This window comes from Pontibacter sp. LHS1, assembly GCF_058932855.1.
On sequence record NZ_JBZYWF010000005.1, the window covers coordinates 228,105 to 285,775 of the forward strand.

Sequence of the window (57,671 nt, forward strand, 5' to 3'; positions counted from 1 at the left end):
TAGTTCTAAGTTTTAGCGTTCTACATCAATGCATTATACCTATAAACGAGAGCGACCGTCAACTGTTGGGCAATTTGTGCCCGTACTTACTGTGTGCTGGGCAGCAGACTGGCGGGAAGAATGGTTTGTGGGCGAGCCCCGGCGTTCACAGGTTTCTGCACCAGCGGCTTGTCCTGCCCCTGAGCGGTATTGTAAGGCTTGTAGCCAAACAGCAGGAAACTGGTAGAAACAGCCACAGAGACCATTGTGATCAAAATGGCCACGTAGCGGATGCCGTCGTAAAAGCTGTGCCGGGTGCGCCAGATCGCTAAGCGCAGCGGTTGCAGCACAGGCTGGAGCAGGTGTGCGTGCAGGATGTTGTGTCGCACCCACTGTATGAACTTCTCCTGCCCGATCACCACCACAGAGCCTAATATGAAAACATTCACGAGCGAGAACATGGCCATCATCTGCACATACGGATTGGTATACAGGTGCCCGTACAGGTGCTGGCTGTAGGCGATGGCTCCGAGCATCAGCCCGACCATCAGCATGTTGGGCAGACTCAGCAGCCAGTTGTTTTTCGGCTTGTCATCTTTAGGGGTAGGTATATAAGGCACCTTCACCCGGAAGATAGAGTAAACGAGCCCCAGCAGGAAAATCCACCAGGTGCCGGTACGCAGAATGCCCCCGAACATATGGAAGCCTTTTTCATTCTTCTCGTGGTACCAGCGCTGTGCATACTGCCGGATGGCAATGGAGATCAGGAAGAACGGAGTGAACATGATCAGGAATTCTCCCAGAGACACATACCACGGAAATTCCGCCATGATCAGCGCCAGGGAAGGAATCAGGAAATCGATCAGATTGAAGACCCCAAACAGGTAGTAGAGCGGCAGTGTGCCGTAGTGGATGCGCTGCCGCCAGGTGAAGTGTTTGAACAGCTTTGGGTATACCGTGAAGAGCAGCTCAAAGGTACCGCGACTCCACTTTACCTGCTGCTTGTAGTAGGCGGCCAGCGTGCCGGGTACCAGGCCTCGGTTCAGGATTTTGGGCACGTATACCGATTTCCAGCCTTTGGCGTGCAGTTGCATAGCCGTGTGCATGTCCTCGGCCAGACCGGCTGCATGTCCGCCAATGCTATCGAGGGCGCTGCGGCGGAAAACGCAGTTGGCCCCGATGGCCTGCGCTGTACCGTGTGCGTTCATGCCCATCATCATGGGGCCGTAAAAGTTGTAGGTCTGCTCTGCGGCACCATAAGCCACCAGACTTTCCTTCTGGTTGTAGTAAGCCTGCACGCACTGTACGTAGCCTATCTCCGGATCTTCAAAGTAAGGCAGCACCTCATCCAGAAACTCCGGCACGGGCACGTGATCCGGGTCCAGGATCAGACAGATATCGCCGGTAGCCTGCTGCAGCGCATTGTTGATGTTGCCCGCCTTGGCATTGATCTTTTTGGTACGGGTAACGTGAATCACACCCAGCCTTCTGCACTGTTCCTTCAGGTAAGGATCGTCGGCTTCGTCGCAGAGATAGGTGGTGTGCGGGTAGCGGATGCGCTGAATGGCCTCCAGCGTGTTGATGATCATGTCGTAAGGCTCACCGGCACAAAAGGTGGTCAGCACATCTACCTTAAACTCAGTGCGCAGCTTTGGCTTAACCGGTACGCTCACATCAAAGTAATGGTACCACTCATGCAGGGTGCGCAGCAATTTAAAGCCGAGGGCAGTGGTCAGGAGTATGTAGAGCGGCAGGTAGCCGATATGGTCTGCATCGATAAACCAGTAAAGGAACAGCACCATGGTGAGCAGGCCCATCACGATCATGAGCCGGATGGTCAGCACGTCCTTTGGCTTGGGCACAACGCCCGGAATAGAAGTATGCTGTACTTTAGGGTTACTGGCGGGAATGTTATACATCAGCGAACAGGATCGTGTATTATTTTAGGATGGTTTAATTTCCATGCAGAAGCTTTTTTGCATGTTTTGTGATTATCTGGTACAATAACATCTGTGGTTTATACTCGTATTAGCCTCAAAAGTTCTGTTGCTTTACCCTAATTCTAATCACTTATACCCGTCTTTACCTGCCAATATGCTACCCAACAGTATGGTTTATTTTATCCGGAATAGTACAATTTATTTGATTTGCCTACTCCTGATCAGTTCTTGTTCTTTTAGAACATCTGATAATGAGCGATATGTCAAAACGGGTCGTACAGTGGAGGTAGTAAAGGAAGGGGACAGGTATACCCTGTACCGCAATGGCGAGCCGTACTTTATAAAGGGGGCCGCAGGTTACGAACACTTCGACAAGGTGGCGGCCTATGGCGGCAACTCGATCCGGGTGTGGCACACCGACGATGCACAGCGCATTCTCGACGAGGCACACGAGCAGGGGCTGACCGTTATGCTGGGACTCTGGATGGAGCGGGAGCGGGAAGGCTTCAACTACTACGACAAAGAGGATGTGGCGGCCCAGAAGGAACGTTTGCGCCAGGAAGTGCTGAAGTATAAGGACCATCCTGCCCTGCTGATGTGGGTGGTGGGCAACGAACTGTATGCCGAAGGCTCCAACGTGAAGGTATGGGATGCGGTGAACGGCATTGCCGAAATGATCCATGAAATAGATCCGAACCACCCGACTACCACTACTGTCATGAATGTGCCGAAGCAGGTTGTCAACCTGATCAAGCGACGCTGCCCGGCCATCGACATACTTTCCATTAACTCCTTCGGTGCCCTGCACGACCTGCCGGCCGAAATCCGTGAAACCAACTGGAGCGGGCCTTATGTGATAGCCGAGTTCGGAGGAAGAGGCTACTGGGAGACTTACACGACCTGGTGGTATGCTCCGATCGAGCAGACTAGCTCCGAGAAAGCATCCTTTGCCCGCGAAAGGTATGAGAAGACCGTGCTGGCTGACCCTGACCGCTGCCTGGGTGCTTATGCTTTTATATGGGGCTACAAGTACGAAACCACCCCGACTTGGTTCAGCATTATGACCGAGACCGGCGAAGAAACCGAAATGGCGCAGGTAATGCGGGAGATCTGGAGCGGGAAGCGGGACTTCAACCGGGCGCCGCACATCGCCTATCTCTCGCTCAAAGACATCTTCCCATCTGACCAGGTATACCTGCAGCCTGGTGAATTGTCCTCGGCGGCGGTGTTCGCCACCGATCCCGACGGCGATAGCCTGCAAGTGCAGTGGGAGTTGCTGCCCGAAACGGTAAGTGAAGACGGCAACGCCATCAAAGAACAAAAGCCTGACGCTATACCTGATGCGATCCATAATACAACAGGAAACAGCGTCACCCTCAAAGCTCCGCAGCGTGACGGGGCCTACCGTCTCTATGCCTATGTCTATGACGGGCAGGGAAACGTTGCTACCGCCAACTTTCCTTTCTATGTAAAGGCTGGCAATACCTTCAGTTCAGCTTTGGATTTCTATTGATGTATTCAAGGTTTCATCCAAATTAAATTTTGCCTTTCAAGGGAAAATTGTGACTATACCTTACCTGATTGTTTATTTAGTCAGTGCTACAACTAATTAAGCGCTTTATCAGTAAACCACTTACCTCAGTTTTAGATTAAGGAGTAGTACAATTTAGACTGTTTCTGACAGAGGCGGTCTTCAGGCCATGCTGTCTCCTGCTGAAGATTACATCGATCACAGAGCCTGAATTTAACACATGAGTAAGCAACTGAATCATACAAAAATAAAAACTGCCCAGGCCCCGGTAAAAACTAAGAGAAAAGCGGTGAAAGCAGAGCAGACTCCCCCTGGCGAACTAACCGCAGAGAGCTTTTACAAAGAAGCGCTGAGCCTGCTGGTCAAGAGTGAGGCAAAGTTCCTGGTAGGTGGTGGTCTTGCCCTTGATATGTACACAGGGATCAACAGGGCAACAAAAGACATGGACATTTTCTGCAAGGTGGGAGAGTGCCCCCGCATTCTCAAAACCTTTGCTGAGGAGGGATACTATACCGAAATGACCGACGCCCGCTGGCTGGCTAAAGCCAAAAAAGGCGAGCACCTGATGGACCTGATCTTCAACAACCCCGCCAGCATGTGCCCGGTGGATGATCGTTGGTTTGAGTATGCCACGGAGGGCGAGTTATACGGTGTAAAGGTGAAATTTATGCCTGCCGAGGAGCTGATCTGGTGCAAACTGTACGTGCAGAACAGGGAGCGCTACGATGGCTCTGACATCAATCATATCATCCTTAGCTGTGGCGAAAAGCTGGACTGGAACCGGCTGTGGTCTTATACTGAACAGCACTGGCAACTGTTGCTGGCCCAGTTCATGAGTTTCCAGTTCGTGTACCCATCCGACCGTGACATTATACCCCGCTGGCTGATGGACGAACTGCTGCTGCGGGCCAAAGAGCAGTATGATGTAGAACCGCCAAAAGACAAAATCTGCCGCGGTCCGTTTATCGACCAGACACAGTACGGGCATGATATCAGAGTGTGGGACTACAAAGCCCTCACCATGCGAACGATATAGTTTTTATACCTGCTGATCAGGTATAGCCAACAGAAAAACGCCACTGCTCGCTGTAGTGGCGTTTTTTTATGTGCTAAATTTTGGATGCCTGAGCACTTTGTTCCTGCACCTCTTCTGATGTAAGGCCGAATATTGGAGGGGTCGGTACGCCCAGTATACCCAGGTAGGTATAGATGTGCGCCCGGTGGTGAATTTCATGCTCTATCAACGCGCGAAGCCATTTCCAGCACGTAATCTGTCCGCCTCCCGGTGTTTGTATTTTCTGCTGCAGGTCCTGGTCAGACAGGCTGCTGAAAATGGCGAGACTTTCCTGGTGCTTCTCCCGGAAAAATGCCAGCACCTGCTCCGGATCATCAGCTAACTCTCTGCCGCAGCCAGTATAGGCTGCTGGTCTGCCCATCACAGTTTCGGCGTACAGGTAGCGCTCAATTGCCGCGATGTGCCGGATCTGGTCGGCAAAGGTGAATTTACCTTCCCGGTAGGTCCAGTCGAATTGGTCGGCAGGTATACAGGCGATGACACGCTCGGTGCGCTGCCTGATCTTGCCGTAGTAATCCAGAAAAGAAGGTATGCTGATGATTTCCATAGGCTTTTTAGTGACTACACGTGATCAGTTCAGAACTTGTTGCTTCGTCGCTCGAGCAAAATAGTGTTGCGCCATACCCCGTGCAACTGGGCGATGCGGTCGCGGTAGCCGATTTGCCGGAAGCCGTGGCGCTCCTGTATACGCAGGCTGATCGTGTTCTCGGGGAAAGTGGAGGAATGCAGCGTCCAGATGCCGTTGGCTTCGCTCTCTTCGATCATGGCGCGCATCAGTTGGTCGGCTATACCTCTGCCGCGATGGCGGCTGGCGATGTAAATGCTGAACTCGGCCACACCCCGGTAGCAGGCTCTGGAGGAGACAGGCAGGAGCGCCACCCAACCCAGCACTTCATCACTTTCTATCGCAATCAGACGGGTGTGTGGCAGGTGGCTGCGGTCCCATTCCTCCCAGGTAGGCACTTCTGTGTTGAAGGTCGCTTGGCCCGTCTCCAGGCCTTCGCCGTAGATGCGGAGCACCTCGCTGGCATGCTCCCTTTGCATTGGTTTAATCTGTATCATCTTTTATTTCCAGATCAAAATTAAAGTACCGCATAAGATCACGCCCATTCCCAGCAGCAGGCGGGGCGTAAGCGGCTCGTTCAGCAGAAAGTAGGAGAGGCCCACCGTCACCAGTATACCTGCCCGGTCGATCGTCGCCACCACTGACACATCGGCTGTTTTGATGGCTTTGAAATAGAGAATCCAGTAGATGGCGGTACAGGCCCCCGCCAGTATAAACCAGGTCAGGGTTTTGTTGTCGATCAGTCGGGCTGATTTGAGGCCGCCTGCGTAGAGTGCGTGGCCCAGCACCATCATAAACAATACCCCTGTGCGTATCACCAGCGCCAGATGCTCGTTGGCGTTGTTATTCATGCCCATCTTTGCAAACACCATTGCCACGCCCCCAGTGAGCATGGCAACGAGTGCGTATCCTAACCAAGATTCCATTATCCTCTAAATTTCAGGCTGCAATAGTACGACAGGTTTTACACTCTCCAACTAATTCGGCTCGGAATTTTTGTGTGGCTTTTGGTCTTATTTTTTTGTGAGTTGATTAGCTGTTCTGGCTTGCACTATTTCCGCTTTCATCGCTTCCAGATCGGTGCGGAATTTACGGCTCTTCATCAGCTCTTCCACAAACTGGCGGGCAAACTCTTTACCAGCTTCCGAGTCGCTTGGGTAGTGCACACCACGGGTTTCTCTGGAGAAGGCCATGTCGCTGGCTACGCCTAGGAAGTGGTCTTTATACTCCGGGAAAATGTGGCTCAGGATGTAAGCATGAACGTGCGAAGTAGAAGAGTGTCCGCTAGGGTAGGAAGCGTGGCCCGGCGCTTCCAGGTTCTCCAGACGGCTATCCAACTGGTATGGTCGCGGACGGTTGAAGTCGGCTTTGAGTGAGAAGATGTAGTAAGTGGCGTCTTGTATCACTTGCTGCAGCACTTGCGATGTCACCGGCAGTTGCTCGGCATTGAACCAGGGACCCAGATCGCGGCCGATGTAGAACAGGCTGCTGATGTTGCGGGTATAATCCGCGTCAGCCGGATTGATGGTCAGCGGATCAAAGTATACGGCGGCCATGGTCTCTGTGCGATTGATGGCTTCGGCGTTGCGGGTTTTTTGCAGATGCAGCAGGAAGTCGAGTTCAGCGCGGGTTTCGGCAGAACTGTTGGCCGGGAAAGGCTTGAGCTTAAACTTGCTTACCGGCACATCCACATATACCGTGCGCAGCTTCAGGTATGCCCCACGCTTAAAGTCTGCCTCCGGGAAAGTAATGTCATCCAAAGAGTGGATAGCGACATCTGACTTATTCCCTTTTGCTGGTTTGTTGCCGTTGTTGCTGGCCAGGACTGTTTGTGCAGTTGCTGCAGAGGTAGCAAACAGGTTCAGGAGCAGGACGAAGGTGAGTGTCAGAATGGACATATTCTTAGTATTAGCTTGCAGGTTTTGCTTTTCGCTGCATTTCTCTTTGATCTGCTGAGCGTCCTTAGTTTGCTGTTCGCTCTGTGCGGCTTTTAGCTGTTGTAGAGACTGTGGTGTTGCGAATTGATAGATCGGTTCCATATGATGAATTGTTTTAATGTTTTAGTTTCAAATTCATCGGGATGACGGGGAGGTGGGAAGAAAGACGCAAGGGTTTGAAAAAAAAATAAATATTTTCTTTTAGTGAGAAGGAAAACGGGATTGATGATACCTTCCTGTTTCATGCTGATTCAGACAGACTGCTACTGGCTCTTTCCCTTAATCTTAGTACCTTAGCGCCCACTAATAGGTATACCTACACACAGGTATACACTGGCATAGCAATCAAAAATAAAACCCATACATGAGCACTGAAGTAAGAGCACTCGAACCGAAAGCCCTCTGGAATAATTTCGCTGACCTGAACGCCGTACCGCGTCCTTCTAAAAAGGAAGAGCGGGTAGTGGCCTTCATGATGGAATTCGGCCATAAGCTTGGCCTTGAAACCATACAGGACGAGATCGGCAACGTCATTATCAAAAAGCCTGCTACTGCAGGTATGGAAGACCGCAAGACGGTGCTGATCCAGAGCCACGTGGACATGGTGCACCAGAAAAACGCCGACACTGATTTCGACTTCGACACGCAGGGAATCGACATGTATGTGGACGGTGACTGGGTGAAAGCCCGCGGCACTACGTTAGGCGCAGACAACGGACTTGGTGTGGCATCGATCATGACGCTGCTGGCTTCTACTGACATCGAGCACCCGGCTATTGAGGCGCTGTTTACGATTGACGAAGAGACAGGTATGACCGGTGCCCTCGGCTTGAAAGGCGGCATGCTGGAAGCCGACATTATGCTTAACCTCGATACCGAAGACGACACTGAACTGACTATCGGCTGCGCCGGCGGTGTGGACATCAACGCCAGCGGCACGTACCAGCCCGAAGGTATAAGCGGTGATATGAAAGGCTATAAAGTGAGCGTCAAAGGCCTGACCGGCGGTCACTCGGGTATGGACATCTACCTGGGTCGCGGCAATGCCAACAAGCTAATGAACCGCCTGCTCCACCAGGCTGCTGAAAAAGTAGGCCTGCGTATCGGCTCCATCGACGGAGGCGGACTGCGCAATGCCATTCCGCGTGAGTCAGTAGCCGTAGTGGCCATACCTGCAGGCGAGGCTGCTGCTTTCGAAAACTTTGTGAAGGAGCTGACGGCTGTACTCAAAAATGAACATGCGACCACCGATCCTAACTTAGTTGTGACAGTAGAGCAGACAGAAGCTCCTGCACAGGTTTTACCAGCCGACTACCAGAACAAACTGCTACGTGCGCTTTATGCCTGCCACAACGGCGTGTATCGCATGAGCCCGGACATCGAGCACCTGGTGCAGACTTCCAATAACGTGGCTCGTGTGCTGGTGCAGGATGGCAAACTGACCGTGCAGTGCCTCACCCGCAGCTCCGTGGACAGCGAGAAAATGGATTTGGCAGCAGCCATACAGAGTGCGCTGGAGCTGGCTGGAGCTTCAGTACAACTGAGTGGTATGTATCCGGGTTGGATGCCTCGTCCGGGTGCGGGTATTGTGCAGTTAATGAGCGACCTCTACAAAGAGAAGTATAACGGCGAAGCCCACGTGAACGCCTGCCATGCTGGTCTGGAATGCGGTATCATCGGTGCGAACTACCCGGAGATGGAGATGATCTCTTTCGGACCGAACATCCGTGGTGCGCACTCACCAGATGAAAAAGTGCAGATCAGCTCAGTGCAGAAATACTGGGATTTCCTGCTGGATACACTGAAGCGTATACCTGCTAAAGCGTAACAGAAACCCTAAATAGAAGAGCCGCTCCTGCAAATGCAAAGAGTGGCTCCTCTGTTTTATACACTCCCTACTTATTCACCCAATAGCTCTAGTAAAAAGCACTTTCCTGCGATATCGGCCTGAGAGAGCACTCCTTAAGCAGTAAATGTGCTGTATTGCTCGGCTAGTCTTCGAACTTTTTCACTGGCCATAATCAGAATGGCCGGGGTAATCATGGCCTAAGGAATCTTGAGCACTGCAGAGAGATTATCCATGATGTGCTATACCTTATGTAGGAGACAGGACCTCGTTAACTCTTCAGGTAAACTCTGAATTCAGAGCCTTTACCTTGCTGGCTGTCGCACTCAATTTTGCCGTCACAGTTCTCTACGATCCGTTTCACGATAGCGAGGCCTACGCCGGTACCTTCCACATGCGCATGCAGGCGCTTGAACATGTCAAATACCTTGTCCCGATCTTCTGGTTTCAAACCAAGTCCATTGTCCTTTACCCGGAACACGGTATACGTGCCCTCACGGTACGTGCTGACCTCAATCAAAGGTTTACGCTCCGGTGAGCTATATTTGATGGCATTCGATACCAGGTTGTAGACAATGCTGCGAAGGTTTTTGCGGGAAAAAACCATTTCGGGGGCCTCCGAAAAGTCCGTCTTTATCTCAGCGTCATACTTGGAGATCAAATCCTGGATGTTGAGTGTCACATCCTCCAGCAGTTCCTCAAACCGTACGCTTTCAATGGCTGCCTCATCCTGATGCTGCAGCTTGGCCACTTCAGTCAAGTCCATCAGCGTGTGTTTAAACCGGCTGATGGCATCCTGAATCATAGCCATGATGATGTTCAGTTCATTGTGATCGGGCTCCGGACTTTCGAGTATCTCTTTCAGCGCCACCGCCAGTCCCTCGATGTTATTGATAGGAGCTTTCAGATCGTGTGAGGCGGTATAGACAAAGTTATCGAGGTCTTTGTTTACGCGGGTGAGCTCAGCAGTGCGCGCCTTTACCCGTTCCTCTAGTTCGCGGTTGATCTCCTGTGTACGTTTGTGTGCAAGCTCTACTTCTTTCTTCTGGAGGTAAAAACGCACAAAGGCCGTTACTTTAGCCTTGGTGATGGCAGGGTGCAGCGGTTTGAAAAGAAAGTCCACGGCGCCAGCCTCAAATCCCTCCATTACATGAACATCCTGCTGGTGGATGGCTGTCACGAAAATGATCGGAATATCTCTTGTTTTGGAAATATCGCGGAGGTAGCGGGCTACTTCATAACCATTCATACCGGGCATCTGCACATCCAGTAAGATCAGTGCTATTTCATCCTGCAGCGCTATTTTAAGGGCTTCTTCACCTGAATTAGCAAATAAGTATTCGGTATTGTTGCCTTCTTCCGAGAGCAGACTCGCCAGGCTGACAAGGTTTTCTTCCTTATCGTCCACAAGCAAAATCTTTACCGGGTGAGTATGTGTAGGCAAGGTCGTACGAGGAAAGGTGTCGTGGTCAGTGTTCATGTAAAGTTAGCAAATAAGCTTGTATGCGCTCAACATTCATGATACTACAGCCGGGTATGCTGTTGATGGCTGCCAGCGGCATGGTGGCAATCTCCGCTTCGCCGGGGTGCTGCACTATGGCAGTGCCCCGTTTTTCAAATATATACTTTAATCCTGAACTTCCATCCTTACTAGCCCCACTAAGTAGTATCCCAACTGTATTTTTACCGAAAACATCGGCTGCGCTGGTAAAGGTCACGTCGATGGAAGGACGGGAGTAGTTCTCCAGTTCAGAGTCGTCGAGCGAGAAGGTATGGTCTTTCTCGAGCAGCACGTGGTAGTTGGCCGGGGCAATGTATACGTAGCCTGCTTCCAGTGGCGCTTTGTCATCTATCTCAACTGCGTTCAATGTCAGCTTTTTGTCAAACAGCTCCTGCAGACTGCCATCATAATTGCGCAAGCGATGCAGCACCAGCACGATGGGAATACTGTAGTCGGCGGGCAGCCCTTGCAGTATCTTCATCGAGGCCTGTATGCCGCCCCAGGAGCCACCTATTACGATCAGTCGGGTAGTATCGCGCATCAGGAGTTCTTGCGGTATATGCGGTTGTTTTTGTCTACGAAGTTATACCTGTCGCTGATGCCTGACATGGCCAGTGTTTCCTTTTTGCCCAATGCCAGGTAGCCCAGACTCACCAGACTCTCATCAAATAGATTGTATACCCGCTCCTGCAGCGTGCGGTTGAAGTAGATCAACACGTTGCGGCACACGATCAGGTGAAACTCATTGAACGAGGTATCAGTCGCTAAATTATGCGGATAGAATACCACATTTTTGACAAGCGAGGAGTTGAACTTCACGCTGCCGTAGTTGCTGGTATAGTATTCTGCAAAATCGCGTTTGCCACCGGCTGCGTAGTAGGCGGCGGTGTAGGCTGTCATGTGCGAAGCGGAAAAGATGCCGTCTTTCGCCTGCCGCAGCACCTTCTGGTTGATGTCAGTGGCGTAGATCTTGGTACGACTCAGCAGGCCTTCTTCCTCCAGCAGTATGGCTAGCGAAAAAAGCTCCTCACCGGTAGAGCAACCCGCGTCCCATACCTTGATAAAGGGGTAGGTAGACAGGATCGGCAGCACGTTCTCGCGCAGCGACTTGTAGAAGGTCGGGTCGCGGAACATCTCCGTTACGTTCACGGTAACCTCCTGCAGGAAATTCTCGAAAAAGAAGCTGTCCGTGAACAGAAACTTGCGCAGTTCGTCGATGCTCTGCAAATGTTTCTGATCCAGAAAACGCTTGATGCGGCGGTACACGGAGGCTCGTGCATAGCCGCTGAAATCGTATCCGTACTGTGTATGTATTTCTTTGATGAGGGCCTCTACCTCCAGCTCAAACAGCTCCTCGTTCTCAAGCTTCATACAACCAAACCCGCATGAGGGTAAGCAACTTATCGGTATCTACTGGTTTAGGTATATAATCAGAAGCCCCGGCTTCTATGCACTTTTCTCTGTCTTCTTTCATGGCCTTCGCGGTGAGTGAAATGATCGGCAGTTGCTTAAAACGTAAATCCGACCGGATTCGTTTTGTCGCTTCTATACCGTCCATTTCAGGCATCATCACGTCCATCAGCACCATGTCTATACCTGACTCTGTGTCAAGTTTTTCCAGCGCTTCCTTGCCATCATAAGCGGCCACCACCTGCATGCCGTGGAGCTCCAGCAGACTGCTCAGTGAGTAGATGTTGCGCACATCGTCGTCCACTACCAGTATCTTTTTGCCGCGCAGCACTTCCTCCGGCACATGCAGCTTCATCTTAAATTCGTTGCCCGGCGGCAGTTTCTGGTTTACCTTGTGCAGGAAGAGCTGCACTTCGTCGAGCAGGCGCAGGTAGGAGTACTCGTTCTTGATGATGATCGTGTTGGCAAACTCCTTCAGCTTCGTCTCTTCCTCTTCGCTCAGGTCCTTACCGGAGTAAATGATGATCGGGATATCGCCGAGCTTGGTCTGCGACTTGATCTTCTTCATCCAGTCGTAGCCTTTCATACCCGGCAGGTTGAGGTCGAGGATGATGCAGTCGACCTTTTGCTTAGCCAGTATCTTTTCGGCCTCTTCGGCAGAGTAGGCGGAGGTCGACTTGAGTCCATGCGCCAGCAGCAGTTCGGCCACGGCTTTGTTCTCGATCTCGTTGTCCTCCACGATCAGGATATTCTCAATATTCGCGCCCGACTTGCTCACGATGGAGCCAAAGGCCTTGTTCAGCATCTCGAGCGTCACTGGTTTCGGCAGGTACTCTTCGTTCTCGGCATGCTCGCCGATCACCTCCTTGTCGTAAGCCGACATCACGTGCACATTGATGTTCCGCAGGTCTTTGTCTTCTCGTACTTTTTTGAGTACATCCCAGCCCGTCATATCCGGCAGCTGGATGTCGAGCAGCATGGCGTCAGGCTTGTACTCCAGGGCCATGCGCAGTCCGTCGCGACCTGTAAAAGCCTGATGCACCTGGAAATTCTTGGCCTTGGCAAAGTCAGCCAGGATGTCGCTGAAGCCTTTGTCGTCTTCCACGATAAGCACACAAATGTCTTTCTTGTTTTGGCGCTCCATGTCGAGGAAAACCTGCCCCATGCTTTGGCTCTTTTGCTGCGCCGGTGAAGGAGCAGGCGCTGTGGCAGGCTGCGCAGACGGTGACTGTGGTGCCTTGTAAGCCGGAGCCTGACGCTGCTCAGGTATGGCTGCGCCATTTGTTGCACCGAAAGGCACTCGTGGCAGGTATAGCGTAAAGGTACTGCCCTTGCCCGGCTCACTTTCCAGCATCAGCTCACCGCCCAGCAGGGTAGCCAGCTCTTTGCTGATCGTCAGTCCCAGACCAGTACCGCCATACTTGCGGGTAGTGGACGTGTCGGCTTGCTGGAAGGCCTCAAACACCATACTTTGCTTCTCAGCAGGTATACCAATGCCTGTGTCGCGCACAGCAAAGGCTACCACATCCTGGGCGTCGCGCAGCTGCTCCGACTTAAACTTAGGCAGCTGTGTAACCGGGTATACCTTGAACTCCACTTCGCCGCCCTCGTCGGTAAATTTGATAGCATTGCCAATGAAGTTTTTGAGGATCTGCTCTAGCCGGAAACGGTCGGTCACGATGCTGTCGAAGGCACCCGGCACGTGGCGCTCTTTGAAGGTGATCTTCTTCTTGGCGGCCAGTTCTTTAAACATCGGCTCCATGGAGACGTCAGTCAGGCGCAGCTCTTCCGTCTCCAGCTTCACCATGCCGGACTCGATCTTGGAGAGGTCCAGTATTTCGTTGATCAGCCTGAGCAGGTCGTTGCCTGATTTATGAATGATCTGGGCGTGGTCGATCTGCTTCGTGGAGAGCGTGTTTTCGTTGTTGTCGGCCAGCAGGCGTGACAGGATAAGGATACTGTTGAGCGGAGTGCGCAGTTCGTGGCTCATGTTGGCCAGGAAGTCACTCTTGTACTTGCTCACGGTCTCTACCTGCTGTATCTTCAGTTCGATGGCTTCGCGGGCATCCTCCAGGGCCTTGTTCTTGGCACCCAGTGCCTCGTACTGCTCTTCCAGCAGTTGCGCTTTTTCTTCGAGCTCAGCGTTCTTCTCCTGCAACTCCTCCTGGTTCACGCGCAGTTCCTCTTCCGAGGCCTTGAGCTCGGCGTTGAGCTGGCGCAGTTCTTCCTGCTGTGTCTCCAGTTCCTCGGCCTGGTTTTGTGTTTCGTAAAGCAGTTCCTGCGTCTGCAGGTGAGCTTTCAGGGTATGGATGAGTACCGAAATGCGCTCGGCTGCTGAGTCGAGGAGACGGCGCTGCACCTCCGTGTACGGTCGGCGGGAGGCCAGCTCCAGTGCGCCTATGATGGTGTTGCCAAAGTATAATGGGATGATGATGACCGTGGCTGGCTCAATGTCTGAAAGTCCGGTGCGGATGCGGAGGTATTCTTCCTGCACTCCATCCAGCACTTTCACCTTGCGCTCGGCCACGGCCTGGCCTACCAAACCGGTTCCAATTTCAAACACAGGCAATTGCGATTTGCTCTGTTGCAGGCCATAGCTGGCGGCAGCTTCCAGTTTGCCGTTGTTGTTGTGCAGGTACAGCACACCGGCCTCAGAGTCGGTGTAGTTGCAGAGGTAGGAAAGGGCGTGCCTGGAGACTTTGTCCAGGGTGGTTTCGCCCCCGATCAGGTTACTCAGCTCGGCTACGCCTGTCAGCACCCAGTTGCGATTTGCATTCTCGGTGGTGAAGTGTTCCAGGTTATTTTTCATGTCCCGGATAGCAAGGCTCAGCATATCCTCCTTACTTTGCACCTCTACCTCTACATCATACCGGCCCTCGCCAATAGCCTGCGCCACCTGCGACAGCGACAGGGTTTTGTTCACCACGCCTCTGAACGAAGAGGCCACACTACCGATCTCGTCCTCGCTTTCAATATTAACCACCACGTCTGTGGCTCCCAGTCGGATGCGGTCGGCCGCGTTTTTGAGTGTAGCCAGTGAGGTAGAGATCAGGCTGATGATGAAGTAGGAAAGGAAGCCTACGAGCGTCAGAATAAACAGCAGCGCTACAAACAGCACCTGCAGATAGCGCTCCTTGCGATTGCTCTCATCCTGTACCTGCTCTCTGATGTTTTGTATGAGGTGCTTTTCGGCTTGGCGAAGCGCCTCGATATTGGAAGTATACAGGCTGTAAACAGAGGCGGCATCAAAGGTGTTCAGGTCTGTGTCCGGATTCTGTTCAAGTCGCTGCACAACAGCAACGGCACGTTTATAATCGTCAGACACGATAATCTCCTGCACCTCGTTCACGGTGGCACGATCGGCATAACGGTAAAAGTTGTCCAACGCTGTCCTATGGCTGTTGTATTGCGTCATCAGGAGGGCGTAATCCTGATAAGAGAATATGCCTTCCTGCATAGACTTCATCAGCAGACTACGCATGCGACCCAGGTGGATTTTGGCTTCGGAGAGACTTTTGAAACTGATCAGCTGACGGCTGATCTCGACGTTGCTAAGTGCTGTTGCACTGGCGTCCATGCGGTTAAGCATGCTAAAAATCAGCTCATTGGAGTAGCGGCGAAAGTCGTCCACATCCAGCTTTCCCTTATCGAGGTCACTGCGGTATTTATTGATATCCTGCATCATGGAGATGGCAGGCAAGGTGCGGCTGGTGTTGCTCAGGAAGTCTGTCAGGTCGAGTGTGGCGGCATCGGTCAGACTTCTTTGTGCACGTGCATCGAGCATGAAAATGGAATCGCCGGAAGCAGCCGCCAGTATACGGGCACGTTCGCGCTGAAAGGCGTGCAACAGAGAGGATATTTTTTCTGACTCGGTGAGCTGGGCAATCTCGTCCTGCAGCTTGTTATTCTCTTCGATTTCGCGCTGCACGGTAACAGCCACAAAATAGATAAGCGGGAATAGGAGCAGGGCCAGCAGGAGAAGGAGTTTGTCCCTGATCTTCAGGTTTCGGATGATGTTCATCGAGCGTGCGTAGGGTTAAGCAAGGGTGAATAAGAACCTGTTAAAAATGCAAGTTAAGAAAACCAGCTCTTTTTTATGCGATAAATCGACTGTTTGACCAGTATGTGCGTGATCGGGAGAAGAGGAAGAGGCAGTGTGAGCTGGTGCATGAAACCGGAAACATTATCTTTGTCCGTTTTCCCAAATCAATACATAGGCGGCTACTGCGTATGAGCAAATTATTTACTCTCATTTCACTTCTTCTTAGCAATCTTATTTTTTGTAGTGTCACATCGGCGCAGACCATTGAACCACCTGCCTGGGAGTGGGCTAGTCGGCTTGGAGGAATAAATGCAGCCAGCCGAGCTGTAGCTGTTGATGCGGCAGGAAATGCAGTTGTAGCTGGCCTGTATAATGAACTGGCCGTGTTCGGCGACATCGTATTTCCAAACAATACTGGAAACACACGGGGCTACGCTGCTAAATATAATGCGACAGGTAAGATCGTATGGGCTGTTGACCTGCCCGGCGCCGGTCTGGCGGTTAAGACAGATGCTGCGGGAAACAGCTACATAGTAGGGGATATAAACAGAGCAGAAAATGACTTGAGTACCAACTACTATTTATGCAAACTGGATCTTGCGGGCGAAGTGCGCTGGATTAAGATAATTAATAAAGCATATGGACGTGACCTGGCACTCGATGGGGCGGGCAATATACTGGTTACCGGCTGGTTTTGGGATAAATTCTCATTTAATGGCATTGTGCTGGAAAAGGGTTCGGCAGAGATGTTCGTCGCTAAATTCAGCTCGAATGGAGATGCGCTTTGGGCACGAACAGTGAGCAGTCAGTCACGGGTTAACAGCTATGCCATTGCGGTTGATGCAAACGATAATTACTATGTCTCGGGTGTATACAAAGATGCTGTTCAGATCGGCTCCATCACCCTTGTGCCTCCATTGAATAACGAGAGGGATCTTTTTCTGGCTAAGTTTGCCTCAAATGGCGATGTGGTGTGGGCTAAAAGAATGGGAGGGAACCGATCGCATACAGATAAATTAGCACTGGATGCTCAGGGTAATCTTTACCAGGTCGGTTACTTTGTTGGTTCGGCCTCCTTTGACGATTTTATGCTGGCAAACAACAGTGCACAGCACACATTTTTTCTAACAAAATACGACAGAGATGGAAGTGTGGCATGGGTGAAGAATGAAATCGGATGGAGCGGTGATGATCTGGCAATAGCTCCTGATGGAAGTATATTAGTGGCAGGCTTTTTCGCTTCAAGCACACCAGGCACGCACTGGCGGAACGTTGCAAAATATAATCCTGATGGTGAAATGGTATGGATTCAAAATGCCGGAGATTTTGCTAATGGACAAGGAATAGCCCTGGATGCACTAGGGAACGCATATGTAACGGGCAGGTATGGGAACACTACCCGTTTTGGTGACACCGTGTTGCCCTCTTATGCTGATAGTTCGGATACCTACGTTGCGCGGCTCAGGTCAGAGGCTGCGCCTGCCATCCTTACTGCCCGGCTTCCGGATATGAGCTATTGCGCAGGCTCCGATCTGCCTGTTCCTTTCATAAGCTCAGGTGTTTATACAAGTAGCAATTCATTTATATTCCAACTGTCAGACGCTGCAGGTTCTTTTGCCAATCCGACCACTATAGGTACAGGTACTGATTTTAATTTGAAAGCCCGTATACCTGCCGAAGTCGTGGCAGGCGACAACTACAGGATCAGGGTGGTGGCCACTTCTCCTGCTGTAGTAGGAGAGCCAAGTCCGACTCCAATTAAAATCATACCTCTACCTGCTGCACCCGTATTGGCTACGCAAAACAGCTGTGGCCCCGGAGTAGTTACACTTACTGTCTCTGGTGCAACGGCAGATCAAAACTATACCTGGTATGCAGAGGCCACAGGAGGTGAAGCGCTGGCAAGTTCAGGAGACGCATTATTTACCACACCATTCCTGAACACGACGACGAGTTACTATGTCTCGCTCCGAAACAGTGCCGGTTGCGAAAGCGAGCGGCTTGCTGTAAAGGTGGTGATAGATGATGCGTTACGTGTTCAGGCCGGGGAGGCCGTAGAATTGTGTCCAGGTGCAGAACGTTTCCTGTTAACAGGGTACAGCCCGGCAGGAGGGATCTGGTCTGGCAGAGGAGTGAGTACCGATGGCACCTTTGATCCACAGGAAGCTGGTATCGGCACCCATACGCTACAATATGCTGTACAAAGAGGTGGATGCTATGGTGTTAGCACCAGGCAGGTAAGCGTAATTGCACCACCAGTGTTCGCCGCCGCCGCTATACCTGCAGCATGCGGTAACTCCGAGAATCCCAAAGGTCTTGCTCCCCTTGCGGTAGATTTCAGTAACAGCACCAGCGGTGCCACCTCATACCTCTGGGAGTTTGGTGATGGTGCTGTCTCCCATGAAAGTGCACCTACCCATGTGTACACAAAAGCGGGTAATTACCAGGTATACCTGACTGCTTTTTATGGTGCCAACTGTAGTATGAGGCAGCAGGTGGCAACGGTTGAGGTTCAGCCTCAGCAGGAAAGCGCCAATGTTTTTACTCCGAACAGCGATGGCTACAACGACTTTTTTGTGCTGCGCGTAACCTGCCTTCCCATCACGCTAAAGGTGTTTGACCGGTGGGGGAAACTGGTTTTTGAGCAGGCGGATTATCAGCAAAACTGGGATGGCGGAAGACACAAAAGCGGTATTTACTTTTACCATGCTACCAGCAGCAACGGACAAAGTTGGAAGGGATGGGTGGAATTGATACGATAGGGAGAGTGATGAGCACCAGGCTTAAGTTTTCTTCTTACGCCTCAACGCGGGTAATTACTTGCATCTTTTAGTGCGTTAGCTGAGCCTTGTTCAACTTTAGTGATAACGGTTATCTCGCCCGTCGACTCCAGGATCATGACGTCAATCTTTGTTAGGTCCGACTGCCCCTCGTTTCGGGCGGCCGAATTAATCTCTTCAATTGTGACACGCTCCCTTTTAAGAACATCTTCAAGTAACTCTCCTTTATAAAGCAGCAGGGTAGGCTTGCTGGTAATAATGTGTTTGACGGCTTTGTACCTGACTGAAAGCCAGGTAATGAAATACTGCAGGAAGATCAGTAGGAAAAATGCCAGGACACCATCTGCCAGCGCCACATTTTTGTTAAGTGAAACCGAGGCGAGTGCTGAGCCCAGCGCCACTGTCACAATAAAATCGAAGGCATTCATCTTTGACAGGGTACGCTTGCCTGACGACCGCAAGAGCAGGACCATGGCAATGTATGCTAAAATGGTGATGGTGAATGTTCTGAAGATGCTTTCCCAATTGTCAAAAAAGAATTTTTCCATAAGGTGCGAGGTCCGCTTTTTTTAAGTTGCCGGTATACGCCTCTTTTACTGGATTATGCCTCTGCGGTTGCAGTCACCTCAATCACAAACAGGTATAATGGCATCCGCTGGAGTATATTTAGAAGGCCGTTGGAGCCTCTTAAAAAAGAATGACTCCAACAGAATTGAGTATGTAGGCCAGGCTGATAAATAAGATAATGTATTTAATTTCGGTTAATTCGCATGTTGAGATTATGAAAACAGAAGGTAAGACCAAAACCGAGCAAATCCTGCGGGTCATGTATGTGCTGTCATGGATAGTATGTATTGGCTTAATGATTAAAACATGCACCATCTTAATTTCCTATGGCGTGAGCACGATTAGTCCTGATGCCTCACACAATATATAAAGGCTTGGATTTGCATAATTTAAGTGAGTACAGTTTCTGGCATTATACAAAAGTTGTTTCCTATTTAGTCTCTTTTTCGGGTATGAAGACCTATGTGTTTTATTTAGTGATCAAAGCGCTAACGAGGGTAAACCTAGCAAGTCCTTTTAAATTAGAAGTGGCACAGCTGCTTGAAAAAGTTAGTTATAACCCGCTCGGAATATAGCTAGTTACTGTGCTGAGTAACGCGCACATAGAGTGGCTTGCTAAAAGAGCGGAAATCATCCTGGCGCAGTGGTCCTCTGATGGATTCTTTTTGATGGCAGGCCTTGTATTTATTATTTCCCAGATATTCAAACGAGGCGTGGAAATACAATCCGATAATGAACTAACTGTATAAGGCATGCCTATAATTGTGAACCTGGATGTGATGATGGCAAAGCGAAAAATTTCTTTGAGCGAGCTGTCAGAAAGGGTGGATATCATGCTTGCCAATCTTTCGATACTCAAAACCGGTAAAGCTAAAGCAATAAGGTTCAGCACCCTCGCCTCTATCTGCGAGGCATTAGACTGCCAGCCGGGAGATTTGCTGGAGTATAGTGCTGCAGATGATGATGGTAGTTAAACTGCCTCGCCTTTCTAAAGTGGTATCTTCAAGATTAAGTGTTTTTTTAATAATTTATTTAAATAATAACCTGAAAATTATGTATACTTTTAAAATGAATACATTATGCTTGTGTTTGATAACTTAAAATTATATTTTGGACACTTGCTTTGACTCTGAGCAAGTTATAATGTTAAGCTCCATTCAGATTATATTGTGGGTTCTGGCATTGAGCTTCTGGTAGTTCTGTTGGACTGCGATTCCGGTTAAAGCGTAGGTCGCTTATGGGTACATTTTCGAAATTCCATAAATCTTCATCCAGCCATGGTGTAGAGCTTTCTCTTGAAGAGCTCTTCCAGAAATATTATGCCCGCCTCGTGCACTTTTCTTTTCAGATAGTGAAGTGCCGGGAAAGCGCCGAAGACATTACCCAAGAGGCTTTTATCAAATACTGGAATCAGAAAGATGAAGTAGGGGCAGCAGAAGATACTATTAAAAGTTTTCTATATACCTCCGTTCGCAATGCCAGTTTTAATACCATCCGCCACCTGAAAGTAGTAGATGCTTTTGCAAGTCAGGCGCAGGTTTCGGAAGTGGAAGAGGAAACTATCATGCATTCTATAATTAGGTCTGAGGTATTGGGAGAACTGCATAATGCCATTGCATCTTTGCCCGAGAATTGCCAGAAAGTATCCAGAATGGGATTCCTGGAAGGCATGAAAAACCATGAAATAGCCCAAGAACTAGGTGTGTCAATTAATACTGTAAAGACACATAAGAAAAGGGGCCTTGAACTGCTGCGTGCACGCCTCAAGCCAGAGATCATCTCACTTCTATTACTTCTTCTGACTTCGGAATAAACAGGCTTTCGTGTATAAATAATTAGCTAGGTAGTAACTATTTACTGCCTTTTTTTGTGCCTCTACGAAGCGTAGCAGCTCTGCTCCTGAATATTTTAAAAAATTATCATGTCCCTTTCACCCGCTTTCAATACTCAGGTGTCTTATGTATGTAAGCAAGCTACATGGAGACAAATAAGAAAGCCTTTGAGATTGCCGATCTCATAGCAAGGCAAAAACAAGAGCAATTAACTGAGCAGGAACAGGAAAGGCTCAGGCAATGGATCGAAGCCTCTGAAAAGAATCGTGCTTTGTACCACTCTTTGCTTGAAGAGCAGGAAGCAACACAACAGGAGTTGTCTTTCCTTTCTGAAGTAGATGTGAGTACTGCATGGCAAAAAGTAGCTCGGGCCACCGGACAACTAAAAGAGCCAGAACCCGAAGTTATTCCGCTTTGGCAACATATAACTACCTGGCGTAACGTGGCGGCTGTACTGGTGCTGGTAGCTATGGCAACTGTACTCTACAAATTCACGAGCGAGAACACTGTTATACCTGATCAGAATGCATTGGCTGTAAATACGGTCTTGGGGCAGCCGGGTGAAGTGGAAAGAGCACAACTCATACTGCAGGATGGATCCAGAATTGATCTGGATAGTCTGCATACTGGGACTTTGCAGGAGCTGAACGGCGTGAAAGTAATTTCTGAGGATGGCATTCTCCGTATCGATGCTTCAGCTTTGACGGAGCCTTCCAGCTCACTGGTTGCTTATAATACGATCACTACACCGCGTGGTATACAATATCAAGTGATACTTCCGGATGGTAGCAAGGTATGGCTCAACGCAGCTTCCTCGCTCAAATTTCCGACTGCATTTACAGGGGAGAATCGCACAGTGGAATTGTCGGGGGAAGCCTATTTTGATGTAGTAAAGGACAGCAGACAGTTTATTGTAAACACCGGTTTAGTTGATGTAACCGTGCTAGGTACTTCTTTTAATGTGTCGGCATATGCCGATGATGCAGAGATTTCAACCACACTCGTAACAGGGCGTGTACAGGTAGCTGGAGCCGATGAAAATGTGGTAGAAACATTAACCCCTGGTAAGCGTGCTGTATTTACCAAGTCTGATCAGGCTATGCTGGTAAGCCAAGTCGAAACTGAGATGTACACTGTTTGGAAAGAGGGCAAGATTTATTTTGAAGATGAAGAACTGCAGACAATCATAAGAAAATTGGGCAGATGGTACGAAACAGGGGCTGTACACTTGGATGCGAATGCAAAAACAAAGACTTTCACTGGGGTAGCCTATAAAGATAAACCACTAGAAAACCTTCTGGAAATGATCAGCCAGACAACAGATTTGACAATAGAAAAGAAAGGAGAAAAGCTATTTGTAAAGAAAAAATAAGGAAAGTCCGGGAAATGCGCCAACACTTCCCGGATAGATCAGCTAATCAAACACCATTTACCAAACGATTATTAACTAACCAACCGATTACAATTTATGAAGAAATTTTTTCTCAGAAAAGTCTTCTCGCCCGGAGAAGGCTATCGGGTACTGTTGCCCAGACTTATACGTCGTTCCATGGTCTTGGTTTTACTCAGCATACTTAATTTGCCTGCATGGGCCTATGCTCAAAAACTGAGCCTGAATTTGGGTAATGTGACTATTTACGAAGCATTGAAGGAGATACGTAAAGAAGCGAATGTAGAGTTTTTTTATAGCACAAATGAGCTGGACGTAAATCGGAAAGTGCTTGTAAAATTTAAAGACACAGAGCTATTGCAGGTAGTTCAGACTATTGTAGGAAGCAAATACAATGTAAAACTGAACGATGACAATGTAGTACTGATCAGCCCAAAGCCAGTTCAGCCCAATTCAAGCCATTCTGAAAAGATAAATATCAACGGAACGATCACAGACGAAAAAGGCGCTGCCCTACCGGGAGTAAGTGTGTTTGTGAAAGGTACAAACTTCGGCACTTACACAGATGTGTCCGGTAACTATACCTTACAGGTCCCTGCGGGCACCCAGGCAATCACTTTGTCCTTTATTGGATATGAGACCCAAGAAGTGCCACTGGCCGGACGTGTGGAGGTTAGCATCGCAATGAAGCCTGCTGCTGCACAGCTCAATGAATTTGTGGTAGTTGGGTATGGAAACACAGAAAAGAAAGACCTGACAGGTTCTATTTCTACGATCAAGGCAAAAGATATTGAGTCGCTAGCTCCTACCATTAATGTAGAGGAAGCACTACAGGGACGCGCCGCTGGTGTGTATGTGGTGCAGGAAACAGGTCAGCCAGGTAGTGCCACCCGCGTACGAGTGCGTGGTGCTACTTCGCTACTGGGGTCTAACCAGCCGCTTTACGTGATAGATGGTATACCAGTAGTCGCTCAGAGTAATATGCCCAACAGTGGTGATACTTTCGACGCAGGATTGGCTAATCAAGGATTGAACACGCCACTGGGAAACCTGAATCCATCTGATATCGAGTCCATGACGGTGCTGAAAGATGCTTCTGCCGCGGCCATTTATGGTTCACGTGCTGCTAATGGTGTAATTATCATTACTACTAAGAAAGGCTCTTCATTGGGTAAGCCGAGGTTCAACTTTAACTACTCTATGAGCACCCAAAAGGCCAGAACAACACAGGTGCTGAATGCTGCCCAGTTTCGTGAGATCTACACAGAAGCTGTAAATAACAGCACGAGCACCGCTGCTTTTGCAAAAGAAGTGCGCGACGGATCCTACTTTGGAGATGCCGACACTGATTGGGAGAAAGTAGTGAGTCGCAGTAATCCGATTACCGAAAACTATAACATTTCTATAACCGGTGGTAATGAGAAGACACGTTATTATACATCAGCAGGTGTACAGGATCAACAGGGTGTTTTCGAGAATTCTTCTTTCAAACGCTATTCCCTTAACCTTAATCTTGATTCTGAACTGTCACGCAAGCTGTTCTTTGGAACTAACCTAAACATCTCTGGCTCTGACCAGGAAGCACCGGACGGGGGCTTGCTGAATAGAATATATGTTTTCAGACCAGACGTACCGGTTTTTGACGCAGAAGGCAACTATTCGGTATCTAACTATTTTAATTTGGAGAACCCGCTTGCGCTTTCCAGAGCCAGCACTTCTAACCAAACACGTATGGTCTTAGGTTCAGCATATGGTGAATTTGAAGTGATAAAGGATTTAAAATTGAGATCAGCGTTGTCGGTTAATTTCAATAATGTGAGAACCCGTAGTTTCTATCCGAGCATCACCTTTACCGGTGGGTTTTCCAGAGCGAATGGTCCCGGTCCGGGCCTTGGCCGTGAAGGCACTAGTGAACTCCTGACACACCTGTGGGAGAATACTCTGAGCTATAATAAAACAATTGCCGAGAAGCACAGTGTCAATTCAGTATTAGGCGCATCGTGGCAGGGAAACAGAAACAGCTTTCTGCAGGCTTCAGGTGAGGGCTTTCCGAAAGATGAAATACTGACTAACCTGAGCAGCGCTTCCAAGAATTTCAGGATAGCATCAGATGAAACCCAGAATGGCCTGGTGTCCTACTTTGGCCGAATGAACTATAGCTTTGACGACCGCTATCTGCTTACACTCTCAGGACGTGTGGACGGGTCTTCAAAGTTTGCAGAGGACAATAAGTGGGCATTTTTCCCAACGGCCGCTGCTGCCTGGAGAGTTTCCAATGAGTCATTTATGGCGGGTGCTAACTTTATTGATGACTTAAAGTTCAGAGTAAGTGCCGGTACGACGGGGCAACAGAATTTTGGCCCATATCAGTGGCGCACACTTTATGAAGCAACATATTACGGTAACAACCCGGCTGTGATCAGAACACAAATGGGTAACAGCAGGCTAAAGTGGGAGACAACCAACCAGTTTGATGCTGGTGTAGACTTCTCTATACTGAATGGCAGACTAAGCGGTGGAGTTGGTTATTACCTGAAAAATACGAATGACCTGTTATACTTTATTCAGGTGCCGGGCAATACAGGTATGACAAGCGTTATTTCTAACTTGGGCGATACCCAAAACAGTGGTTTTGAAGTTGAACTGGCCGGTGATATTGTTAAAAATAATGGCTTTACCTGGAACTTGTCTGTAAATGCCAGCCGCAACCGGAACAAACTGGTCAGACTCAATGACGACTTCCTTAACAAGGAAACAGGAATGATCAACCCGCCTAACACAGGCTCTGTATTGCATGTGGGCTCACCACTCGGACTAATCTATGGCTTTGTAGCGGAAGGTATTTTCCAGACAAAGGAAGAGATTGATGCACTGAATCAAGCCGCAGGAGGGGTATATCAGAATGCAGCCACAGCACCTGGCGACCTGAAGTTCAGAGACATTAGTGGCCCGAATGGCGTGCCGGATGGTAAGATCACAACACATGACCAGACAATTATTGGCAACACGCAGGCAGATTTGTTTGGGGGTATCTCCAACTCTATAAGTTTCAAAGGATTTACGGTATCTGCTCTGTTCACTTATTCAATTGGTAATGATCTGAGATGGGATGCGCAACGCAACGGTATTAACGTGGCCAACACATTTACGAGTGAGAACAAGACCATTGATATCCTGAACCGCTGGACACCGGAAAATCCAACTAACCAGCCGCGTGTGGTATACCTTGACCCTAACCAGAACTCAAGAATTTCGAGCTTCTATGTTCACGACGCATCTTTCATTCGTCTGAAGAACATAAACCTGTCATACGCAATTCCGGAAACGCTGCTTGCCAGAACAGGTTTTGTCCGTACCATGTCAGTTTACGCCGTTGCCACAAACCTTTGGATACTGACCAATTATCCGGGAGCAGATCCAGAAACTAACAACTTGTTTGACAATGATGTTAGCGCAGGCTTGGATAATGCCAGATTCCCAACTCCGCAGGTATTTACAGCCGGGGTTAAAATAGGTTTTTAATTTAAAGTCTGAAATTCATGAAAAAGCTATTTTATATACTTACCGCAAGTACAGTTATGCTTACCTCCTCCTGTGAGCTGGTAAATGTGTTGGATGTGGAGCCACCGAACAATCTTGTTCCCGAGAATGTGGTGAAAGACGCTGAATCGGCAGAGAATCTGTTGAACGGAGCCTATTCCACTTTCAATGATCAATTTTACTACATGTACACTGAGACCATGCCCGGACTCATGAGCGGATCGATGGCCAGAGGGGGGTTCCTGGCAAATGTCGATGTCGCCAACAATGATATTAAGGTAGAAAATGGGGATGTTAACAACTACTGGAAAGCCTTTTATCAGCAGATAGACGCCGCAAATGCTGTTATTAAGCTGGTTCCAGGTGTGCCTGCTGAACTATTTGCTCCAAACAGGCAAAATCAAATTCTGGCAGAAGCGCACTTCCTCAGAGCAATGGCCCATTTCGAACTGCTGCGCTATTACGGACAGTTCTATGACAGAAGCAGTAACCTTGGTATCCTCATCAGGACAGCACCGGCAGACTTTACGACCCGGGCACAACCGAGGTCCACTGTACAGGCTACTTATGATCAGATACTGAAAGACTTGGATGTAGCCATTGCAGACGGACCTGCATTCTCCAGAACTTACTATGCATCTAAAACTGCTGCAAAAGCTCTAAAGGCAAGAGTGCTCCTTTTTATGGGTGAATATGCTGCTGCAGCAACACTGGCAGATGAAGTGATTTTAGAAGGAAGCCGAGTGCTAGAGCCTACTTTTGCTGCAGTGTTCGATAAAAACCGCAACTCGGGCGAAGTTATTCTGATGCGTTACACTGACGAAATCTCCTCTGCTACAGACAGAAAGAAGTTCACATACAGCGCCAGACATGCAATTGCGAGTAACTGGCTGGCTGACTTGATGACCGGAGACCCAAGAGCAGAGCATACTTTCCGTTCTTCTGACAAGTCGGTGCTCAAGGTAAACAGGGTAGAGTTTTTCAGTCCTACCTATTTCCTCAGACTTTCTGAAATGTACCTGATCAAAGCAGAAGGCCTTGCCAGAAGCGGGGCTACACTAGAAGAGAGCAAAACTCCACTGGAAGCCGTTCGCTCAAGAGCGCTGGGTATACCTTACGAGTCGCCAGCCACGTCAAAAGAAGAACTGCTGGATGAGATCTATAAGGAGATCGTGCTGGAACTGGCCTTTGAAAATGGCAGTGAATGGTTTGCCGGGATTCGCTTCGGTAAGATATCACAAGAGAAGCCAACTGTAAACAGTTCACACAAATACATTCTGCCTATACCGCTAAACGAATTGCAGTCAAATTCAGCCTTAAGCCTGAATGACCAGAACCCTGGTTATACCAATTAGAAAGTAGTATCAGCATTGCAGATTATTTACCTGTCCTCTAAGGCGCCCGTTGCCTGAAGTGAGGATAGGCAGACTAATACATCCTAATCCTAAAGAAAAAATGAACCTTATCGATAAAAAAGAATTTGCAGTTAAGCTTCTGGCACTGGCTCTCGCTACCGGAGTACCTTTCCAAACTCAAGCTCAGTTCTGGAAGAAGAAAGAAGCACCGGTGGCCACGCAGCCTAAGCCGGAGGCAGCTACCAAGACTGATGCCGCCAAAAAAATAAAGCCCTATAAGGACGTCATAACCAAAGAGGCTAAAACAGATGAAGGTCTCTTTTCCATACACCAGGTAAACGATATAACCTACTTTGAGATTCCTGACAGCTTATTGGAGCGTGAGATGCTGATCGTATCGAGACGTGCGGCCATGAGCGGCAGTGAACTGGATAACATGGTAGCTGGTGACAGCCCAAAGGACGCCCTGATGGTGAAATGGGAGAAGTCACCGGATGGCAATAGTGTCCTCCTCAGAAAGGTGACTACCCGTAACATTATGCAATTTAAAGGGTTAGACAGCTTTTTTGAAAAAGCGGTTGAGTTACAAACGCTGGACCCCATTCTGATTTCCTTTCCAATCAAAGCTTTTGGGCCAGACTCTAATTCCAGTGTAATTGATGTGGCAAGCCTTTTTCTGGACGATGTAAAAGAACTGACACCATTTGGATCAGGTGGTATGCTGGAAGCCCTTGGGGTAGTGCCTCCTAAGAAATATACCTTCCATAAAGACAGGTCTTTTATTTCAGAGACCATGAGCTTTGACGAGAATGTGGAAATTCGTTCTATGCTGACTTTCACGGAGATCGAAAAGACAGGGATTAAAACTTTTACGATCCTGATGCACCGCTCGATGGTGCTGCTACCGAAAGAGCCGATGCAACCACGTCTGGCAGATGCGCGTGTAGGCCACTTCGCTCTTGGCTTTAAGGAGTACAATGAAGACAAACCTGTAAAAGACAATTACTTTGTCAAGAGGTGGCGTCTGGAGCCGAAAGCAGAAGATATGGAGAAGTTCAGGAACGGGGAACTGGTTGAGCCAAAGAAGCAAATCGTTTTCTACTTAGACCAGACAACACCTGAGAAGTGGAGATCATACATCAAACAGGGTGTGCAGGACTGGTTGCCAGCATTTGAAGAAGCTGGTTTCAAAAACGCGATCGTAGCACTTGACGCCCCTATTAACGATCCAAAGTTCCATCCAGAAGATGTTCGCTACTCGGTGATACGCTATGTAGCCTCCGATATACCTAATGCAAAAGGCCCGTCTGTTGCTGATCCGCGCTCCGGTGAGATTCTGGAGTCAGATGTGATTGTATACCATAACGTGATCAAGCTGATCAGAGACTGGCGCTTTGCTCAGACTGCTGCCAATGATCCTAGTGTCAGAACTATCGACATTCCAGACGAAGTAGTAGGAGAGGGCCTTCGCTATGTGATAGCACACGAAATAGGTCACTCTCTTGGCCTGCGCCACAACATGGGCGCTTCTGTAGCCTTTCCGGTTGACTCGCTTCGATCAGCCTCCTTCACGCAGAAGTATGGCACCACACCATCGATTATGGACTACGCCCGCTTCAATTATGTAGCTCAGCCCGGAGACAAAGGAGTAAAAGTTACCCCTCCTGCGTTAGGTGTGTATGATAAGTATGCCATCAAATGGGCTTACAAACCGATTTTGGATGCAAAAAATGAATACGCTGAAATCAGCACACTGAACAAATGGATTGAAGCGCATGCAGGAGATCCAATGTACCGATTTGGTGAAGGTGATCTGCAAAGCTCTGACCCAACCTCTATGCGAGAAGATATTGGTGATGATGTCGTGAAAGCTAGCAGATATGGGGTAGCCAACACCAAATATGTGATCAGCAACTTAGATAAATGGCTGACCGAGCCGGGCGCTAAGTACGATGATTTGGAGAACTATTATAGCGCTGTTCTGAGCCAGTATATGCGGTACCTGGGACATGTAGGCAAGCAGATCGGAGGCACCTATCTCAGCCGTCCGGTACAAGGTCAGCAAGATGTGGCTTATAGCTATATACCTAAGGCGAAGCAGCGCGAAGCGGTTGGATTTATGCTGGAGCAGTTCAGAGAATTCCCGAAATGGATGGAAAATGATAAGCTCAAGAGTAAGCTGAACTATGTGGAAACATCTGGGGTGGTCAGAAAGATTATCACGCCTGCTACATACTTGGAGACGATGTTCCATAAAGCGTTCTTAGCAAACCTGGCTAACGACGGTAAATTGATGATGATGACAGAGGATGAGATCGCAAATGGAGCTACAGCCTACCGTGTGACAGATTTGTTCAATGACATCCGGGGCGACTTCTTCCGCGAAACGGTAAAAGGGCAGAAGGTTGAATATTATGGCCAATTGATGCAGAACATCTATGTGAAATGGTTGCTGAATAAAGCGCACTTTAATAATTTGGTACCATTTACTCCAACAGCCTTTTCGGAAGAAAACCTGGCATCAGCTCAATCAGTTGCAGAACATGCAAGTTGTGGATTCGACACTTTCTCAAACCATGCTACCCTTTTTGCTGATATAGAGCAATATAATAATTTGGCTTCTGCGCATGCACAGGAACAGAACCTTCACTTCCAGTATGTGAGCATTATTCGCAATAACAAGCATGATAAAATCAATAGCCTGATCCTGGCAGAAGTAAAAAAAGTAAGGGCAATTTTGGTGAAGCATAGAAACGTGGCTGATGAACAGACCCGCGCCCACTATGATTACATGTTAAAAAGAATTGACCTGCACTTAAATTCTTAGTCTTATTAAGAGTAGATAGTAGTTTAAATTTTACGTTGTATAAAGGGGCCGACTTTTAGTTGGTCCCTTTTTTGTGCCGGATAGTCTCATCCCTGCACTGCTTTTAAGAATTTCTTAAGCTCTCTTCAGATCAAGGGCTTTTTACTGCCAGGTGTACGCTTATTTTCATTTAAATGAGAAAGTTGGGCAATATAAAATTTAGGGCGATGCTTTTATCTTTTGTTCCAGAGTTCTTTTCCAAGGTACAGGTGCCTGGTGAGCATCTCTTCATATACCTTATCTACATTGTCTCCGTTCAGGAAGATCAGGTAACCGTTTCTGGACTTCGGGAAAATGATGGCCAGCGCACTGACACCCGGATCTTTGCCGGTATGGATCAGGGCGTATTCTCCATTGCTGAACCCCGTCAGTTTCTCCCAGCCAAGCCCAAAGTAATCATATTCCCGCAACTGCACCTGACTTTTGTGCATCTCTTTAAGCAAGGTAGGAGACAATTCTGCTCCATTTAACACATAAACCAGAAAATTACCGAAGTCCTCTACGGTAGTCAGGAGGTTGGCAGCTGCATTGGCTTCGTAATACCTAACTGTAGGATGCTGTATACCCTGGGCGTCAAAGTTCTGCGCATACCTTGCTTCATCCATCGTGGCATCCCACCAAAATCTCGTGTCGTCCATACCTGCAGGTATAAACAGTAGCTCCGTTGCAAGCTCTTCGATGGATTTACTAAACTTGCTTTCGATGGCCTTTCTTAGGTATTCAAAGCCTTCGCCGGAGTATTGATGCCTGGTGCCTGGGTCGAACTCAAATGCCAAATGGTTCGACTCGTGCATATACCGCCAGTTCGGGAAGCCTGTTTGGTGCGTGAGCACAAGCTTTGGCGTCAGCTTTTGGTGCCGCTTGTCTTTTTTCAGGTCGGGATCTATCCAATGCTTGTACAAAGGCTCGTCCAGGTTCAGCAGACCTTTATCTATCAGCTTCAGGGTGGTGAGCGCTACGATGGGTTTGGTGAGAGAAGCGACTTTGAAGATGGTATTGCCAGGGGCTTTTGTTTTGCCATCCAGGGTGCCGAACACTTCTGTTTTGGTTAGTTTTCCATTTTCGATAATGCCCAGGCCCATGGCAGGTACCTTGTGCTTTTGCAGCAGCTGCTCTATTTCCTGCCTTCGTATTTTTTCGGGGTCTGCAGCCTGGTGGTCGTAGCTTAAAACTTCGCTCAGTTTCCAGTTACCGTTCTCCTGCACCCATACCGAGGTGAATTTGGCAGTGCCAGTCCATACTTAGCCCTGATGCCAATTTGAAGGGAAACCGAAGTTGAAAAGAATATAGAAAAATAACTTCCGTTAAATTTGGTTGTACTTCCTTAAAAGTCCAGGAGCCTAAAAACGATTTGAATAGAAAAGGACCTTTAGTCATTTTGATTGCTGTAGCCCTTGGTCTGTTAAATGAAACATACTCCGTTACCATTCCAAGTCCATTGTTGGCGATGCAATATGCTTTAACTCCTACCTCCGCCGATTCTGCTCCTTCTATAAGCTCAGCCTTTTTTAGAAAAGTGTCCCATGTCAGTCTTTGCTCATAGTCCTGAGTATAGTCAAATACGACTTCAGGACTGCATTTAATTTCAATTTTCTCAGTGAATTTAATGCTACCCATTTAGTCGCTCAAGTTTTTGATTGAAGGCAAAAGATTTATAATAAATCTTTTGGAGTTTGTAGAACGGTCTCGTACAGGCAACGGGTGAGGCATTAGCCGAACATGATGTCTGTGCTGGCGTATGTTGTTTTATTCAACTAAAAAAGCAATAAAAACAGACACCGCAAGAAAGACAAAATATGCTTTTCCAGTCCAATGTGTCCATTCATGATATTTAGATATATTCCTGCTCTTGTAATTCCTATATGCAATAACTCCCATTACTATAGGACCTAAGATAAACAAGTAGAACGACCCAAGAGATGCCATCGCTGACCATTCCCAGAAAAAGGTCGTTAACATAACAAGCAAGAGTCCACCGTATGTAACAAAAGTTAAAAAAAGGTCAATGATAGGCGGATTTTCTACCTTTTCTCTTTTTATCTTTTGAACAAGACGAATGTAAATGATTAGCCCCACCATTGGCACGATGAGATGAATAGTCAGGAAAATGATTATTTCTTTCATCATTATAATAAGCGCCAACTACCCCAAAAGCGTAAACATACGCTTATCGGCACTACATCTAAAGCTTCCTTCCTAAGCTTCCCGCTCCAACACAATTAGATCAGCCGATGCCTTATTCAATGCAATTGGAATATTATTAAGTACTGCCGTGCGGATCAGGGTTTGGATATCGTGCTCGTGGCCGTGTGGGGTCTCTACGTCGATGAAAAAAATCACTTTCTGGATCTGGCCTTGCAACAGGCGGGCGGCGAGCAAAATATCACCACCGCTGGGGCCATGTCCGAAGGGTTCAATGTTCATGTCCAGCAGCTCATTGATCAGCTTGGAGGTATTGGTTGTTCCGATCAGTTTGTATTGACGCAGGGCCTGCTGGTTTTCTTTTACCCAGTTCAGTAGTTCGGTTTTCTTGTTGTTGTGGGCAATTAATGCGATAGTTGTCATAAGATATGCCGTATAGATTGATAAGATAGAGCTGATGCTATAAGTGAAGATAGTGTTTTCCTTATAAATAGCCTCCATCAGGAGCCGAAAGTTTTCACTCTTCACACAAACTTAACTTTCACCTTCTTACCCTGGTATAGCCGAGCGCACCTGCAGGACGCATGACGATAGACAAAAAATATAAGAGGATGGCGCGGTCTCTGGCCCGCTATGGCTGTGCTTCCATCGGTACAGTGTATGTGCTGCTGGGGAGCATGGCGCTACTTTCGCTCTTTGGCAGGTCGGATGATGATGCTGACGAAGAGCGGGCGTTGGATTATTTGCTGGAGTATACGCTGGGCGAAATACTGGTTTGGGTGGTACTGATCGGTATGGTCGGGTACATCCTGTGGCGGATTTTTGAGGCGATTACAGACCCCTATGATTTTGGAAGTGATATGAAAGGTATAGCCAAAAGGGTGGGGATTGGTCTGACATCAGTGGGGTATGGCCTGATAGCATTTTCTGCCTGGGATGTGCTGAACGGCGGCGGCGATGATAGTGAGCAGGATCAGCAATTGATGATCGCAAAGGTGCTGGCCTGGCAGGTGGGGCCGTGGCTGATCGGCGCAGTCGGTGTGATGACGGGTATTGTGGGACTGTTTCAGTTCCGTTTTGTGATGATAGGCGATTACAAAAAATGGCTGCATCTGGAGGAACTGTCGGACACGGTGAAAGGGATCATCAAAACCCTTGCCTGGGCGGGCTACCTGGCAAGGGGTGTCATTCTGATGGTATTGGGCTATTTCCTCCTGGAAGGTGCCATCAAAAAAGATCCCGACGAAGTCGGTGACACCGACTCCGCTTTTGACTTCATTGGCGGCGGTATAGTCGGGGATACCGTTTTCTTTCTGGTGGCGCTCGGCACTATTTCCTACGGCATTTTTATGTATGTATTCAGTGTGCGGTATAAGTTTGAAAGAGAGGCGGAGCACGCCTGACTACGCCTGCTTATTCCTGCGCAAATACATCAGACAGGTTCTCCATATACTTCTGCCCGGAGCCCGTGTTGAGCAGTAGTATTTTTTCGTCTGGTGATAGGCAGCCAATGTCTACCAGCTTGCGGGTCGCCATCCAGACGGCGGCTCCTTCCGGCGCTACAAACAGCCCTTCACTGGCGCCCAGTTCTTTTAATCCGGTAATCATTTCCTGCTCCGTAATGCTGATGGCCGTGCCGCCGGATTCCTGCAGGGTCTGCAACATCAGCTGCTCACCCAGCGGACGAGGCACAGCCAGTCCATTGGCAATGGTGGGTTTGCCCACGTAGTTTTGCGCATTGGCTTGTCTGCCGTAGAAAGTCTCCACCAGCGGACGGCAGTTTTCGGCCTGCACCGCCACCATACGCGGTAGCTTGATGTCCTCTGGCAACCAGCCAATCTTTTTCATTTCCCTGAAAGCTTTCCAGATGCCGATCAGACCCGTGCCGCCTCCGGCAGGGTATAGGATCACGTCCGGCAACTGCCAGTTGCCCTGTTCGGCAATTTCATAGCCCATGGTCTTTTTGCCTTCGAGTCGGTAAGGCTCTTTTAGAGTCGATACGTCCAGCAGTTCGCCTGCGCTGTTTAGCTCCTTCACCCTGGCGGCGCAGTCGTTGATCAGGCCATCTACCAGCACCACTTCGGCGCCATACCAGTAGCACTCGTCCCGGAAAGCCTTTGGCGTATGGCGCGGCATCACCACCGTGGCACGCATACCTGCCTTGGCACAGTAAGCCGCCATAGCTACGCCGGCATTGCCAGCCGTAGGTACAATGCAGCCCTCCACGCCATGCTCTTTCGCTTTGGAGATGGCCATGCTCAGGCCCCGGGCCTTAAAGGAGCCGGTCGGGTTCTGGCCTTCGTCTTTCAGCTGCAGCGAGCGCAGTTCGTACTTTTTCGCCAGATTAGAAAGCTGTAGAATCGGGGTATAGCCTTCGCCAAGACTCACAATGTTCTCTTCGTGCAGCACAGGCAGCATCTCGAGGTAGCGCCACATGGTGCCTGCACGCTTCTGCAATGCCTCCTTCTGCAGAGGTTCAGCAAAGGTATAGCCGGCCAGCAATGGTAGTTGGCAGCAAGTCGAAATGGTTTGTTTTTCGAATGGAGAATATTGTTTGCCACAGCTCGAGCAAGTCAGGGTGCTAAGGTGGCTCAGCAGCGATTGAAGGGTCGTTTCCATATCAGTATTTACGGCAATTAGCAGAACTGATATGACCTAACAAAATAGCATTATAAGATGGGCTATTCCAAAATGGAATAATGCCGTTTGGTAAACTGAATAAAATTTTTGTAAGGGAAATTGTTCTCGGTGCCTTTGCGCTGAATGAAATTGAAGCTACGCTTGATGGTGAGCCCCGTAATAGGCACCTGCACCAGTTCCCCGGACTGTAGCTCCTTCAGCACCGCCTGACGCGGCAGAAAGGAAAGACAGGTGTCTACCCGCACAAAGTTCTTCAGCGCCTCCGTTCCGCCCAGCCTGATCCGGATCGGCAGCTCCTGCAGCTTCACTTTTTTCTGCTCCAGCGCATGTTCCAGTACGGCCAGTGTGCCCGAGCCCCGTTCACGCAGCGCCAGCGGAATTTCATACAGGTCGCGAATCTCCAGTTGCTGCTTCTTCAATGGGTTACGGGACGAGCACACCGCAATCACTTCGTCAGTCAGGAAGGGGGTATAGGTCACGTTGCTCACTTTGTTGATACCCTCCACAATGCCGAGGTCAATTTCATGATCGAGCAGGGCCTTCAGGATGTTCTCGCTATTGCGGTTCTTCAGGTCGAGCTGCACGTTCGGGTTCTTCTGCAGGTAGGCCGAAAGTACCGGCGGCAGAATGTAGAGCGAAATGGTGGTGCTGGCACCGAGGATCATCTTGACCTGAGGGGAGAAGCTTTCGCTGACCTGCTTGAAGTCCTGGTACAGCTCGTGCTGCAGCTGTTTGGCAGACAGCAGTTTTTCATACAGCAGCTTGCCGGCAGGAGTGAGTACCACACTGTTGCCGAGTCGCTCGAAGAGGCCGGTCTTGTAGAACTCCTCCAGCGCTTTGATGTGCTTGCTGATGGCGGACTGGCTGATAAAGAGCGTCTGGCTGGCTTTGGTGAAGCTCAGCAGCCGCGCCACTTCCATAAAAATCTCGTGTCGGTGAGAGAGCATATCGCTGCAATGGGTTTCTGCAAGTATAACGAATATGCTGTTGATTTAGCAGGTATGTCCTGCAGCAATTTATACCTGCGCGGCTTCGATTTGCTTTACCAGCTCTTCGTCCGATACAGACTCGATCCAATCTTTTGTTAATTGTAGCCGCACCGTCTGGGCGCCGCCGCCTGGCGTGCAGACTACAGTCACTTTGCCGTTTTCACCTTCTGCCTTCTCAGCAGCCCTTTCTGCATCTTCTTTTGCTAAACTGCTGTAGGCCTGCACGCAGGTCCAGGTGGTATTGTCTGTGCTGGTTACTTCTCTTTGTGTCATCGTTTAAATTTAAAGGTATAGGCTATACTGGCTTTTTTTGAAATAAGGTGCGGCTAGGACAACAAAGCCCCGCCTGATCTCGAGCAGGCGGGGCTTTCCAGTTGCCAATAAAGGCTCAGATTACTGCACCCGGATCATACGCAGGTGGTCGATCATGGCTTGATTGATCTCACCGTTCATGTTCTCGTTTTGTGGCTCGAAGGTAAGTGACAACTGGTGAGTACCTTTCTCGAGCTGCACCCATACCTTGTTGGTATAGCCCCAGTCGCTCCACTCGCCGATGCCTCGCTGCGGCAGCACGATGGTGCCTGCCATTTGCTTGCCTATGCGAAGGGTGCGGATGGCTGCTTTGTTGTTGGTGTTGATCGGGCCGTTGCCATTGGCGTAGCGGAAGTCAATGGCGTACCAACCTGCCTGTGGCGCATTCACTTTAAACGTGATGGTCGTATTGACCTTCTTGCTTACTTCCACGAAGCCCTTGCCGGTGAAGCCTTTGTAAGGTTGTCTGGCTGGCGTAGCTGCTGTCTCGGCTTCGTATACCTGATCCAGCGCCGCGGGGTATACCGGGACAGGTTCGCTGGCGAAAGAGCCGTAGCCTGCTGCGTCCGTTGCGATTACCTGGTATTCAGCATAGCCGTCGGCCTGCACCGCTATACCTGTTTGAGTGGTTTCCTGTAGAGGCTTACCGTTACGGAGCACAGTATAGTTCACCGCACCCTCCACAGGCTGCCAGCTGAATTTGCCATTGGTATAGCTAGCAGTCGGAGCTGGAGGCGTCACGTGGTGGGCTACTTTGTTCTGGCTGCCTTTGTCGCTTATTTCGTCGGAGAGCACGATCTGCACTTTATGCTGACCGCTGAGGTTGGCAGGTATAGCAGCGTCTTCAAGCGGTTTACCGTCCAGCGTAATGCTACGGATGCTATTGCCAAAGCCCTGCATTTCGATGTCGAGTACGGCGTTTCTATACCTGAAATTACTTAAACGGCGGCTGCCTTTGTATACCTCTGGTACAAAGGGTTTGAACACCAGTCGATCTGTCTGAAAGTCCATGCCGAAAAGCAGTTTATAGGTCATGCCAAGGTATCCGGCCACACTCCAAAGCTGACGGTCGGAGTTAACCTGCGTGCCGGCATAGTCGCCGTTGCTGGCCACGAAGTTTTCTTTGTTGGTGAGGAACAATGCAGCAGGACGGTAAATGGCGTTCAGGCTCTCCAAAGTGGCGGTTTCGTTACCGGCTTTGGCGGCGGCCAGCGTCCAGTAAGCCTGCACAAAAGGCCAGATGCCGTTGTTGTGGTAAGGCGGAATGTTCGGGATCTGTGGGAAGATGCTCGGAACACCAAAGTCGTATACCGGCGTGTTAGCTACAACTCTTTTGGCTCTGTCCGCATCCGCTATACCAAACAGCACAGTCAGCGCCTCACCCAGTGCCTCGGCTCTTGGCGAAAGCGACAGGTAATTGCGACCATAGAGGTACTGCCCGTAATAGCCTTTTTCCTCCTGCCATAGCTGCTGGTTTATACCTTGTTTGATGCGTTCGGCCAGTTGACTATACCTGTCAGCCGCCTGCGTATCCTGCAGCATCGTCGCCATTTGGCTCAACAGCCCATTGGCCTGATAATGAACGGCATTCGTGCCGAGGTTTTGCGAAGCGTAGATATCGGCCGGCTGCATCCATTTCGGGTAGGTTTGCTCACGCCAGTCCAGGAACGAGGACTCGCCGCGCATCATGTTTGTTTTTTGATCGAAGGCGTTGAGCAAATCGTCTTCCATCGAGTTGCGGATGATCTCGTACGATTCGCGCAGCCAGTTCTTGTCGCCGGTCACGGTGTAGATTTCCCATGCGGCTGTGGCCCATACAATCCGGTCGGTCGACACGGGGTAAGCGCCGCCTGTACCTGTGTCCTGAATGATGCGCTGATTCTTCACTTTGCGCATCAGACTTTTGCGGGCTATCTCCGGCTCAATGGCAGCCAGTCCCAAAATCAAACTGTAGCTGATGTCGCGGGTCCACACGCCGGCCCACTCTTTGCCTGTCCTGAAAGTGCTGTCTTCCTCGATATTCTTCACCACTTCCTCCAGCGTCAAGTTGTATAGCGCATCTGTTATTACATAGTCGGATTTGTACTGCGGATAGTGGTCGATGGGTGAACTCAGTTTCCAGTGAGAAGCTGTGAATTTCTCTTCACGGTGCGCGTTCATGTTGAGCGTCACTTCATATATGCCGTCGCCGTCCGGGTCTTCCAGCTCCATCCCTTCACGACTTGCCAGGTTGTCGAAGTCCCAGGTGAGAGGAGAGGAGTTGCCAGCGATGTATACACCCTTGAAATCGTCTTTATATACCTTGCTGCCGTTGTAGGCAGTGTAAAAGCCTTGCTTCTCAAAGGCCTGCAATACCTCACGCATATCAACCCGTACCGTCAGCGGTGTGTTCGGCGGCAGAAATGCCTTGGCAGGTGCCGGCTCAGTAGCTTTCAGCTGTTGCCCGAATTTGATGATCGGCGTTTCACAGCTACCGCCTTCTTCGGCCAGACACACAAATTGGTGGTCCATACCCGGCGGCATCTCGTTGTCCTTGCTGTTGATGCTGAATTTGAAGAGCACCTCCGGAGACTGGAACTCGTTTGCTGGACTCTGATAGCTCGAGGTGATCTCGGTAGGGGAGAGCGCCTTTGCTACATGATCACCTTGGACCACGCGGTCGGGGTAGATGCTGTATGCTTGGGATTGCCAGATTGCCTGATCGGTGCTGACCGTTTCAGTTGTTGTGCCGGTGTCGGGTTGCTGTGTTTTGCAGGCAGTTGCAGTTAGAATGACTGCTAAGCCTAAGGTATGTAAACAATAGGTTTTTTTCATATTCGATGCTTATACTATATATACCTGCGCTTTACTGATTGCAGGTTTAGCAACTTTTTTTGTTCTAAAGCTTGGCCTGTCCGGCCGGGACCTACTTTTTTCCTTGATGAAAAAATTGAGGGCCCCTACCCCCAGTAGGCAAAAAAATCAAGAAGCTCCTTTCTCGGGGCCCCCTACCCCCACTCGCTGAACGCTCTTGACAGGGGGACCCCTTCACCCCCAACAGTGGAGCGTCAAAAGGTGCACCTGGCGAGCGAGATTTGTTGCATAGCTCAAGTGCAAGTTACCTTTTCAATGCGTGTCAGTGGGCCGTGTCAGGAGCAACTATGATTATACCTGAAAAGTGGCAGTTACTGAAACTCCCCGCCTTGGTTAAGGAGGGGCAGGGGTGGTTTGACCCGGTATTGCAAAAAATAATCTACAGCGCTTGTACCTTAAAACTGGTAGTAGCAAAAAGTCCCCCTCCTGTTTTTAGGAGGGGCTAGGGGAGGTGATTCTCATCCCGGGAGGAGCGGGGTCAGGTTTCATCATGCACTGGCATCCTATCAATCCTTTAATCCCCTAAATCCTGATTCTGACTACTCCTTCACCCCAAACTTATACATCGTCGTCTCACTGTACTTCTCGCCTGGCCGGATGATACTTGAAGGGAAGCTTTCCTGATTCGGGGAATCGGGGAAGTGCTGGGCTTCGAGGCAGAGGCCGGCGTAGCGGTTGTAGGTCGTGTGGTTGTGGCCGGTCAGGGTACCGTCCAGGTGGTAAGCAGTGTAGAACTGGATGCCGGGTTGCGTCGTGTGCACTTCCATCACGCGACCTGTGGTTGGTTCTTCTACCGTTGCGGCATGTACCAGTTTTTCGCCTCCGTTGCGCACCACGTAGTTCAGATCATAGCCGTAGCCTTGCAGATTGTCGATGCGCTCTCCAACACGGGTTGGTGTGGTGAAGTCGTAAGGCGTGCTTTTCACCGGAGCCAACTCACCGGTAGGTATAAGCGTTTCGTCTGTCGCTGTGAACTGGTCTGCGTTGATCGTAACGATGTGGTTGAGGATGTCCTTTTCCTTGCCCGCGCTTAGGTTGAAATAGCTGTGGTTGGTTAGGTTAACCGGCGTGGCTTTGTCGGTCGTAGCTTCGTAGTCGATCTTCAGGGCGTTAAAACCCGTCAGGGTATAGGTCACCACCACGGTCAGGTTGCCTGGATAACCCTCTTCACCGTCCTTACTCACGTAGGTCAGCCGGATTGCGTTTTGCTGCTGCAAAGGCTCAGCCTGCCATACTACCCTGTCGAAACCGGTAATGCCGCCATGCAGGTGGTTGGGCGCATTGTTAGTAGCCAGGGTATATTCCTGCCCGTCCAGCGTAAATTTGCCTTTCGCAATGCGGTTAGCATAGCGGCCCACAATGCCACCAAAATGCGGATCGTTGGGTACGTAACCATCCACATTGTCAAAACCGAGCGCCACTTCCCCCAGGTTGCCTTCGCGATCCGGCGTCTGAATCGATGTGACGATCGCCCCATAATTGGTGATCTTTACGGTCATGCCATTATCGTTGGTCAGGGTATAGAGCTGCACTTCCTGCCCGTCGGGGGCGGTGCCAAAGGGTTCTGATTTTATTTCCATCGTGCTTGTTTCTGCTGTACTTGTGGTTTGCTCTGTCTGGCTGTCGTTGCCAGAGCAGCCCATCAGGCAGGCGGTACTCAGGCTTCCGAAAAGAGCGAGCATACCTAAGGTACGGCGAACTTTATACTCGGGCATATTCTTTTTGCTGTTCATGGGTTACTTGCTGAGGATGATGGAGCTATAAGCCGGTAGTATGACTGTATTGCTATTCAGTTTGGCAGCATTGTACTGATGTACCAGCTTGCTGTGCTCCTGCAGACTGGCAGGTATAGGGACACTCACTTCTTTGCCAGAGAGGTTATGCAGCACCAGCACCGACTCGTCGGCTGTTGTGCGCAGAAAAGCACTCACTGCCCTGTTCTGCATATTCACAGGTTCCAGTTCTCCGCGAGTCAGGGCGCTACTGCTGTTGCGAAGCTGAATATAGGCTTTATAGTGGTTCAGAAGCGAGTTCGGATCCTTGGTCTGCTGCGCCATCGGCTTTACGTTCTGCTCGGTACTGTACTCCGGGGTCACCCAACTGGTGCGGCAATCGTCATTGGCTTTGGTATCCCACAGGAAAGGCTCCCGGATCTGCTCGTCCGGCTTCTTGCCCTGCATCCCGATCTCTTCGCCATAGTACACATATGGAGAACCTGGCAATGTGAACAACAACGCAGCCGCAACTTTGGCCTTATTCACATCACCATTTACCTCGCTCATGATGCGGTTCTGGTCGTGATTACTCAGGATAGTGGCATCCACAAAATTTGGATTCACCTGCTCGTATGTGTTAATGATGCGGTCATGGTGGATGGCTAGGGAATCGCCGTTTCCTGTCTTCAGGGCATCAAGTATCTTCCAGCTCATTTCGAAATTGAACAGGGCGGGAAGGCCTTTGGTATAAGGAGCCACTACATCTGCCTCTGCCCATACCTCACCTACCAAGTATACATCCGGTTTTACTTTTTGCATTTCGGCCCGGAACTCCTCCCAGAAAGCATGGTTGTCAGCGGGTCTGTCATCCGGGAAAATGTGGCGTGCTGCATCCAGTCGGAAGCCGTCTACACCAACTTCCTCGAGCCAGTAGCGACCGATCTTGTATACCTCCTGCCGCACCTTCGGATTGTCGAAGTTGAGGTCAGGCATGCCGCCCCAGAAGTAACCGAAATACTTATAGTCGCTTCCTTTCACCTCGTGCCACTGGTGCACGTTGTGAGAGTCGTCGCCTGTGGTTTTTCCCTCGCCTTTGGTCTGCGGATCGTCTTTGTGCGCCCACACATAATAGTCGCGGTAAGGACTTTTCTCGTCTTTAGCCGCCTCTAAAAACCAGGGGTGCTGGTTGCTTGAATGATTCACCACAAAGTCAATTACGACCTTTATGTTCCGCTTGTGCGCCTCCTCCAGAAAATTCTTGAAATCCTCCATCGTGCCGTAATCCGGGTGTATGCCGGTATAGTCGGTCACGTCGTATTTGTGGTAGGAAGGAGAGGGGCTCATGGGCATCAGCCAAATGCCTTCTATACCTAGCTCAGCCAAATAATCGAGCTTAGAAGTCATGCCCTTGATGTCGCCAATGCCATCATTGTCCGAGTCGCAGAAGGACTGCACAAAGATCTCGTAGCTTACACCGTGTGGCCATTCATTGGCAGTAGTAACAGGTTGGCTGTCCGGTTGGCTTGTCGAGCTGCAGCCAGTCGCCAGGTATAGCGCAGGTATAAGCAGCAGGTGATGCAGGTTTAGTTTTTTCATGGTTGTTTGTATTTACCCCACCCTCCGCTAATAACAGGAGGAGGTAGGAATGATTTTTTGGTTTAAACACAGAGCTTTTGATTGCTCCAGTTGCGTATGCTTTCGTAACCCAAGCCCTCGCTCGTCTCTGGCGAGTGTAAGCTATTTGGTGGCGTTCCGCTAACTGTGCCGGAGATACACATTACAGCGGCCGGAATCCGCAGGATAGCTCACACTCGCGGGACGCGAGCGAGGGTATATAGTCCCCTTCGGCGGGGGCAGAGGGATGACAATCGTGCACGAGAATCCTGTAAATCCTGAAATCCTGTAAATCCTTGGGGTAGGGGCCCTATGTACAGATTCAGACAATTAATACCCCACCGTAAATCGCCCATTATCATTCCGCACAACCATACTGCGCACTTTGTACCCAATTTGTGGATTAGCAGTGCCTTGCGGGTCGAAGCGGGAAACCGGATCGATGAACGACGCGAAGTCTTCCTGCACGGTGGCACGCTTGCCGTTGAACTGGAATCGGGCCTTGGCATCAAAGCCGTGCAGCATTACTTTCACATGGTTGAACTTCGTCTTGAAGTTACCTTCCACATCACCAAACGTAATGGTTTTGCGGCGTGGATCGTAGGTGATGGTGCGCTTGTAGAAGGCGCCTTTCTCGTAGTCGTAGCTTTCGCCGTCGTCTTCGTAGTACACAAAGCTGTTGGCCACGTCGCCGCGGTATACGTGGATGGTCAGCGTGTCAGTTGGCATCTCACCAGTGTGCTGCACAAGCGACTGCATCGGGATGATGCTGCTTTCCTTCACGTAGATTGGCAGCTTGTTGTATTGCACTCCAACCATCTCCTCGCGGTTGCCCTGCTTCAATTCACCGGTCCAGAGGTCGTACCACCTGCCGCGCGGGAAGTATACCTTGCCGTAGTTCTTGCTGCTCTCAAACGGCATGATCAGGAAGGCTTTGCCGAACTGGAACTGCGAGTCGAACTCACCGTTGTATACCTTGTCGTCGTGGGTATAATCGATAGCCAGGGTGCGCATCAGCGGCTGACCAGTCTGTGTGGCCTCGTACATGTTGGAGTAGATGTACGGCATCAGGCGGTAACGCAGGTTAATGAAGTTACGGGCAATCTCAGTCACCTCTTCTCCAAAAGCCCAGGGCTCAGCAGAGCGGGTGTTCACGCCGGTGTGGTTACGGAAATAAGGAGTGAAGGCTCCCAACTGAATCCAGCGGGCAAAGAGACCAACCGGCGCATTGCCGGTAAAGCCGCCAATGTCCATAGCCGAGAAGGCCACACCGGTTACGCCCAGGCTGTTGAGCAGGCGTATACCTAAGAGCATGTGACTGTCTTCTGCGCGGTTGTCACCTGTCCAGATGGCGGAGTAGCGCTGAGAGCCGGAGTAGCCGGCACGGGAGAGGATAAACGGCCGCTTGTTCTGCATGTGCTGACGGGCGCCTTCGTAGCTGGCGCGGGCCATTTGCAGGCCGTACACGTTGCGACCTTCCTTGTGCGTGGTCATGTTGCCTTCGAAGTTGAAGAGCACGTTGTTCGGCATCTTCTGTCCCCAGGTGGCGATCTCGTTCATATCGTTCCAGAAGCCATCTACGCCAGTCTCTGCAAAGAACTTAAGCTCTTTTTTCCACCACTCACGGCCTTTCTCGCTCGTGAAATCCGGGAAGTGTGTCCAGCCCGGCCATACCTCACCGGCGTAGTACTTGCCGTCCGGGTATTTTAGGAACACATCGTCTTTCACACCACGTTCGTAGGCGCCGTAACCTTCTTCGATCTTAATGCCCGGATCCACGATCACAGTAGTGCGGAAGCCCATGTCCTTGAGCTTTTTGTTCATGCCGGCCGGGTCCGGGAAGCGGCTTTTGTCCCAGGTGAAAAGCTTGTAGGCATCCATGTAGTGAATGTCCAGCGTGATGCCGTCGGCAGGTATACGCTTCTCACGCAGGGTCTGTGCGATGCGGAACACCTCTGTCTCCGGGTAGTAGGAATAGCGGTTCTGCTGGTAACCCAGGCTCCAGAGCGGCGGTAGTTCTATGCGGCCGGTCAGGAAGGTATAGCTCCCGATGATGTCGGCCAGTTTGGTGTGGTAGAAGAAGTAGTAATCCATCTCGCCGCCCTGTGCCCCGAAAGAGGAGAAGCGGTCGTTGCTGGCCCCGAAGTTGAAATCACTCTGGTAGCTGTTGTCGAAGAAGATGCCGTAGTTCAGTCCGCTGTGGATGCCGATGTAAAAAGGAAAAGTGGTATAAAGCGGGTCCTGGTTGGTGGTGTAGGCATAGGCGTCGGTATTCCAGTTGGTGTAGCCGCTGCCACGACGGTCGAGCCCACCGGTTTTCTCACCCAGCCCAATGAAGCGCTCGCCTTTCTGCATCTTTTTGTAGGTGGTCACTTCCTCCCCAATCCAGGAGGTGGTCAGCCCTTCTTCGTCCTGGTTGATCACTTTACCGTCACGTGTCAGGAAAGCAACAGAGAATGGGTTTTTGGTAATGCGCGCCTGCAACGAGTCGGTCTGGATGGTGACTTCCTTGTCGTTTTGCGTGATGTTCACTTTGGTTTGCTGCGGCTGTGTAACCACAGCGTAAGAAAAGTCTTTGCCAAGCGGCTGCTTGTCCATACGCACACGCACCACGGTCGGGGTATAGACCGTCACCTCCACGTGGTTATTCCGGTCGGTGGTCAGGCTTACTTTCTGTCCGGAGATGTTGACATTGTTCACGGAGCCGACTTCTCTGATCGGGCTGTTCTGCGCATGCGACGGCAGGTATAGCGACGTGGTCAGCAGGAGGGCAGCCAGCGCTTTGTAGAAAATCTTCATAGGGAGATTTTTGCTGAAAGGTTGAAAACAAAAGGTCTTTATATAGCAAACCCGGCCAAGCGGAGTAGCCTGCCGGGTTTGCTTAGTTTAAAGGTGCAGTTCGCAGCAGTATGCTTCAGTAAAGTCTATGCGCGAGCTTCGCATCTTAAAGCTTGGTAAGTGTGTAAGTGTAGTTACCCGGATTAGCCAGATTCAGAATTACTTCGTACTGACCGGCCTCTTCTACCTTGATGTTGGCTGCGCCATACTCCAGACTGGCGTCGGCGTTGTCGTCGCCAAAGTTGATATCCCAGGCGTCATTTGCTCTGAACTTGATCTCACCCACTGTCAGGTTCAGTGTGGCTTTCCATACCTGCTCAGTAGCATCGTATGTCAGGTCCTTGTCATTATCCCAGCTGCCTGTCGCGTCACCAATTACACCCCAGCTTGTTCTGATGGCTTCCCAGGTCATCTGGTTGGTGTTCGCCTTAAGCAAATAATAGCCTGCGCCGTTCACAACTAAATTGTCTCCTTTTTCTGTCAGCGTGCCTTTGTTGCCACTGCTGGTGCCGCCAAAGTCATTATTCCAGTTAGGTTCCGGGTTGAATTTGAAGTTGGTTTGCGCCTCCGGGAAGTTCACGTAACCTTCGTACACACCGTTGTCATTCACAGACGACACCTTCGGTGCAGTACCCGGGTCCCAGCCCTGGTGGCTGCCCGGCACCCACAGCGACACGTACTCGATGATGTCGAGGAACGGGGTTACGTTGAAAGAAATTACGTTGGAATAGGCTGGTGTTACACTCTCTGCCACAGAAGATCGGACACGTGCCTGTATGGTGCCTTCGTTGTTTGGCGCCAGACCCAGCTGCGTAGCCAGGGTGTTCAGCTCAGCTACGGTCAAGGTTCTGCTCGTCGTTCCTGGTGTTGCTTCTATTTCTCTGGCCTCCTCAAAGTCACCACCTTCTGCAATAAACTGCAGGGTATAGGTAACAGCTGCCTGGTAGCCATAATCAGCGGCTGTCCAGTTCATGGTTATCGCATCTTCCCCCTTGGTTTCTGCTGTCAACTCCACGCTGTTTTCAGTGGCAGCAAGGGTAGGGGCAGCGCCAGGTCGCAGTACCAGCCGCTCTTCGTCTTTCTCGCAAGAGAACAGCACCAGCGACATAAGGCACAGGGTAAATAATTTATTTATCGTGCTTTTCATATTTGATCATTTCAAGATGTGATGTATCTATCCGGAAGCTGGCCGCAGTAGAGATCAGCTTCCGGTCTTTTCAGATTATCGTGTATAGCCCGGGTTCTGTGTCAGGTTCGGGTTGGCGGTCAGGTCAGTGCTTGGGATCGGGTACAGTCTGCGGAATTCCTCCACGCCTCTGCCTTCCGGAACGGCACCTTTCCATGGCCACACATAAGTATCCGAAGTGAACCGGTTGAAGCGGATCAGGTCTGTTCTGCGGTGACCTTCCCATTTCAATTCACGGGCACGCTCGTTGATGATGAAATCGAGTGTCAACTGCCCCTGGCTGATCGCACCGCCGTTGCCTCTCACATTGCCGGCTGCATCCGTGTAAGCACGACGGCGCAGTTGGTTCACATAGTCCAGCGCGTCAGCAGCAGAACCACCACCGCCACGCAGCACAGCTTCTGCATACATCAGGTATACATCAGCCAGTCGGAACATCGGGAAGTCAGTGTCCGGGTGGTTGCCACTTGGGTCAGAGCCTGCCTGACCCGCTCTGTTCACGTTTTTGAATTTCGTGATCGGGTAACCATCCGTGAAAGTGAAAATGTCAGCGATCTCGAGGTTCTGGCCGTCTGTGTGGAACATGGCGCGCTCATCCGGTGTGGCATTGGTGCTAGGGAAGAGCTCCACAATGTTTTTGGTGGTGCGCAGACCGCCCCAGCCACCATTGATGCCAAAAGCAGCTGCGTTCATGTTGCCACCCACCGGTGCGTGCACCAGGTAGGTCATACCGCCCCAGGTAGTGGTGCGCATACCGTCGAAGGTGATCGGGAAAATGATCTCGCTTGAGGTATGGTTGTCAGCCAGGAACAGGTGGTTATACTCTGCCTCCAGCTGGTAGCGACCCGAATCAATCACGCGGCGGGAGTAGGTCACAGCATCGGCATAACGGCCCTGGCCGGTGTAAACCTCCGCATTCAGGTATAGCTTGGCAAGCAGCGTCCAGGCTGCTGCCTTGTCAGCTCTGCCGTATTCGAATCCGGGATCTCCCAGTTCACTTTCGATGGCCAGCAGCTCGCTCTCCACATAGTTAAACAGGTCGGCGCGTGTCGTCTGCTCCGGGAAGAAAGAACCTACGCGGTCCTGCTCTGTTACGAATGGCACGTTACCGTACAGGTCGAGGGCGTGCCAGTAGCTCAGGGCGCGCAGGAAGCGGGCCTCGGCACGGTAGCGTCTCGCTTCCTCCAGATTAGCGCCTGTAATGCCACGCTCGCTCAGAAGACCGTCCTGCGTTTCGCGGATGAACTCGTTGGTGAGCGATACCTGGTAGAAAATTCGGTTGTAAAGCGCACGCAAAAACTCGTTGGCCGGCGTCCAGTCCATGTCGTGGAGGTCGCGCAGGGTACCGTCGTTCCAGGCAATGATCGCCTCGTCAGTCGATAGTTCCTGGGCCTGCCAGTACTGGCGAAGGTAGTTCGAGAAGCCCTCGTCGATACCGCTGATGTCAGGACGGCCGGCAGGACCCTGCTGACCCGTCACCGCATAGCCGGCATACATTTTAGCCAGGATGCTTTTGTAGTTGGCGAAGTCGCGGTACACGTTAGCCGATACTACATCGTACTTCGGCTCTATGTCCAGACTGTGGTCGCAGGAAGCAGCTGTCAGGGAAAAGACGCCTGCCAGTGCTATGTTTCTTATGGTTCTGAAATTCAGAGTTTTCATGATAGGATGGATTAAAGATTAACAGTCAGACCTAAGGTATAAACACGCGGCCTAGGGTAGAAGTTATTATCTATACCGTTGGCGATCTCAGGATCAAGACCGTTGTATTTGGTGATCACAAACAGGTTCTGGATGTTGGCGTTCACGCGCAGATTCGCTTTCTCGTTAAAGATGCGGCCCACGTTGTAGCCCAGGTTGATGTTCTCCATGCGCAGGAACGAGGCGTTCTCCATGTAGTAGTCGGAGAACAGCTGGTAGTTCATGAAGTTGGTCTCCAGCACATTTGGCGATACATTGGTCAGGTAGCCCGGGAACATAAAGGAGCGGTAAGCGCCATTGTTGGAGTACACGTTGTTATACATGTAGTTGCCCACGCTGCCACGCATCACCAGGCCCAGGTCGAAGTTGCCGTAGGTCAGGTTGGTGTTGAAGCCCAGGAAGAAGTCAGGCTCCGGCTTTTTGTAGCGGTAGCGGTCAGATTCACTGATCACACCGTCGCCGTTCAGGTCGGCATACAGGCCTTCGATCGGGTTGCCCTGCTCGTCATATACCTGCTTGTATACATAGAACACATCCGGTGCATAGCCTACCGTTCTGATCTGGATGTTGTTACCCACACCACCGGCGATGCCGCCTACAGGGTAGCCTTCAAAGTTAGGATCTTCGATCTTGCTCAGGTTGGTGATCTCACGCTTCTGATAAGTACCGTTGATGCCGATGCTCCAGTTCACTTTCTCATTGTCTATAGCCACAAAGTTCAGGGCTGCTTCCAGACCCCTGGTCTCCAGGTTACCTACGTTTGTGATCAGCTCATTCACCAGGTTGGTGCCGGCCGGAATCGATACAAGGGCCAGCAGGTCACGGGTGTCTTTGAAGAAGTAGTCAAGGCTACCGTTCACTCTGTTGTTAGCGAAACCGAAGTCTATACCCGCATTGTAAGTGGTCGTTTCTTCCCACTTTAGGTTCGCATCATAACCTTCCGGACGGAGCAGGTTGTAAAACTGGTTACCGAACTGGTACTGTGCTGTGTTGTCACTCACTGTGTAACGGGCCAAGTATGGGAAGTAGCGGTTAGATACCCCTATGATATCCTGCTGACCTGTAACACCTACACCTACACGCAGTTTCAACTCAGATACAGCTCTAGAATCTCTTAGGAAAGCCTCCTCATTGATTCTCCAGGCCAATGCCAGCGCAGGGAACGTGCCCCAACGGACTTCGTCACCAAAGCGTGAAGTACCATCACGACGCACTGTAGCTGTCAGGATATAGCGATCCAGTAACACGTAATTGAGTCGACCAAAATAAGACTTAAGGCGGTAGATGTCATTTGTCGGTAGTCCTGGCTCCAGGTCGCTGAGCGGAGTGCCCTCTGCATCAGTTGGGATAAACTGTGGGCTTTCGTTTTCAAACTCCTGGAAAGAGTAACCGGCCGTCGCATCGATGCGGCTGTTAATGCCCGTCAGGTCTTTCACATAGTTCAGGTAGAAGTCAGCCAGTGTGTTTTTCTTCTCCTGCTCGTACTCCGTTCTTCTGCCATTGTTTGGAGCCTCCGGAGCAAAGTCAGCTGGATAGAAAGTAGAGCCGCTGCTGTTGGAGCGGTCAAAACCCAGATTCAGGTTGGCTCTAAGGTCAGGCAGGAAGTGGAGCTTGTAGTCCAGCTGCACGTTACCAATATGGCGTTTTACTTCGCCGCGGTCGTCACGCTGCTCCAGCATACTCACCGGGTTGCGGGTAGCCAGCGGATTGTAGCGTCCGTTGGCATCCAGCCACTGGAAGTAACCACCAAACTGATCGCTGCCAGACAGCACAGGCTGCGTCGGGTCCATGGCCACGGCCGCCCCGATGGCGCCTTCGTCAGCAAACTTACTATTGGTGATGGCTCCCTTGTAGTTCAGGTTTACTGTCAGGTGGTCGTCCAGGAAGCGCGGGCTCAGGTTTACACCGATCGAGCCACGCTTAAAGTTACCCGTGCGCAGCACACCATCCTGGTTCAGGTAGCCCAGCGACACACGGTAAGGCAGCATGCCCACAGCGCCACCCACACTCAGGTTATTGTCAGTGGTATAGGCTGTCTGGTAAATCTGGTCCTGCCAGTCGGTGTTGGCGTTGCCGAGCAGTGCGATCTGCGAAGGCGTGCCCTGCTCATTTACTACCCCGCGGAACTCGTCAGCTGAGAGTACGTCTACCGTTTTGCCCACTTTGGAAAGTGAGTGCTGCGTTGTAAATGTAACACCAAGCTTCTGACCGACAGTGCCTTTTTTGGTGGTGATGATGATCACACCGTTGGAGGCACGTGATCCATAAATGGCTGTGGCTGAAGCGTCTTTCAGAATGTTGAAAGACTCGATGTCATTCGGGTTAAGGAAACTGAGCGGGTTGGCAGAACCTGATACATCAGAGTTGTCCAGCGGCACACCGTCAATCACGATAAGCGGATCATTGCTGGCATTCAGGGAACCACCGCCACGGATGCGGATGCGGCTACCAGCGCCTGGCGCACCACCGTTTGGTGTGATCTGTACACCGGCCACTTTGCCCTGGATCAGTTGCTCAGGCGTCGTGATCTGGCCCTGTACAAAGTCTTCAGAAGTCACCTGTGTTACAGCGCCCGAAATATCGGTTTTGCGCTGGGTACCATAACCCACCACAACCACTTCCTGCAGCGCCTGCGCGTCGGTGCGCATGGTCACGTTCACCGTAGACTGATTGTTAATGGCTACTTCCTGTGTTGTATAGCCGATGAAGGAAAACACAAGCGAACCACCAGAAGCCGGCACAGGCAGGGTGAACTCTCCGTTTGCGTTGGTTGAAGTGCCGCGGGTGGTGCCTTTGAGCACAACCGTCACGCCTGGCAGTGTTTCGCCGTTCTCGTCTACTACACGGCCGCTTACGGTTACATCCTGTCGTACTTCCGTGCGAGGCTTGGCTACGACGGTTGTTGCGGTGGCTGCGGCAGGACGTGCTTTCGAGATGATGTAAACGCCTTTTACCTTCTTATACGCCAGGTTATTGCTGGCCAGGGTAGTGCCCAGGAACTCGTCCACATTCTGTACGCCGTTCTTTTGCTCCGGCACGATCAGTTGCAGGTCATCGGCCAGGCTTGCCTGGTAAGAGTACTGTATGCCGTGCGAATCTTTCAGCTCGCTGAGCAAATCCTTGAGCGACTTGGCCGTCAGGGCCTGTCCGGAGGTGTGGTTCACTGCAAGGTTCGGACCCGGGCCCGGATAACCCTGAGCGGTCCCCGGTACCTGGAAGCAGCACAGCGCTACTGCCAGACCCAAGGATCGTAGTCTCTTGGTAGATTTATTTGACATAGATATGAGGTTAATTTATAGTGAGCTTATGTATATAGTTTTCTCTTTTTGGGTCACCTTCAGGTCAAAGGTCTCTGCCAGCGTGTTGACAATGTCTTCCGGGCCTTTTACTTCCAGAAAAGCAGTGACACGCTGCTCCGAGAGGGCCTGGCTGCTAAACTCCAGCCTGTAGCCATACTGATGCTCCACGAGTGCGCCTACTTCACGCAGGGTATAATTGTCGAAGTATACCTTGTTATGCTGCCAGGCAGTGTACAGGTCCGGATCTACACGCCGATGGCTAAAGCCGTGCGCTTCAGATACTGTTATTAGATCGCCGGGTTGCATCTCCAGCTGTTTTGTTTTGCCATGTAGTGTGGTGCTCAGTTTCACTTTGCCGCTGGCCAGTACAACACGGTCTTCCTGATCGCGGTCGTATACGTTAAATTCCGTTCCCAGTACATTTATTTCGGTGCCTTTGCTGGTTGTTACGATAAACTGCTGTCTGTTAGCCTGCTGTGTTACCGAGAAAAAAGCCTCGCCGCTCATCTGTACGGTTCGGGGCTCATCTTCTTTCCATTTTTTAGGAATAGTTATACTGGAGTTAGCGTTAAGTACTATTACGGATTTGTCAGAAAGTTGGATAATCTGCTTCTCGCCATAGGTCGTGGCGTAAGTTACCGGCTCGGACCTTTGGAGGGTGAAAAGCAAGGCAGTAGCAGCCAGCAGAACGACGATAACAGCCGCTGCAGACAGCCAGGTGCTGCGGGTATAGCCCCACAGGGAAAGCACGCGTCCGCCATCATTTCCACTTTCCCTGTCCTGCTGCATGGCCTCCTGCAACTGCTCCCACACCAGCGCTGCATCTTCATCACAGCTGTGGTCAGCAGCCTGTTCCTGCGAGAGCAACAGCACCAAACGACGCGCCTCCGCCAGTTCCTGCGCCTTTTCAGGATACTGCTCCGCTACCTGTGTCCAGTACAAGGTGCTTTTTTGCGTAGGGTATTTTACCCATTGTATAAAGTCATGGTCAGCTGCCAGTTCGGTTGCAGTAGCTGTTGCGTAGTTCATGTCAGGCGTTTATTTGATGCGGTTTCAGCGTTTATGTGTGCTCTATATACAATAGCCTGCTACTCCGGATTTTATCCCTTCTGTAAGCGAAAAAAAATAAAAAATTTTCTAAATATTTGTGAATAAGCCAGATAGATGGCTTTAAAAGAAGAGTGTGAGGAGCAGGAGGGTACTGTTATGCAGCAGTTGCTGCAGGCGGGCTATGGCTTTATAAGTCGTCTTGTACACGGAGTCCTGCCCGATGTCCATGATGGCGGCAATCTCCTCGTACTTGAGGTTGGCGTAGTACTTCAGGAAGATGACTTCCCGCTGCCTGGCCGGGAGCTGTGAAAGCAGCTCTGAGATCCGCTGGCGCGTCAGTTCTGCCGTCTGCAGTTGGATCAGGGTCTGCTCGTGGGAGTCCTCCAGCGCAAAGTGGTAGTTTTCAGGTAAGGATTCGTGCTGTTTGGCGCGATTGCCCCTTTTGATGATCTCGTTGCGGATGGATTTGAGGAGATAATGCTGCACATTGGCAGGGCTGCCGATGGATTCACGGCTTTTCCAGAGCGAAAAGAACACCTGTTGCAGACAATCGCGTATAAGCTCCTTGTCAGGCGTGATCCGGTTGCCGTAGCGCAGCATGATGGGAGCAAAATGACGGTACAGCAGCGAAAAGTCGTCTTCGCTTCCTGCTTTAAACCTACTCCAAACTTCCTGCTCGTCCATGCGCGATTGCACCGTTTTTGAAACGGAGTACAACAATTATATTAGAATTTAATCGAAAATCATACCTTTAAGCTCTGAAAAATATACAAACTTATCTAGTGTTATAACACTAAAACCAGGACAAAGGCATATTTTCAGGGAAATGTGAGAACTGTCTCTTGTGTCTCGTACCTGCTGCTATACTTCTGAATTCCTTTTATCTATAAAATCCCCTTTATGGCAAACCAATACCTCTACCGCTTTGTAGTGCTTTTTGTTTTCCTGTCCGGTATAGCCTGGCGGGTGCAGGCGCAGGCCGTGCAAACGATACCTGAGTTTCCCAACGGCGATGAGGAGATCACTCTCATATTCGACGTGAAGCAGTCCAAAGATGGCCGTGCCACCGGGCTGCTGAACAAGACTGACGATGTGTACCTGTGGTCAGGCGCGGGCACTGTGGGGTCGACTGATGCTTTTCAGTACCAGCCAGCCGGGCAAACGAATTTTAACCAGCCTTTCAATCCGGGCAAGATGACCTCACTAGGAAACGACCGCTGGCAGATCAAGCTCACGCCCCGAACTTACTTTGGAGTACCAGCCGGGCAAACCATCGATAAGCTGGGACTACTGCTTAAAAACGGCAACGGCACCGCTCAGACCGAAGACTTTATCATTCAGATCTACGACGGAAGCCTGCAGATAGCCTTGCGCGAACCTGAGCAGCGAAACTTCTTCGTCGATGCCAACAGTGCTATACCTGTGCGCGCTGTCATATCGTCGAAAGCCAGTGTAACGGTAAAGCTCGACAATACGGTAGTGTATAGTTCCAGCGATGTCGACGAAGTACAGACCAGTATCAATGCGGGCAACCAGGCGGGTGTGCAGCGCACTGTGACCGTAGAAGCAAAGCTGGGTGATGCCACGGCAACTGAAAGTTTTTCCTTCCGGGTGAAGCCACAACCAACTGTCGCAGCGCTGCCAAACGGAATGCAGGATGGCGTAAACTACACCGGAGCAACCAGCGCCACCCTGGTGTTGTATGCACCTCACAAAAGCTTTGTGTATGCCATTGGAGAGTTTAATAACTGGGAGAGCAGACAGGAACACCTGATGAAGCGCACCCCCGACGGCAACCGCTACTGGATCGAACTGACGGGCCTGCCAATCGGGCAGGAGGTAGCCTACCAGTACCTGGTGGACGGTGTGCTGGCGGTGGCCGACCCTTACACTGAAAAGATCCTGGACCCGGCTATGGACCAGTACATACCTGCCAGCACTTACCCTAACCTGAAGGCTTATCCGGAGGGGGCGGAAGGAATCGTATCGATTCTGCAGACAGACCAGGAGGACTATACCTGGAAAGTGACCGACTTCCAGCGGCCTGACCCGGAGAACCTGGTGATCTATGAACTGCACGTGCGCGATTTTATCGCGGCCCGCAACTACCAGACGCTGACCGACACCCTGACTTACCTCAAAAGACTCGGCATAAACGCCATTGAGTTGATGCCGGTCATGGAGTTCTCCGGTAACGATTCCTGGGGATATAATCCGATCTTCTTTTTTGCGCCCGACAAAGCCTATGGTACCAAGAACGACCTGAAAGCTTTTATAGACAAGGCGCATGAAATGGGCATTGCTGTGATACTGGACATCGTGCTCAACCAGGCCGATTACGAGTACCCCTATGTAAAAATGTACTGGGACGGCAACCAGCCGGCTGCCAATAACCCGTTCTTTAACCAGCGGGCCACGCATCCTTTCAGCGTGTTCTTTGACTTTAACCACGAGAGTGAAGCCACCAAAGCCCTGGTGCAGCGCGTGAACCGCCATTGGATAGAAGAGTACAACATCGACGGCTACCGCTTTGACCTTTCCAAAGGCTTTACGCAGACGAATACCGGCGAGAACGTGAATGCATGGAGTGCTTACGATGCCAGCCGCGTAGCCACCTGGAAGCGCATTTATGACGAGATCAGAAGCTACGATGAAACAGCTTATGTGATATTGGAGCACTTTGCCGATAACCAGGAAGAGAAAGAACTGTCCAACTACGGCATGATGTTCTGGGGTAATGTCAGCCACGACTACCGCAACATGGCTAAGGGCATACTGGCCAATCCGCAGAGCATATCCTATAAGAACCGCTCCTGGGAAAATCCCTACCTGATCGGGTACATGGAAAGCCACGACGAGGAGCGCATCATGTATGATGTGCTCAACTTCGGCAACCGAAACGGCAGTTATAATACCCGTACCCTGAGCACCGCCCTTGACCGTTCCAAATTGGCTGCTGCCTTTTTCTTTCCTATACCTGGCCCTAAAATGATGTGGCAGTTTGGAGAACTGGGATATGAGGTTCCAATAAACGAAAACGGGCGCACCGGTCAGAAGCCGATCCGTTGGGAATACCAGCAGCAGCCGGAGCGCCAGAAGCTCTACCAGGTATACGCCGAGCTGATCAAGCTGAAACTGAATGAGCCGGCCTTCAGCACCGATGATTTCGACCTTCAGCTGAATGGTCACGTGAAGCGCATCTCCCTTTTTCACGAGGACATGCGGGTATACATAATCGGTAACTTTGATGTGAAGGTACAGCCGGTCAATGCGAACTTTCCGATCGCCGGGGTGTGGTATGACTACTTTACGGGAAGAGAAAATAACATCACAGACCCTGGTCAGGCAATGGAGCTGCAGCCGGGCGAATTTCATATTTACACCACCAAAAAGCTCGAAACACCACAGCCTGGTCTGGTGCCATGGCAGGGACTGGTGCTCTCAGCTGAGGAAGAGCTGGCAGAAAGGGGCGTTACCGTGTACCCGAACCCCATGCAGGAGGCCACCCTGCTGCAACTGGAAGGTGACTATCGCGGACCAGTACAAGTGCAGCTAGTGGATATGACCGGTCGCCAGCTGCAGCAGGTTCGTTTCCTGAAGCATCAGCATAGCCACCAGGAGCAGCTAAGACTACAGCGTGTGCCTGCCGGTATCTACTATATGCAGGTAGAGCAAGGCGGTAAAAAGTCGGTGCATAAACTGCTGAAAGTACAGAACTAACCCAGGCTATGTATACCTGACAGCTATAGCTTAGACCAAAATAAAACGCTCTGCTTCCTAATGTGAAGCAGAGCGTTTTTTATACCTGCGTTTTATGCTTATTTTCTTACCACTTTGATCATCGTGCCGGCTGGCACCTGGTCGTCTAATTGCATGCCGTTTAGCACAGCCAGTTCGTTGTGGCGGGCGTCGGGCATGTTGTTGCTGCGCAAGGCCTGGGCCAGTGTAGTGGCTTTCGATACCGTTACAATGCGGATGCGCTCCGGCTGTCGGTTCAACTTATCAGGGTCAGACAGTTCACGGAAGCTCTGCATGCTGCTGCTGAACTGCTGAAAATACGTGTTGAAGTTTTGAGCCGTGGTGATGCCCATCAGGCTGTAAATGTTGCCCCCGTACTGTATAAAGTAGGTGAGTGTGCGCAAAGGCTGCTGTTGCTGTTGCTGTGGAGCAGGATCGGCCACTACCGCAATGGCAGGCAGTCCGTTCACGGTCACTTCCTTGCTTTCCACAGGCTGTAAGTTGTAGCGCTGCAACGACTGCTGGGCCGCCTCTGTTAAGTTTGCTCCGGGTGCCAGGGTTAAGACCATCACGGCGCTTCCGTCCTTAGGCCCCATCTGCACCTGCTGCGGGGAATTCTGGTAACCCCAGTTGGCCGGCATGCTATACTGGAACTTCAGCACAGGGTGGTAGAAAACGTTGTTTTCCACAAAGCCCTGCTTCGGGTCTTCTCCATAGATGAGCCCATCAATCATTTTGAGGTAACTGTTGCGATTGATCTGTGCTTTGGTCAGATTTTGTTTCTTCTTTTCTTCCGCAGCCAGTTGGTGCACGGTGTTGTAACGGTCACCCGGGTCGGGGTGGGAGGAAAGGAAGGAAGGCAGCGCTTGTCCGCTTTCTTCCTGCTTACGCTGGAGCGTGAGGAAAAAGTCAGCCATTTCTGTGGCATCGTAGCCAATCTTAGTCGAGTATTCCACTCCCAGTCGGTCTGACTCACGCTCGGCATCGCGCCCGTACTTGAGCATCAACAGCCCGAGTCCCTGCGACACCTCCTGGCCATACTGCGCCACTGTAGGCGACAGGATCATGCCGAGTAAAAGGCCGCCCTGTGCCAGTATGGACTTGCTTTGTTGCTGGGCAGAATGGCGTGCGGTGATGTGCCCGATTTCGTGACCAAGCACCCCTGCAAACTGCGCCTCGTTGTTGAAGTGTGCCATGATGCCGCGCGTGAAATACACGTAGCCACCCGGCACGGCAAATGCGTTGATCACAGGTGAGTCTACGATCTTAAACTCGTAGTTGAGGTTGCTACGGTGTGAGATCTTGGCCATTTGCTGGCCTTTCTCGCTAATGAAGCGCTGCAGAGCCGGGTCTTCGTATAGTCCAAACTCTGCTACAATTTGTGGGTCCGCTTCCTTACCGAGCGCTATTTCCTGGCTCTCTGACATGAACATCACGT

General features: G+C 50.5%; 40 protein-coding genes (2 of these 40 cut by a window edge). 12 read left to right on the top strand and 28 right to left on the bottom strand.

The annotated features are described in order from the left end of the window. Window position 1: a 1-nt sliver of a hypothetical protein gene (locus tag AC5FXQ_RS12220; protein ID WP_493602707.1), read on the bottom strand. The gene continues 779 nt to the left of window position 1, outside the view; only 1 of the gene's 780 nt is visible here; only part of the start codon is in view: it crosses the left edge, with 1 base visible at window position 1; its stop codon lies off the left edge, out of view. Window positions 2-86: 85 nt separating this feature from the next. After that, a complete protein-coding gene (locus AC5FXQ_RS12225) occupies window positions 87-1,898 on the bottom strand; it encodes a glycosyltransferase family 2 protein (protein WP_493602708.1) in 1,812 nt (603 codons plus the stop codon). Window positions 1,899-2,199: 301 nt separating this feature from the next. Here AC5FXQ_RS12225 and AC5FXQ_RS12230 point away from each other — a divergent pair, with 301 nt between their 5' ends. Further along, a complete protein-coding gene (locus tag AC5FXQ_RS12230; protein ID WP_493602709.1) occupies window positions 2,200-3,432 on the top strand; it encodes a glycoside hydrolase family 2 TIM barrel-domain containing protein in 1,233 nt (410 codons plus the stop codon). 238 nt (window positions 3,433-3,670) lie between these two features. Then, window positions 3,671-4,486, top strand: coding sequence for a nucleotidyltransferase (locus AC5FXQ_RS12235; protein ID WP_493602710.1), 816 nt, complete (start codon window positions 3,671-3,673; stop codon window positions 4,484-4,486). Between the two features lie 73 nt (window positions 4,487-4,559). Here the strand turns inward: AC5FXQ_RS12235 and AC5FXQ_RS12240 are convergent, their stop codons facing one another. The 4 genes from AC5FXQ_RS12240 to AC5FXQ_RS12255 form a co-directional block, all read right to left on the bottom strand. Further along, window positions 4,560-5,072: a DinB family protein gene (locus AC5FXQ_RS12240; protein WP_493602711.1), complete on the bottom strand. Its 513-nt coding sequence runs from the start codon at window positions 5,070-5,072 to the stop codon at window positions 4,560-4,562. Between the two features lie 29 nt (window positions 5,073-5,101). Next, a complete protein-coding gene (locus AC5FXQ_RS12245) occupies window positions 5,102-5,587 on the bottom strand; it encodes a GNAT family N-acetyltransferase (protein ID WP_493602712.1) in 486 nt (161 codons plus the stop codon). A 3-nt stretch (window positions 5,588-5,590) separates the two neighbouring features. After that, window positions 5,591-6,016 (bottom strand): EamA family transporter, encoded by a 426-nt coding sequence (locus AC5FXQ_RS12250; RefSeq protein ID WP_493602713.1) that lies wholly within the window; start codon window positions 6,014-6,016, stop codon window positions 5,591-5,593. Between the two features lie 87 nt (window positions 6,017-6,103). Next, complete coding sequence (locus AC5FXQ_RS12255; RefSeq protein WP_493602714.1) at window positions 6,104-7,129, bottom strand: phosphatase PAP2 family protein; 1,026 nt, start codon at window positions 7,127-7,129, stop codon at window positions 6,104-6,106. A gap of 262 nt (window positions 7,130-7,391) precedes the next feature. Here AC5FXQ_RS12255 and AC5FXQ_RS12260 point away from each other — a divergent pair, with 262 nt between their 5' ends. Beyond that, window positions 7,392-8,855 carry an aminoacyl-histidine dipeptidase gene (locus AC5FXQ_RS12260; protein ID WP_493602715.1) on the top strand — a complete coding sequence of 488 codons (1,464 nt, stop codon included), beginning with the start codon at window positions 7,392-7,394 and terminating at the stop codon, window positions 8,853-8,855. A gap of 289 nt (window positions 8,856-9,144) precedes the next feature. Here AC5FXQ_RS12260 and AC5FXQ_RS12265 read toward each other — a convergent pair whose 3' ends face one another. From AC5FXQ_RS12265 to AC5FXQ_RS12280, 4 genes are all read right to left on the bottom strand, one after another. Beyond that, window positions 9,145-10,281, bottom strand: coding sequence for a sensor histidine kinase (locus AC5FXQ_RS12265; protein ID WP_493602716.1), 1,137 nt, complete (start codon window positions 10,279-10,281; stop codon window positions 9,145-9,147). A 61-nt stretch (window positions 10,282-10,342) separates the two neighbouring features. After that, window positions 10,343-10,915: a chemotaxis protein CheB gene (locus tag AC5FXQ_RS12270; RefSeq protein WP_493602717.1), complete on the bottom strand. Its 573-nt coding sequence runs from the start codon at window positions 10,913-10,915 to the stop codon at window positions 10,343-10,345. Next, window positions 10,915-11,745, bottom strand: coding sequence for a CheR family methyltransferase (locus AC5FXQ_RS12275; RefSeq protein ID WP_493602718.1), 831 nt, complete (start codon window positions 11,743-11,745; stop codon window positions 10,915-10,917). Before AC5FXQ_RS12275 ends, AC5FXQ_RS12270 begins: the two co-directional genes overlap by 1 nt. Continuing rightward, window positions 11,735-15,805 carry a response regulator gene (locus tag AC5FXQ_RS12280; protein WP_493602719.1) on the bottom strand — a complete coding sequence of 1,357 codons (4,071 nt, stop codon included), beginning with the start codon at window positions 15,803-15,805 and terminating at the stop codon, window positions 11,735-11,737. Before AC5FXQ_RS12280 ends, AC5FXQ_RS12275 begins: the two co-directional genes overlap by 11 nt. 209 nt (window positions 15,806-16,014) lie before the next feature. On the opposite strand from AC5FXQ_RS12280, the gene AC5FXQ_RS12285 reads away from it, so the two are divergent. Next, complete coding sequence (locus tag AC5FXQ_RS12285; RefSeq protein WP_493602720.1) at window positions 16,015-18,588, top strand: Ig-like domain-containing protein; 2,574 nt, start codon at window positions 16,015-16,017, stop codon at window positions 18,586-18,588. Between the two features lie 41 nt (window positions 18,589-18,629). On the opposite strand, the gene AC5FXQ_RS12290 is transcribed toward AC5FXQ_RS12285, so the two are convergent. Then, window positions 18,630-19,154: a DUF421 domain-containing protein gene (locus AC5FXQ_RS12290; RefSeq protein WP_493602721.1), complete on the bottom strand. Its 525-nt coding sequence runs from the start codon at window positions 19,152-19,154 to the stop codon at window positions 18,630-18,632. A 771-nt stretch (window positions 19,155-19,925) separates the two neighbouring features. On the opposite strand from AC5FXQ_RS12290, the gene AC5FXQ_RS12295 reads away from it, so the two are divergent. From AC5FXQ_RS12295 to AC5FXQ_RS12320, 6 genes are all read left to right on the top strand, one after another. Further along, window positions 19,926-20,147, top strand: coding sequence for a helix-turn-helix domain-containing protein (locus AC5FXQ_RS12295; RefSeq protein ID WP_493602722.1), 222 nt, complete (start codon window positions 19,926-19,928; stop codon window positions 20,145-20,147). 263 nt (window positions 20,148-20,410) lie between these two features. Further along, window positions 20,411-20,986, top strand: a complete 576-nt coding sequence (locus AC5FXQ_RS12300; protein WP_493602723.1) for an RNA polymerase sigma-70 factor — start codon at window positions 20,411-20,413, stop codon at window positions 20,984-20,986. A 164-nt stretch (window positions 20,987-21,150) separates the two neighbouring features. After that, window positions 21,151-22,377 carry a FecR family protein gene (locus AC5FXQ_RS12305; protein WP_493602724.1) on the top strand — a complete coding sequence of 409 codons (1,227 nt, stop codon included), beginning with the start codon at window positions 21,151-21,153 and terminating at the stop codon, window positions 22,375-22,377. A 96-nt stretch (window positions 22,378-22,473) separates the two neighbouring features. Beyond that, window positions 22,474-25,917, top strand: a complete 3,444-nt coding sequence (locus tag AC5FXQ_RS12310) for a SusC/RagA family TonB-linked outer membrane protein (protein ID WP_493602725.1) — start codon at window positions 22,474-22,476, stop codon at window positions 25,915-25,917. A 56-nt stretch (window positions 25,918-25,973) separates the two neighbouring features. Next, the gene (locus AC5FXQ_RS12315; RefSeq protein ID WP_493602726.1) at window positions 25,974-27,290 is read left to right on the top strand and encodes a RagB/SusD family nutrient uptake outer membrane protein; all 1,317 of its coding nucleotides are present in this window, start codon (window positions 25,974-25,976) and stop codon (window positions 27,288-27,290) included. Window positions 27,291-27,390: 100 nt separating this feature from the next. Continuing rightward, window positions 27,391-30,117: a zinc-dependent metalloprotease gene (locus AC5FXQ_RS12320; RefSeq protein ID WP_493602727.1), complete on the top strand. Its 2,727-nt coding sequence runs from the start codon at window positions 27,391-27,393 to the stop codon at window positions 30,115-30,117. Between the two features lie 212 nt (window positions 30,118-30,329). Here the strand turns inward: AC5FXQ_RS12320 and AC5FXQ_RS12325 are convergent, their stop codons facing one another. From AC5FXQ_RS12325 to AC5FXQ_RS12340, 4 genes are all read right to left on the bottom strand, one after another. Next, on the bottom strand, window positions 30,330-31,361 hold the full coding sequence (locus AC5FXQ_RS12325) for a serine hydrolase domain-containing protein (RefSeq protein ID WP_493602728.1): 1,032 nt from the start codon (window positions 31,359-31,361) through the stop codon (window positions 30,330-30,332). Continuing rightward, window positions 31,345-31,773, bottom strand: a complete 429-nt coding sequence (locus AC5FXQ_RS12330) for a type II toxin-antitoxin system RatA family toxin (protein ID WP_493602729.1) — start codon at window positions 31,771-31,773, stop codon at window positions 31,345-31,347. The genes AC5FXQ_RS12325 and AC5FXQ_RS12330 overlap by 17 nt, the downstream gene beginning before the upstream one ends. Before the next feature lie 129 nt (window positions 31,774-31,902). Next, window positions 31,903-32,280 carry a hypothetical protein gene (locus AC5FXQ_RS12335; protein WP_493602730.1) on the bottom strand — a complete coding sequence of 126 codons (378 nt, stop codon included), beginning with the start codon at window positions 32,278-32,280 and terminating at the stop codon, window positions 31,903-31,905. Between the two features lie 72 nt (window positions 32,281-32,352). After that, entirely contained in the window at window positions 32,353-32,721 is a 369-nt protein-coding gene (locus tag AC5FXQ_RS12340) for a methylglyoxal synthase (RefSeq protein ID WP_007659336.1), read from the bottom strand. Window positions 32,722-32,909: 188 nt separating this feature from the next. Between AC5FXQ_RS12340 and AC5FXQ_RS12345 the strand changes: the two genes are divergently transcribed. Beyond that, on the top strand, window positions 32,910-33,701 hold the full coding sequence (locus AC5FXQ_RS12345) for a DUF1206 domain-containing protein (RefSeq protein WP_493602731.1): 792 nt from the start codon (window positions 32,910-32,912) through the stop codon (window positions 33,699-33,701). Between the two features lie 10 nt (window positions 33,702-33,711). Here AC5FXQ_RS12345 and AC5FXQ_RS12350 read toward each other — a convergent pair whose 3' ends face one another. The 12 genes from AC5FXQ_RS12350 to AC5FXQ_RS12405 form a co-directional block, all read right to left on the bottom strand. Further along, a complete protein-coding gene (locus tag AC5FXQ_RS12350; protein WP_493602732.1) occupies window positions 33,712-34,917 on the bottom strand; it encodes a threonine synthase in 1,206 nt (401 codons plus the stop codon). A 62-nt stretch (window positions 34,918-34,979) separates the two neighbouring features. Continuing rightward, window positions 34,980-35,885 carry a LysR substrate-binding domain-containing protein gene (locus AC5FXQ_RS12355; protein ID WP_493602733.1) on the bottom strand — a complete coding sequence of 302 codons (906 nt, stop codon included), beginning with the start codon at window positions 35,883-35,885 and terminating at the stop codon, window positions 34,980-34,982. A gap of 69 nt (window positions 35,886-35,954) precedes the next feature. After that, the gene (locus tag AC5FXQ_RS12360) at window positions 35,955-36,200 is read right to left on the bottom strand and encodes a hypothetical protein (RefSeq protein ID WP_493602734.1); all 246 of its coding nucleotides are present in this window, start codon (window positions 36,198-36,200) and stop codon (window positions 35,955-35,957) included. Window positions 36,201-36,320: 120 nt separating this feature from the next. Further along, the gene (locus tag AC5FXQ_RS12365) at window positions 36,321-39,053 is read right to left on the bottom strand and encodes an alpha-L-rhamnosidase-related protein (RefSeq protein WP_493602735.1); all 2,733 of its coding nucleotides are present in this window, start codon (window positions 39,051-39,053) and stop codon (window positions 36,321-36,323) included. A 578-nt stretch (window positions 39,054-39,631) separates the two neighbouring features. Beyond that, entirely contained in the window at window positions 39,632-40,825 is a 1,194-nt protein-coding gene (locus AC5FXQ_RS12370) for an aldose epimerase family protein (protein WP_493602736.1), read from the bottom strand. A 3-nt stretch (window positions 40,826-40,828) separates the two neighbouring features. Further along, complete coding sequence (locus AC5FXQ_RS12375) at window positions 40,829-42,403, bottom strand: alpha-amylase family glycosyl hydrolase (RefSeq protein WP_493602737.1); 1,575 nt, start codon at window positions 42,401-42,403, stop codon at window positions 40,829-40,831. A gap of 348 nt (window positions 42,404-42,751) precedes the next feature. Next, window positions 42,752-45,220, bottom strand: coding sequence for a glycoside hydrolase family 31 protein (locus AC5FXQ_RS12380; protein ID WP_493602738.1), 2,469 nt, complete (start codon window positions 45,218-45,220; stop codon window positions 42,752-42,754). Window positions 45,221-45,365: 145 nt separating this feature from the next. Further along, the gene (locus AC5FXQ_RS12385) at window positions 45,366-46,367 is read right to left on the bottom strand and encodes a SusE domain-containing protein (protein ID WP_493602739.1); all 1,002 of its coding nucleotides are present in this window, start codon (window positions 46,365-46,367) and stop codon (window positions 45,366-45,368) included. 114 nt (window positions 46,368-46,481) lie between these two features. Beyond that, window positions 46,482-48,107: a RagB/SusD family nutrient uptake outer membrane protein gene (locus AC5FXQ_RS12390; RefSeq protein WP_493602740.1), complete on the bottom strand. Its 1,626-nt coding sequence runs from the start codon at window positions 48,105-48,107 to the stop codon at window positions 46,482-46,484. 11 nt (window positions 48,108-48,118) lie between these two features. Next, window positions 48,119-51,424, bottom strand: coding sequence for a SusC/RagA family TonB-linked outer membrane protein (locus AC5FXQ_RS12395; RefSeq protein ID WP_493602741.1), 3,306 nt, complete (start codon window positions 51,422-51,424; stop codon window positions 48,119-48,121). Window positions 51,425-51,439: 15 nt separating this feature from the next. Next, complete coding sequence (locus AC5FXQ_RS12400; RefSeq protein ID WP_493602742.1) at window positions 51,440-52,474, bottom strand: FecR domain-containing protein; 1,035 nt, start codon at window positions 52,472-52,474, stop codon at window positions 51,440-51,442. Window positions 52,475-52,615: 141 nt separating this feature from the next. Continuing rightward, window positions 52,616-53,179 carry an RNA polymerase sigma factor gene (locus AC5FXQ_RS12405; protein ID WP_493602743.1) on the bottom strand — a complete coding sequence of 188 codons (564 nt, stop codon included), beginning with the start codon at window positions 53,177-53,179 and terminating at the stop codon, window positions 52,616-52,618. Between the two features lie 216 nt (window positions 53,180-53,395). Between AC5FXQ_RS12405 and AC5FXQ_RS12410 the strand changes: the two genes are divergently transcribed. Next, window positions 53,396-56,215, top strand: coding sequence for an alpha-amylase family glycosyl hydrolase (locus tag AC5FXQ_RS12410; RefSeq protein WP_493602744.1), 2,820 nt, complete (start codon window positions 53,396-53,398; stop codon window positions 56,213-56,215). Window positions 56,216-56,313: 98 nt separating this feature from the next. Here AC5FXQ_RS12410 and AC5FXQ_RS12415 read toward each other — a convergent pair whose 3' ends face one another. After that, window positions 56,314-57,671, bottom strand: the 3' portion of a protein-coding gene (locus tag AC5FXQ_RS12415) for a M48 family metalloprotease (RefSeq protein ID WP_493602745.1). It continues 88 nt past the right edge of the window; 1,358 of the gene's 1,446 nt are visible here — the last part of the coding sequence; its start codon lies off the right edge, out of view; it ends in the stop codon at window positions 56,314-56,316.

Coding starts and splice junctions, on each gene's coding strand:
- AC5FXQ_RS12245 (WP_493602712.1), bottom strand. CDS start 5,587: ATGATACAGATTAAACCAATGCAAAGGGAGCATGCCAGCGAGGTGCTC.
- AC5FXQ_RS12285 (WP_493602720.1), top strand. CDS start 16,015: ATGAGCAAATTATTTACTCTCATTTCACTTCTTCTTAGCAATCTTATT.
- AC5FXQ_RS12260 (WP_493602715.1), top strand. CDS start 7,392: ATGAGCACTGAAGTAAGAGCACTCGAACCGAAAGCCCTCTGGAATAAT.
- AC5FXQ_RS12295 (WP_493602722.1), top strand. CDS start 19,926: ATGCCTATAATTGTGAACCTGGATGTGATGATGGCAAAGCGAAAAATT.
- AC5FXQ_RS12310 (WP_493602725.1), top strand. CDS start 22,474: ATGAAGAAATTTTTTCTCAGAAAAGTCTTCTCGCCCGGAGAAGGCTAT.
- AC5FXQ_RS12385 (WP_493602739.1), bottom strand. CDS start 46,367: ATGTCGCTGGTGCTGTTCTCTTGCGAGAAAGACGAAGAGCGGCTGGTA.
- AC5FXQ_RS12370 (WP_493602736.1), bottom strand. CDS start 40,825: ATGAACAGCAAAAAGAATATGCCCGAGTATAAAGTTCGCCGTACCTTA.
- AC5FXQ_RS12250 (WP_493602713.1), bottom strand. CDS start 6,016: ATGGAATCTTGGTTAGGATACGCACTCGTTGCCATGCTCACTGGGGGC.
- AC5FXQ_RS12340 (WP_007659336.1), bottom strand. CDS start 32,721: ATGACAACTATCGCATTAATTGCCCACAACAACAAGAAAACCGAACTA.
- AC5FXQ_RS12350 (WP_493602732.1), bottom strand. CDS start 34,917: ATGGAAACGACCCTTCAATCGCTGCTGAGCCACCTTAGCACCCTGACT.
- AC5FXQ_RS12355 (WP_493602733.1), bottom strand. CDS start 35,885: ATGCTCTCTCACCGACACGAGATTTTTATGGAAGTGGCGCGGCTGCTG.
- AC5FXQ_RS12405 (WP_493602743.1), bottom strand. CDS start 53,179: ATGGACGAGCAGGAAGTTTGGAGTAGGTTTAAAGCAGGAAGCGAAGAC.
- AC5FXQ_RS12255 (WP_493602714.1), bottom strand. CDS start 7,129: ATGGAACCGATCTATCAATTCGCAACACCACAGTCTCTACAACAGCTA.
- AC5FXQ_RS12390 (WP_493602740.1), bottom strand. CDS start 48,107: ATGAAAACTCTGAATTTCAGAACCATAAGAAACATAGCACTGGCAGGC.
- AC5FXQ_RS12305 (WP_493602724.1), top strand. CDS start 21,151: ATGGAGACAAATAAGAAAGCCTTTGAGATTGCCGATCTCATAGCAAGG.
- AC5FXQ_RS12315 (WP_493602726.1), top strand. CDS start 25,974: ATGCTTACCTCCTCCTGTGAGCTGGTAAATGTGTTGGATGTGGAGCCA.
- AC5FXQ_RS12365 (WP_493602735.1), bottom strand. CDS start 39,053: ATGAAAAAAACCTATTGTTTACATACCTTAGGCTTAGCAGTCATTCTA.
- AC5FXQ_RS12270 (WP_493602717.1), bottom strand. CDS start 10,915: ATGCGCGATACTACCCGACTGATCGTAATAGGTGGCTCCTGGGGCGGC.
- AC5FXQ_RS12330 (WP_493602729.1), bottom strand. CDS start 31,773: ATGGGTAGCATTAAATTCACTGAGAAAATTGAAATTAAATGCAGTCCT.
- AC5FXQ_RS12225 (WP_493602708.1), bottom strand. CDS start 1,898: ATGTATAACATTCCCGCCAGTAACCCTAAAGTACAGCATACTTCTATT.
- AC5FXQ_RS12375 (WP_493602737.1), bottom strand. CDS start 42,403: ATGAAAAAACTAAACCTGCATCACCTGCTGCTTATACCTGCGCTATAC.
- AC5FXQ_RS12275 (WP_493602718.1), bottom strand. CDS start 11,745: ATGAAGCTTGAGAACGAGGAGCTGTTTGAGCTGGAGGTAGAGGCCCTC.
- AC5FXQ_RS12320 (WP_493602727.1), top strand. CDS start 27,391: ATGAACCTTATCGATAAAAAAGAATTTGCAGTTAAGCTTCTGGCACTG.
- AC5FXQ_RS12410 (WP_493602744.1), top strand. CDS start 53,396: ATGGCAAACCAATACCTCTACCGCTTTGTAGTGCTTTTTGTTTTCCTG.
- AC5FXQ_RS12300 (WP_493602723.1), top strand. CDS start 20,411: ATGGGTACATTTTCGAAATTCCATAAATCTTCATCCAGCCATGGTGTA.
- AC5FXQ_RS12360 (WP_493602734.1), bottom strand. CDS start 36,200: ATGACACAAAGAGAAGTAACCAGCACAGACAATACCACCTGGACCTGC.
- AC5FXQ_RS12240 (WP_493602711.1), bottom strand. CDS start 5,072: ATGGAAATCATCAGCATACCTTCTTTTCTGGATTACTACGGCAAGATC.
- AC5FXQ_RS12280 (WP_493602719.1), bottom strand. CDS start 15,805: ATGAACATCATCCGAAACCTGAAGATCAGGGACAAACTCCTTCTCCTG.
- AC5FXQ_RS12380 (WP_493602738.1), bottom strand. CDS start 45,220: ATGAAGATTTTCTACAAAGCGCTGGCTGCCCTCCTGCTGACCACGTCG.
- AC5FXQ_RS12345 (WP_493602731.1), top strand. CDS start 32,910: ATGGCGCGGTCTCTGGCCCGCTATGGCTGTGCTTCCATCGGTACAGTG.
- AC5FXQ_RS12290 (WP_493602721.1), bottom strand. CDS start 19,154: ATGGAAAAATTCTTTTTTGACAATTGGGAAAGCATCTTCAGAACATTC.
- AC5FXQ_RS12235 (WP_493602710.1), top strand. CDS start 3,671: ATGAGTAAGCAACTGAATCATACAAAAATAAAAACTGCCCAGGCCCCG.
- AC5FXQ_RS12395 (WP_493602741.1), bottom strand. CDS start 51,424: ATGTCAAATAAATCTACCAAGAGACTACGATCCTTGGGTCTGGCAGTA.
- AC5FXQ_RS12400 (WP_493602742.1), bottom strand. CDS start 52,474: ATGAACTACGCAACAGCTACTGCAACCGAACTGGCAGCTGACCATGAC.
- AC5FXQ_RS12335 (WP_493602730.1), bottom strand. CDS start 32,280: ATGAAAGAAATAATCATTTTCCTGACTATTCATCTCATCGTGCCAATG.